This is a genomic window from Bradyrhizobium cajani (assembly GCF_009759665.1).
In the GTDB taxonomy this organism is placed as follows: Bacteria; Pseudomonadota; Alphaproteobacteria; order Rhizobiales; family Xanthobacteraceae; genus Bradyrhizobium; species Bradyrhizobium cajani.
This window is the reverse complement of the sequence record NZ_WQNE01000009.1, coordinates 168,879-210,470: the sequence shown is the minus strand read 5'-3', so window position 1 is coordinate 210,470 and position 41,592 is coordinate 168,879. Positions and strand designations below refer to the sequence as shown.

Sequence of the window (41,592 nt, the reverse complement as noted above, 5' to 3'; positions counted from 1 at the left end):
GTTGTGTACGCTTCGCAGCCGCCGTTGCCGACGGCCACGCAACACTCACTACCGGGCGCTCGCTACCGCTTACCCGGACCGGACTTCCACCGGTTGGACCACGCCAGCTTGCCTGGCGCACAAGCAATCCAGGGTCCTTCCGCAGAGACAGTCTGGATTGCTTCGCGGAGCCTGTCATCGGGCCGCGCTTCGCGCGGACCCGGTGGCTCGCAATGACGGAAAGCACTCAATGCCCCCGCGCCGGCGCGCTGAGGTCGATCGGACGCAGCACGGCCGCCGTGGGGATCATCAGCACGGCGATGATGGCGAGCGTCCAGAACACGTCGATGTAGGCGAGGAAATCAACCTGCTGCTGCAAGGTTCTGCCGACCCAGGCGACCGCCTGCGAGGCCGCATCGCTTGCATTCGAGCCCTGCGCCTGAAAGTAGCGCGTCATCGCGTCGATGGTCTGCTGGTAGCCGAGATCGGATGGCGCGGCGTGCTCGATCAGGCGGTTCTGGTGGAATTGCTGGCGCTGCGCCAGAATGGTTTGCGCCAGCGCGACGCCCATGGAGCCGCCGATGTTGCGGGCAACGTTGATCAGCGCGGAAGCCTGATTGGTCTTGTCCGGCGGAATGCCGTCATAGGAGGCGGTCGTCACCGGCAGGAACAGGAACGGAAGCCCGAGCGCGAGGAAGATGCGCGACAGCGCCGCGTAGCCGTAGGTGATGTCGCCGGTCAGCCCGGTGAGATGCCACATCGAGAAAGCGACGATGGCGGCACCGCACATGATGAGGTATTTCGGCTGCACGATGCTGACGAGGCGGCCGACCACCGGCATCAGCACCAGCGTTGCGATGCCGCCGGGCGACAGTGCAAGGCCGGCCAGCATGGCGGTGTAGTTGAGTTCGGTCTGGAGCAATTGCGGCAGGAGCTGGGTGGTCGAGATCAGCACCGCGCCGGTGCCGAGCATGACCAGGAAGCAGGCGCCGAACTGACGCCGGCCAAGCAGGCGGATGTCGACGATGGGATCCTCGCGCGTCAGCTCCCACGGGATCAGCGCGAGCAGCGAGACGGCCGCAAGCACCGCGAACACAACGATCATGTTCGATCCGAACCAGTCGTTGCGCTGGCCCTCATCGAGCACGAATTCGAGCGAGCCGAGGCCGATCGCAACGAGCGCGAAGCCGACATAATCGACGCGCAGCCCCCTGCTCAGCAGTTTTTCCCTCTCCTCCTCCGCCCCTGACGGTTCCTTCACCAGCGTGCCGACCAGGAACAGCGAGAGCAATCCCATCGGGACATTGATCAGGAATACCCAGTGCCAGCTGTAGGTGTCGGTGATCCAGCCGCCGAGCGTCGGGCCGATGACCGGGGCGACCACAACCGCGACGCCGTAGATGGCGAAGGCTTGCCCGCGCTTGTGTGGCGGAAAGGAGTCGGCAAGGATCGCCTGCTCGCTCGTCGCCATGCCGCCGCCGCCGAGGCCCTGCAGGATGCGGAACAGAACCAGCGACTGCAAATTCCAGGCGAAGCCGCACAGAAGCGAGGCGACCGAGAAGATCGCAACACACATCATGTAGAAGCGCTTGCGGCCGATCACGGTCGACAGCCAGCCCGAGATCGAGAGCACGATCGCGTTGGCGACGAGATAGCTGGTGATGACGTAGGTGCTCTCGTCGATGCCGACCGCGAGCCCGCCCGCAATATGGCGCAATGCGACGTTGGCGATGGTGGTGTCGAGCACCTCCATGAAGGTCGCGATCGAGACCACGAAGGCGATCAGATAGGGATTGTGTCCGCCCGCCGCGGACCGTTCCGGCGACCAGCCACCTGCGGATGCGCCGCCTTGCGCAACGTCGGTCATCGCACCCTGGTCCAGGGCACGACCGACATGCCGGGACCGACCGGCAGATCGGCCGGCCAGTTGTCGACCACGATCTTCACCGGCACGCGCTGCACCACCTTGACGTAGTTGCCGGTGGCGTTCTCCGCCGGCAGCAGGCTGAAGGCAGTGCCCGAGCCGGGCTGCACGGAATCGACGTGGCCGGTGAGCTTGCGTCCCGGATAGGCGTCGATGCGGATCTCGACGGGCTGACCCGGCCGCATATCGTTGAGCTGGGTTTCCTTGTAGTTGGCGACGATCCAGACCTCGTCGGGCACGAACATCATCAGGCTCTGTCCTGCGGTGACGAAGGTGCCTTTGGCGCCCGAGAGCTTGACGACGCGGCCGGACTGCGCCGCAACGACGCTGGTGTATTGCAGATTGAGCTTCGCCTGCTCGAGTTGCGCCTGGGACTGCCCGAGCTGCGCCTTGGCGCCTTCGAGCTGCGCCTGGAGCGATTTGATGCCGAGTTGGGCCGCCGTGACTGCGGTCCTCGCGCGCTCCGTGTTGGCCTGCTGCGCCTGAAGATCGGACCGGGTCTGCTGCTGACGCTGCACGGTGCCGGCGCCCTTCTCAACCAGATCCTGTGCGCGCGCAGATTCTTCCTGCGAGAACTGGAGCTGGGCCTGCGCCTGCTCCAGCTGGGCCTGCGCCTGCTTGATCTGTTCCTCCTGCGAAACGATCTGCGCCTCGACATTGGCGATGTTGGCCTTGGAGACTTCAACTTGAGCCGCTGCCTGATCGACGGCGATGCGGTAATCGCGCGCGTCGATCCTGGCGAGGAGATCGCCGGCATTGACGTGCTGATTGTCCGTGATCGGGACATCGGTCACGTAGCCGCCGACCTTCGAGGCGACGGAAAAGCTGCGCGCGGCGACGAAGGCATCATCAGTGGCTTCGTAATGGCGAACCTCGAGCCAATAAAGCAGGCCGCCGACGAGTGCCGCGATCAGCGCGATGGCGCCGACGGTTGCGAGCAGCCAATGCTCGCGAAACCGGTCGCGCAGCGATGGCACCGGCTTGTCCGACTGATCCTTGACGTCGCGGGCCTGATCGGGATCGGTTCTTGGATTGGTTCTTGGAGCTTCGTTCGCCCTCTGCGGCTGCTCCGCCGACGGGCCACGCTCCCGGGTTTGAGCATCCACGGTGAACACCTTTCTCGGGTCTACCGGCAGCAAGCGGCTTGAGCCAGGCTCGCGCGCCCGGGAGCTAAACCGCAGCGCGAAAGCATGGTTCCGTCCCGCTGGAGCACCGCTGTCATTCGCGAATGCACCGCTCAAAGAAGAAGCGCGACGCTTCACGCAGCGCTTCTCGTCGGTCTCACGGGGACATGCGCACGTTCAGTGCGTCTTGGTCTCGTGCCATTTCTCGAGATCGGGCTTCACCTTGTTATCCGATCCCTGCTCCTTCTCCGGATTGCCCTTCCAGGGCTCATCCGTCTGCTTGTGCGTTCCCCAGTCGCTCTGCTGCCGGGGATCGTCGTTGGGCCGTTCCTTGCTCATCGCATCTTCCTCCAGCTACACGAAGGGAACGCCGTAATAGGCGTTGATGCCGCGCACCGCGGCGTCATCGGCCCAGTTCCACTCGGCCTTTCCGCCATATTTCGGTGCGCCTTCGAGATCCTTCGCGGTGATCGCGGTGACATAGCCGCCGAGTTCGGTGTCGTATTTCAGCGACTGCCAGGGCAACGGATAGTGATCATTGCCGAGGCCGAGAAACCCGCCGAAGCCGAGCACGGCGTAGGAGACCTTGCCGCTGATCTTGTCGATCATCACGCGCTCGATCGCACCGATCTTGTTGCGGTCGGCGCCGTAGACCGATGTTCCCTCGACCTTGTCGCTGCCGATCAGCCGGCCCATCTCGCTTCGGTCCAGTTCGCCTTGATTCAACATCGCAATTCTCCACTCAGCCAGTTCGTGGATTCAACCGCGACAGGTGAGCGATCGTTCCGGCGCGTGTTCCGCACCAGCCAAGGAACATCGCCGGAAACGAGAGGTTCTGAAGCTGACGAGGCAACGATTGGGCTCGAATCGATCCTGCCCGGAAGGAATGAGGTGAACCATGAGCGATTTCCGCGATATCCAGCATGGCGTCAACGACCCCGTCGACGGCGTCGACGTGAAGTGGCACTTCAACGACAACCGGACGCCGCATGAGCGGGCGCAGCGTCATGCCGACGTCCGGGCCGATGCCACGGCCACGCCGGCCGAGCCGTTCCTGCCTGAGCGGCTTCGACGCAAGCCGACCGATCCAATCAATCCGCGCACGGGGCGCCGTCCCACGGACTAGTCGTTAGGAACCCCGGCACTTGCGCTGTGTTGATCGGCGCAACGTGGCGCGGCAAGTGGCCGCGCGATCCATTGGAGGGACCGGACCCATGAAACGAACCATCGTCGCCATTGCCTGCGTGCTGCTCGCAGGCCCCGCGCTGGCGCAATCGCTGGGCGAGAAGACCGGCGTCAATTCGGCGCTCGGCGTCGCGCCAACGACGGCCGACTTCGTCAAGGAGGTCGCGATCAGCGACATGTTCGAGATCGAATCGAGCAAGCTCGCCGAGCAGAAGGGAAATGCGCAGGAGAAATCCTTCGCCCAGCAGATGGTGACCGATCACACCAAGACCAGCAGCGAGCTCAAGGGGCTGGTCGGCAACGGCAAGGTCCAGGCGACGCTACCGACGGCGCTCGACAGCTCGCACCAGAGCAAGCTCGACAAGCTCAAGAGTGCGAACGGCAAGGACTTCAGCTCGGACTACAACTCGTACCAGGTCAGCGCCCATGAGGACGCCGTATCCCTGTTCGAGCGTTACGCCAAGGGCGGCGACAATTCCGAGCTGAAGAACTGGGCCGGCAAGACGCTGCCCGCGCTCAAGCACCATCTCGCCATGGCCAAGGAACTCGGCAAGGCGCCGAGCGTCGGACAGTCCAAGTAAGAGGCTGAGGAGATATGTCCATGGCCGAGCAAGAACTGATCAACCCGGTCAGCCGCTATCCGAAACCGCCGTTCAAGAAGCAGTCGCAGCCCTGGCCGGGCCTCGCCGGCAAGATGGAGCCGCGACCGGACCATGGCGAGACCAGCTACAAAGGCTCCGGCCGGCTTGCCGGCCGCAAGGCACTGATCACCGGCGGCGATTCCGGCATGGGCCGCGCCGCCGCGATCGCCTATGCGCGCGAAGGCGCTGACGTCGCCATCAACTATCTGCCCGCGGAAGAGCCGGATGCGCAGGAGGTGATCGCCCTGATCAGGAAGGAAGGCCGCACCGGACTTGCGATCCCCGGCGACCTCAACGACGAAGCGTTCTGCAAACAGCTGGTCGCGCAGGCCGTACAAGGCCTCGGCGGCCTCGACATCATCGTCAACAACGCGGCCAGGCAGCAGACGCGCGCCTCCATCCTCGACGTCTCGTCGGAGGATTTCGACGCGACCATGAAGACGAACGTCTACGCCCCCTTCTGGATCATCAAGGCGGCGCTGCCGCATCTCAAGCCTGGCTCCTGCATCATCGGCACGGCCTCCGAGCAGGCCTACGATCCCTCGCCGGATCTCTATGATTATGCGCAGACCAAGGCGGCGACGATGAACTATGTGAAGTCGCTGGCGAAGCAGCTCGCCTCCAAGGGCATCCGCGTCAATGGCGTCGCGCCCGGGCCGATCTGGACACCGCTCCAGGTCTCCGGCGGCGCCACGATGGAGAAGCTGGAAAAGTTCGGCGGCATGACGCCGCTCGGCCGTCCCGGACAGCCAGCCGAACTCGCTTCGATCTATGTGCAGCTTGCTGCGGCCGATGCCAGCTATGCGACCGGACAGGTGTACGGCTCCGCGGGCGGATCGGGACAACCGTAAACGCGGGCGCGCCGGGAGGTCGCGAGCTGCACCTGCGACTTGGAACCTTTGCTGTCACGCAAGCTTAGCAAGATCGTCACAGAAGATGCTTCGCCGACGGACAGATGGCGTTAGTAACAGTCAAACCGACCCGTATCGATACGGCGATCGCCAACGAGATCGCAAACCATACCAACGCGGGGCTCGAGCGCGCTGCCCAGACACTGACCTGGGGTGCCGACGAGCATGTGCTGCTAGCGTTGGCCGCGACAGGATGGCTCTACATCCAGCTGCGGCAACCCCGGCGAGGTCCCATTGCAAATCACCTGCTGGCGGTCACTCTGGCAACTGCCGTGCTGCCGCATGTCCTCAAATCCGTGTTCGATCAGACAAGGCCCGACCGGCTGACGGTGCGCGGCCATCAGCGCGGTGTGCCGTATTCGGGACGATCGCACGATGCGTTTCCGTCCGGCCACGCCGTGCACATGGGCGCGCTCGCTTCCGCCGCAGGCCTGCTGCCGCCCGCCCGGCGCCGGCTGGCGCGCGCCATCGCCGTGGCGCTGTCGTTGACACGCGTAGCGCTGCTCGCGCACTGGGCCAGCGACGTGGTGGCAGGCTTCACGCTCGGCGTCGTCATCGAGAGGCTGCTCAGACCGTTCACACTCGAACGGTTGCGGCGGCAGCGACCTCCGGTCTCGGGGGGACGGCCATGACGGAACATCTGCTCCGCTTCGTCGCCGGCGGCCTGATCGTTTCCGCGTTCGCAATTATCGGCGACATGCTCCGGCCCAAGAGCTTTGCGGGCCTGCTCGGCGCGGCCCCGTCGGTCGCGCTGGCGACGCTCGGCATCGCCGTCGTCCAGCACGGCCCGCACTATGTTGCGGCCGAAAGCTGGACGATGATCTATGGTGCCATCGCGCTCGCCTGCTACAGCCTCGCCGTCTGCCACCTCCTGATGCGATTTCGTCTCGCGGCGCTGCCGGCCACCATCCTCGCATTTGCCGTTTGGCTCGTGGTCGCCTTCGGCCTGCTTGCCGGTTTCGGAGGCGCCGCCTGATGCTGGTCAAGCTGTCCTCATCCGCACTGAAGCAGACGCATTGGTACGAATTCGCGGTCCGCTTCGTGCTGGGCGGTGTCGCGACGGTGTCGGCCGGACTCATCGGCAGCCATTTTGGCGTCGTGATCGGCGGGCTCTTTCTCGCGCTTCCGGCCGTCTTCTGTGCCAGTGCGACGCTGATCGAAAGCCATGAACGTCGCGCCAAGGAGAAGGCCGGGCTGAGCGGACGGCGCCGCGGGCAGAAGGCGGCGGCGCTCGACGCCGCGGGTGCAGCCCTCGGAAGCATCGGCCTTGCGGCGTTCGCCGTCGCCTTCCACGTCACCGTCGCGGCAAGTGTCGCGGCCGCTTTCATCGCCGCCTTGACGGTCTGGGCCATCGTTTCCGTGTCCGCCTGGTGGCTCAGGCGCAAGCTTCGCTTCGTCTCCCGCAGACCACATCGATCAGATTATTCGCCGCCGGCAAAGGGACACGGCCTCCCCTCGTGAGCCATCAGTCTGCTTTTGCGCGCGTCGAAGGCGGCAACTTCGGCGGTTGAAGGCCCGGGCTGTTGGCCCAACGCTCTACCTGCTCAATGACCTTCTGGTGGCTCGGGCGTACCGGTTTCAGTACCTCGGTCTCTTCGGCAAGCTTGCGGGGCAAGCGGACTTCGTCCGTCATGACATTTCTCCCATTGCCCAAGAACGCGCCTCCTTCAACCTCGTTGCAACGATCTAACCTATTGATATCACTTTATTTTACTACTCACTTTGGGTCTTTGACGCATTCCGTGGAACCGTTGCCAAGTTGGATTGTTGAGTAAGATACTCAAACGGCTCATTTGGCGTGGTTTTTGCGATGAATGATCTGCGCGCCGAGCGGCTTCAGGTGATGCTCTCGCCGGAGGAACTGGCCGCTCTCGACGATTTCCGGTTCAAGCATCGGATGCCGACGCGGGCCGCTGCCGTCCGCGAGTTGCTCAAGCTCGGTCTCACCGCGGCGGCGGTTGACGCGGGCGCCGGCGTCAAGTCGAGCGATTATGGCCTGTTCGGCCGCGGACCGGAGGGGCACGCGCCCACCAACGGCGACCGCGACGCCGAGGGTTGACCGGTCTTGAGAGATGCTCACAAGCAAACGACCCCGGCACGGTGGGTGCCGGGGTCGTCCTTGGAGATTGCTTCCGGCGCACCGGGGGCATGACATCCGGAAGCAACCCGTCGACTCCTCGCGCGCCGAATCGTTCCTTGTGAAACTAGTCGGTTGCGTCGCCTGAATCGTCCGGCATCGCGCCGGATCCAGGTGTCTTTGCGTTGTCATTCAGCTTGGGATCGCGCGTCGCCTCACGCGAGGGCGAGCCCTTGCGATTTGCTTGCGGATCCGTCTTGTGGACGGCCTGCGCTCGCCGCTTGTCGCCGGGCTGCTCCTCCGCCCGCTTGTCCTTGACAATGCCGTGGTCGGAATGGGCCATGATGTGGTCTCGCCTCTCCTGATCTATCGAAGCGCTTACGCACTGCCGCGTCGAATGTTCCGGGCGAGAGGTGCCTCGACGCTAACTATGCGCCGCATGTGTCGCGGCCGACGCATTCTCCAGGTGCACCTGCCGCACCGTCGTCACCGTCGCGAACGCGACCGAGACGCCAAAGGCGAGAATGAGTGAGAGAAGAGCCAGACGTGGAGCCATCGCAAACCTCCTTCCGGAATCGAAAAACCAACGCGATCGACTGTTCCTGATCATCCCGGATTGGTCGCTTGCGTTCCGTGCGCGGTCTCACACGCCGATTCACGAAAGGGAGAGTGTCTAAGCGCCCTGCTTTTGGGGGATGCGGACCGTCACGGGCGGGATTTCGCCATCCAACCAGTCCTGCTCGATCGCCAATGCCGTCCAGGCGTCCGCCATCCGCGAATAGCGGTTATAGGCGGGCTTCCCTTCCGCACGCTCAGCGAGTTGCAGGCAGTTCTCGGCATTGTCCCTGAAAAGGTCAGACTGTTTCATGGACAACACGTGGGCACGGAACCTCGGCGACGCAACCGCCCCTTACAAGATCGTAACCTCTTGCGGAACTTTGCACGCCACCGGTTATTGGATGTCCATGCGAATTCTCGTCGCGCTCATCCTGGCGTTCGTCAGCACGGCAGCACCCGCCGACAGCACCGGCGAGCGAACGCGCGGCGATCGCACGCCGACGGCAACCGACGTCATCGGCGGCCTCTACGCGTTCAGCCGATTCCAGCAGGGCCTTCTGGAAAGCTCCGACCTGAAGGGCAACGCAGAGGTCAAGAATCTTGCCGCCTTGCGCGCCGAAGAAGCGGCCAAGCGGGACAAGGCGCTGAAGCAGATTCAAGAGGCGATCGGCGCCGAGCCGCGGGCCGGCAAGACGACCCCCGCCAGCGCCAGCCTCGTCGAGCCCGAAACGTCGGACGGACCCACTTACGTCAGAAGCTTCTATGCCGCGCAGATTCCGGAGTATGATTCCACGATCGATCTGCTCGAACGCTATCTGCGGGCGCCCGATAATGCCGCACTTGCAGCGTTCGCGCGCAACCAGCTCCCGATGCTGCGCTCGCAGGTCAAGGACGCCGAGCGCACCATGGCGGACAAATAGCAGCCCTACTTGTCATTCGGATGATGTTGCTGGCTCTCCGGCCGCACGGTGCGGTCGCTCTCCGGCATCTTGTCCCGGGGCCACGTCGCCATCCTTGCCGCCCGAAGTCGAGGTGCCGCTGCCGCTCCGGTTAGACCGGGCCGCCGCACCCGGGGTGGCGCCAAGGCCGGAACTTTGCTCTGGACCGCGTGGAACCAATACTATCGATTAAGGTTGCTTTGATCGGGCTGAGAAAAGCAGGTTCCAAGTCCTGGGACCGCAACCTTGGCGCTTGATTTCGAAATTGGCTGACGCTCTAGTTTGACAAATCGCGTCACGTCATGGATTCGGCCGACGCCTGCGGGGGAATCAGTATGAGCGACCTCGATCCCGGAACTGCATCACGCTCCGGTCGTCGCGTCCCAAAGCCAAAAACCAACGGTATGTCGGAGCCGGATTCCAGAGCGGAATTGCTGCTCGCCTTGCAGGCGATGCGCAGCGGCGACTTCTCCGTGCGGATGAGCGGCGACTATCTCGGCATCGACGGCAAGATCGCCGACACTTTTAATGAAATCATCGCGGCCAACCAGCGCATGGCGCAGCAGCTCGAGCTGGTCGGCCAGGTGGTGGGGCGCGAGGGCAAGACCCGCCAGCGGGTGAAATTCGGCCTCGCCTCGGGCTCCTGGGCCGACATGGAGGGCTCCGTCAACACGCTGATCGACGACCTGTTGTGGCCGACCCGCGAGGTGACGCGGGCGGTCGCGGCGGTGGCGCAAGGCGACCTGCTCCAGACCGTCAAGCTCGACGTCGACGGCCGGCCGCTGCGGGGCGAATTCCTGCAATCGGCCAACATCGTCAACACCATGATCAAGCAGCTCGGCGTCTTCACCTCCGAGGTGACGCGCGTCGCGCGCGAAGTCGGCACCGAAGGCAAGCTCGGCGGCCAGGCCCAGGTGCCGGAAGTGACCGGCGTCTGGAAGGACCTGACCGAGAGCGTCAACTCGATGGCGAACAACCTGACCAACCAGGTTCGCAACATCGCCGAGGTGACGATCGCGGTCGCCAACGGCGACTTGTCGAAGAAGATCACCGTCGACGTCCGCGGCGAGATCCTTCAGCTCAAGGAAGCCATCAACACGATGGTGGACCAGCTCCGCTCCTTCGCCTCGGAAGTGACGCGCGTGGCGCGCGAGGTCGGCACCGACGGCAAATTGGGCGGCCAGGCCATCGTGCCCGGCGTCGCCGGCACCTGGAAGGACCTCACCGACTCCGTCAACGCGATGTGCGGCAACCTCACCGCGCAGGTGCGCAACATCGCCAACGTGACGACCGCCGTGGCGCGCGGCGATCTGTCACGCAAGATCACCGTGGACGTGCGCGGCGAGATCCTGGAGCTGAAGGACACCATCAATACCATGGTGGACCAGCTCAACTCTTTCGCCTCGGAAGTGACGCGCGTGGCGCGCGAGGTCGGCACCGAAGGCAAGCTCGGCGGCCAGGCCCAGGTGCCCGGCGTGGCCGGCACCTGGAAGGACCTCACCGACAACGTCAACTTCATGGCCTCGAACCTGACCGCGCAGGTCCGCAACATCGCCGACGTTGCCACCGCGATCGCCAGCGGCGACCTGTCGAAGAAGATCACCGTCAACGTCTCGGGCGAGATCCTTCAGCTGAAGGAAACGCTCAACACCATGGTGGACCAGCTCAACGCGTTCGCCGGCGAAGTGACGCGCGTGGCGCGCGAGGTCGGCACCGAAGGGAGGCTCGGCGGTCAGGCCAACGTGCTCGGCGTCGCCGGCACCTGGAAGGATCTGACCGAAAGCGTCAACTCGATGGCGTCGAACCTGACCGCACAGGTCCGCAACATCGCCGAAGTGACGACGGCCGTCGCCGGCGGCGACCTGTCGAAGAAGATCACGGTGGACGTGCGCGGCGAAATCCTGGAGCTGAAGGACACCATCAACACCATGGTGGACCAGCTCAACGCCTTCGCCGGCGAAGTGACGCGCGTCGCGCGCGAGGTGGGCACCGAAGGCAAGCTCGGCGGCCAGGCCGTGGTGCGCGGCGTCGGCGGCACCTGGAAGGACTTGACGGACAGCGTCAACTCGATGGCGTCGAACCTGACCGGCCAGGTCCGTAACATCGCCGAAGTCGCGACCGCGGTCGCCAAGGGCGACCTGTCCAAGAAGATCACCGTGAACGTGTCGGGCGAAATCCTTCAGCTGAAGGAAACGCTCAACACCATGGTCGACCAGCTCAACGCGTTCGCCGGCGAAGTCACGCGGGTGGCGCGCGAGGTCGGCACCGAGGGCAAGCTCGGCGGCCAGGCCGAGGTGCCCGGCGTCGCCGGCACCTGGAAGGACCTCACCGACAGCGTCAACTCCATGGCGGGCAATCTCACCGCCCAGGTCCGCAACATCGCCGAGGTCGCAACCGCGATCGCCGGTGGCGACCTGTCGCGCAAGATCACGGTGGACGTGCGCGGCGAGATCCTTCAGCTCAAGGACACGCTGAACACGATGGTCGACCAGCTCAACCGCTTCGCGGGCGAGGTGACGCGCGTGGCGCGCGAGGTCGGCACCGAAGGCCGCCTCGGCGGCCAGGCCAACGTGCCCGGCGTCGCCGGCACCTGGAAGGATTTGACCGACTCCGTGAACTCGATGGCGGGCAACCTCACCGCCCAGGTCCGCAACATCGCCGAAGTGACCACCGCCGTGGCGCGCGGCGACCTGTCGCGCAAGATCACCGTCGACGTGAAGGGCGAAATCCTCGAGCTGAAGAACACCATCAACACGATGGTGGACCAGCTCAACGGTTTTGCCGGCGAAGTCACGCGCGTGGCGCGCGAGGTCGGCACCGAGGGCAAGCTCGGCGGCCAGGCCGAGGTGCCCGGCGTTGCCGGCACCTGGAAGGACCTCACCGACAACGTCAACTTCATGGCCTCGAACCTGACGGCCCAGGTCCGCAACATCGCCGAGGTCGCGACCGCGATCGCCGGCGGCGACCTGTCGAAGAAGATCACGGTGGACGTGCGCGGCGAAATCCTGCTGCTCAAGGACACCCTGAACACCATGGTGGAGCAGCTCCGCTCCTTCGCCGGCGAAGTGACGCGCGTGGCGCGCGAGGTCGGCACCGAGGGCCGGCTCGGCGGTCAGGCCGTCGTGCCCGGCGTCGGTGGCACCTGGAAGGATCTCACCGACAACGTCAACCTGCTCGCTGCGAATCTCACCACGCAGGTCCGCAACATCGCCGAAGTCACCACCGCCGTGGCGCGCGGCGACCTGTCGCGCAAGATCACGGTCGACGTGAAGGGCGAAATCCTCGAGCTGAAGAACACCATCAACACCATGGTGGACCAGCTCAACGCCTTCGCCGGCGAAGTGACGCGCGTCGCGCGCGAAGTCGGCACCGAGGGCGAGCTCGGCGGTCAGGCCACCGTGCCCGGCGTTGCCGGCACCTGGAAGGATCTCACCGACACCGTCAACTTCATGGCGGCGAACCTGACCGAGCAGGTCCGCGGCATCGTCAAGGTCGTGACCGCCGTCGCGAACGGTGACCTCAAGCAAAACCTGACCGTGAAATCGAAGGGCGAGGTCGCGGCGCTCGCCGACACCATCAACAACATGACCGAAACGCTCGCGACCTTCGCCGACCAGGTCTCCTCGGTGGCGCGCGAGGTCGGCGTCGAAGGACGATTGGGTGGTCAGGCCGACGTGCCCGGCGCGGCCGGCACGTGGAAGGACCTCACGGGTAACGTGAACCTGCTGGCGGCAAACCTCACCTCGCAGGTGCGCGCGATCGCCGAAGTGGCGACCGCAGTGACCAAGGGCGATTTGACGCCGTCGATCCAGGTTGACGCCCGCGGCGAACTCGCCGAGCTGAAAGACAACATCAACACGATGATCACGAATCTCCGTCTCACGACGGACGTGAACACCGAGCAGGACTGGCTGAAGACCAACCTCGCCAAATTCACCAACATGCTCCAGGGCCAGCGCGATCTCACCACCGTCGGACGGTTGCTGCTGACCGAGCTGTCGCCGCTGGTGAATGCGCATACCGGCGTGATCTACCAGGTCGAGAACGAGGACAATCCGCAGCTCCTGCTGCTCGCCTCCTATGCCGGCGACGGCGTCTATCCCTATCAGCGCGTGCTGCAGTTCGGCGACGGCCTGATCGGCCAGTGCGCGCTTGACCGGCGCCCGCGCGTGGTTGCCGACATTCCCGCCGACGTCGTGCCGATCAACTCGGCGCTGCTTCGCGTCGCACCGAAGAATCTCGTGGTGCTGCCGGTGCTGTTCGAGGGCCAGGTCAAGGCGGTGATCGAGCTCGCCTCGCTCGCCTCCTTCACGACCTCGCAGATGACCTTCCTCGAGCAGCTCACCGACTCCATCGGCATCGTGCTCAATTCGATCGAAGCGACGATGCAGACCGAAGGCCTGCTCAAGCAGTCGCAGCAGCTCGCCGGCGAGCTCCAGACCCAGCAGCGCGAGTTGCAGCAGACCAACGACCAGCTCGAGCAGAAGGCGCAGCAGCTCGCCGAACGCAACGTCGAAGTCGAGCGCAAGAACCAGGAAATCGAGCAGGCCCGCCGTGCGCTGGAGGAAAAGGCGACCGAGCTCGCGCTCACCTCGAAGTACAAGTCCGAATTCCTCGCCAATATGAGCCACGAGCTGCGCACGCCCCTGAACTCGATCCTGATCCTCGGACAACAGCTCACGGACAATCCGGACGGCAACCTCTCGGCCAAGCAGGTCGAATTCGCCCGCACCATCCACGGCGCCGGCACCGACCTCCTGAACCTCATCAGCGACATTCTCGATCTCTCCAAGATCGAGTCCGGCACGGTGACGGTCGACGCCGAGGAAATCCTGACCGCGAACCTGCTCGAGACGGTCGGCCGTCCGTTCCGGCACGAGGCGGAAAACCGCAATCTATCGTTCAAGATCGACGTCGATCCGAACCTTGCGCGCAGCATCGTCACCGACTCCAAGCGGCTGCAGCAGGTGCTGAAGAACCTGCTCTCCAACGCCTTCAAGTTCACCGCCGAGGGCGAGGTGCGCCTCAAGGTCGCCGCCGCAGTCGGCGGCTGGGGCACGGATCACCCGGTGCTGAACTCCGCACCGGCCGTGATCGCGTTCGAAGTGTCCGACACCGGTATCGGCATTCCCCTGGAGAAGCAGAAGCTGATCTTCGAGGCGTTCCAGCAGGCCGATGCCGGCACCAGCCGCAAATATGGCGGCACCGGCCTTGGCCTTGCGATCAGCCGCGAGCTCGCAAGCCTGCTCGGCGGCGAGATCCATCTGCGCAGTGCGCCCGGCAAGGGCTCGTCCTTCACGCTCTACCTGCCGCTCAAATACTCCGGCCCGACACTTGCACCCCGGGCGGCACCCGCGCCACAGCAATACAGCCAGCCGCCGGCGCTACAGTCGGCCACGACCGCGCCCGAGCAGCAGCGCGTCGTCGAGCAGCTGCCCGACGACCGGCTCAACCTCGAGCCCGGCGACACCATCCTCCTGATCGTCGAGGATGACCCGCATTATGCGCGCGTGCTGGTCGATCTCGCCCGCGACAAGGGCTTCAAGGTCCTGGTCGCCGCGCGCGGCGCGGAGGCGCTCGAGCTTGCCAAGCAATATCAGCCTCGGGCCGTCTCGCTCGACGTATTCCTGCCGGACATGCTGGGCTGGACGGTGTTGAGCCAGCTCAAGCACAATCCGCTCACCCGCCACATTCCGGTGCAGATCATCACGCTCGACGAGGACCGCCAGCACGCGCTGGCGCGTGGTGCCTTCTCCTTCGTCAACAAGCCGACGACGACGGAAGGTGTCTCGGCGGCGCTGACGCAGATCAAGGAATATGCGCGGCCGCGGCGCAAGCGTCTCCTCATCGTCGAGGACAACGAGGCCGAGCAGCTCTCGATCCGCGAGCTCCTGCACCACGACGACATCGAGATCGTGGCGACCGCCACCGGCGCCGGCGCGCTGTCGACGCTGCGTGAATCACCGTGCGATTGCGTGGTGCTCGACCTGCGGCTGCCCGACATGAGCGGCTTCGAGGTGCTCGACCAGATCCGCAACGACGAGGCGCTGTCGAACATTCCGGTCGTGGTCTTCACCGGCCGCGAGCTTTCGGCGGAGGAGGATGCGGAACTCCACACCATGGCGCGCAGCATCGTGGTCAAGGGCGTGGAGTCGCCGGAGCGCCTGCTCGACGAGACCGCACTGTTCCTGCATCGCGTGATCACGGAACTGCCGATCGAGAAGCAGCGCATGCTGGAGAAGCTGAACAGTTCCGACGAGGACCTGATCGGCAAGACCGCCCTGCTCGTCGATGACGACGCACGCAACATCTTCGCGCTGTCGAGCGTGCTGGAACGACGCGGCATGAAGGTGCTGACGGCGACCACCGGCAGCGAGGCGGTGACGCTGGTCGAATCCAATCCGGAAATCGCCATCGTGCTGATGGACATCATGATGCCGCAGATGGATGGCTATCAGACCATCGGCGTGATCCGCGAGAACCCGGCCTTCGCGCGGCTGCCCATCATTGCGCTCACCGCCAAGGCGATGAAGGGCGACCGCGAGAAATGCCTGGAGGCCGGCGCGTCCGACTACCTCGCCAAACCCGTCAACACCGACCAATTGCTGCTTGCGATCCGCATGTGGCTGCACCGCTGAGTGGGATCCGCGAATGGACCACGAAAAGGTCAACATCCTCCTCGTCGACGACCAGCCTGCCAAGCTGCTCGCCTATGAGGTGATCCTGAAGGATCTCGGCGAGAACCTCGTCATCGCCTCGTCGGGCCGCGAGGCGCTGGAGGTGCTGCTCAAGACCGAGATCGCGGTGATCCTGGTCGACGTCTGCATGCCCGAGCTCGACGGCTTCGAGCTCGCCGCGATGATCCGCGAGCATCCGCGCTTCCAGAAGACCGCGATGATCTTCATCTCGGCCATTCAGGTGAGCGACATCGACCGGTTGCGCGGCTACGAGATGGGCGCGGTCGACTATGTGCCGGTGCCGGTCGTGCCGGAGGTGCTGCGCGCCAAGATCAAGGTGTTCTGCGAGCTCTACCGCAAGACCCGCGAGCTGGAGCGGCTGAACCAGGAGCTCGAGGACCGCGTGCGCGCGCGCACGGCAGAACTGGAAAACTCCACTGCAAAGCTGCGCGAGAGCGAGCAGCGGCGCAGCATGGCGATTGCCGCCGGCAAGATGGGCTCCTGGGACTGGGACTGGGTCAACGGCGACTGGATGTGGGACGAAGGCCAATACCGCATCTTCGGCGTGACGCCCGAGACCTTCAATGTCACCTCCGCGAACATCCAGGCGCTGCTGCATCCGGATGACGTCGGCCGGTTCGGTGAGGCCGTCGCCGCATTCAATACCGGCGCGCGCGCCTATGAGGGGGAATTTCGCGTCAGCCGGCCCGATGGCGAGGTGCGCTGGTGCGTCGGCACGGCGGCCGCGACGGTGGACCTGGCCGGTCGCGTCGTGCGCGTGAGCGGTGTCACCGTGGACATCACCGAACGCAAGCGTGCCGAGGAGCGGCAGAATCTGCTGGCGCGGGAGGTCGATCATCGCGCCAAGAATGCGCTGGCACTGGCACAATCGATCGTGCGCCTCACCCGTGCCGACGAGGTCAAGGCCTATGTCAACGCCGTCGAGGGGCGGATCAACGCGCTGGCGCGGGTGCACACCATCCTGTCGCTGTCGAGCTGGCAGGGCGCGGAGCTCTCGAAGCTGATCGACGAGGAGCTTGCGCCCTATTCGCTCGGCGGCCAGATCAGGCTGGCGGGTCCCGAGGTTCAGCTGGTGCCGGCCACGGCCCAGACGCTGGCGCTGGCCCTGCACGAGCTCTTCACCAACTCGGCAAAGTATGGAGCGCTGTCGACGCGATCGGGACGGCTCATGATCGGCTGGCGGGTCGAGGACGACCTGCTCACGCTGACCTGGGAGGAATCCGGCGGTCCGCTGGTCAGGACGCCGAAATCGCGCGGCTTCGGCACGCGAAGCCTGCTTGCGAGCGTCGAGTCCCAGCTCGGCGGACAGGCGCAATTCGACTGGCGGGCCGAGGGCCTGCTGTGCCGCCTGGAGGTGCCGTTGACGCGCAAGACCGCAGCGACGACCGCACCCGCAAAATTCGAAGCCGCCACCCCCGCGGAGTTGCAGCGCGCATCCGGCTAGCCGGACGCCGCGGTCGTCAGGTGCTGCGCCGATCGCGGTTCGTGCGCGACGCGCCCCTCCAGCCAGGCTTCCGTTCGGGCGAGATCGCGCAGCGCCTTCGCATAGCGGCGAGCCGCACTGCGCTCCGCGCCGCGCGGCAGCTTGCGCGCCTTGCGCAGCATGTCCGCGGCGGCGTTGCGATAGGCCAGCGAGCGGTAAAGAAAGACTACCTTGCCCATATCAATATTCCCGTGTTGATGGCGTTCATCCTCGCAGGCCCGGCATGAACCTCGGATGAAGCGGACAATGACAATTCCTTCATTCAGGATGGAACCCGCGAGCGTCGCGCGCGTTTGCATGCCAGATCGGGATGCAGTTCCATGCGCGCGAAAAAATCGTCGAGCCTGATCTCTCCCGCCGGCATCATCAAGCTGATGACGCATGCGATGATGGGCGCAGCTCTCGGCCTCGCATTCGGTCTTGCGCTCATCATGTCCAATCCGGCGGTCGCAAACCTGCTGAACAACGGCGGAAGTCAGACCGTTCTCGTCTTTGCCCTCACACTGGTGACGACGTTCACGATCGGCGCGACGCTCACGGGCGTCGTGTTCATCATCGTGGAGGACAAGGAATCTTGAAGCGTGCGTGATGCACGGGACCGGCTTTTGTTGGGAACTCCTGCAGCGAACAGCGGTTGGCTGCCTGCGTCAATTTAACTCAGGGAGTTCCCGCGCATGAAGACGACCAAGCTCGCTCTCGCCGTAATGTTGGCAACCGGCCTCGCCGCCGCTCCGTTTGCCGCGCAGGCCAAGTCCAGCAAGGCCAAGCATGGATCCTCGATGTCATCGTCGCAGACAACCGGCGCCAGCACCAAGGCCTCCAAGGGCGCAGATCCGTCCGGCCAGGGTGGTTCTGCCGGCTCCGACCAAAGCGGCACGATGACCAAGGGCATGAGCAACACCAAGTGAGCTCTGGCCGGTAGGCAATCCGAAGAGCCCCGCATCGACGCGGGGCTCTTCGACGATCTGTGGCGTGCAGGCGCCCTCCCCTAAAGCGCGATGAGATCGTCATCGCGCTTTAGGTTATTGCTTGCGCATGATCTCCGCGCAAACGCGTTCCGGGTTTGTCGCGAGGGAAAACCGCATCACACTTTTCCGGGTCATGCTCTAGCGCCACATGGTCGGCGCGCTGATCAGCGCATCGCGGCCGGCCTGCTTCAAATCCTCCAGCGAGCAACGATCGCCGCGCAACGTTTCGCGCAGCTTCGCGGCAACGCGCTGGCGCGTCGCTGCATCGGATAACGGGACGTTGGCGCAGACCTCGTCGAGCACCGCCCGCAGCAGGGCGGCCAGTTCGGCCTTCGACGACATCGACAATCTCCAGCATGTCGCGTGCGTGCACGCCTTAGCTGCGTCGGATGTCAGTGATGTTAAGGCGCCTTGATGTTAAGGCGCCTTGCCGCGGAATTCGATTTCACGAGATGCTCGAGCTGCGCGCGCTTGCGCGCGATCAGGAGCTGGGCCGCAGCATCGTCGAGACCCTCCCGCTGCAATTGCCGGATCGCGGAGCCCAGTTCGAGGATCTCGGCGCGCAGCCTCAAGATCCGGTACGTGTCCGGGTCTTCCTCCACGGCGCGCTCCCAAAGGTCTCAGCGGCGCGCGACCGCGCGCACAAGATTGCCGGCTTTCGTCACTGAGCGAAGACTCACGCGATCGCGGACATCCGGCAGGACATCGCCGCCGCCGGCTGCCTTCCATTCGGCGATCAGCAAGTTGATTTTCCGCCGCAAGCCCATCTGCGAAAGCGCCTGTTCGGTGCAATCGCGATCGCGATCGACGAGGTCACGCACGGACGCCTCGACATCGGCCATTTCGAGCCTCAAGGCACTGATTTTGCGTCTGATTTCATTAATCCTGTTGTCCATGGCTTGTTAGAACAAAATAAGAACATATAGTCAAGTCACGATTTCAGGACGGAGGAGCGACATGCAGGTGCAGGGTAGATACGACGCCAGGATTTTCCTTAACGAGCAGATGACCCGGGCGCAGGGACTGAGGCTGAAGCGGCTCAGCGAAGAGGCGTATCAGCCGGCACAATATGCGCGGGATCTGTCCTTCACCGAGGCTGCGCGGCGCATCCAGGTGCTGGAGGCGGAGATCGAGTTGGCGAACTCCTTTTAGGCTTTGCCTCGCTCATCCGGAACGTGCTGCCGGCGTGCTTGCGGAACCATGCCGGCATCGAACGGTTCTTCCCCGGCCAAGGGAGAATATGCATGGCACGCAAGGCAAAGAAGCGCCGCTACTCGCGCAGCTCCGGCAGCGATGTCGAAAGCGAGATGCGACGCTACAAGAAAGGTACCGCCAAAAGCGGACGTGGCGGTCGCGGCGGAGGCGTGAAGAGCCGCAAGCAGGCGATCGCGATCGGACTGTCGAAGGCACGCAAGAAGGGCAAGAAGGTCCCGAAGAAGGCTTCGAAGCGGAAGGCTTCCAAGAAGACGTCAAAGACGAAGACGTCAAAGAAATCGTCGAAGCGCAAATCCACCAAGCGGTCGCGCTGACCTGCGGCGTCAGATCATGCTGCCCGGCATGAAGCAGCGGATCGAAATCCCGAATGCGGTCTTCACCGGCCAGACCATGGTGCGGCCGGCCCGGTTCGGCTCGGTGATGACGGCTTCATCCGGCACCTCGACCCACTGCCCGTCCAGTCGCACGCGGTAGTGCCCGTTGTGCGACTCCCAGTCGGGATCGGCGACGGCGAAGCCATCCGCATCCGAGCAGCACGGACCGAGGTGACTGCGCAAGCTGTCGAACCAGGGTTTCAGGGGTGAGTCGGCGTAGCGGCCATCATCGCGCCCCAGCGCGCTTCCGGCCGACAACACCAATGGCACCGCGAGCAGCGCACTCCACAGCGAGAGCTTCAATCGATCCATGTCGGCACCGATCAATGTGAACGACCGCAGTTCCACAAAGCAGCGGCAAGTTCGAAGTTCCACGCCTGCAACCTGCCTCGGCAGCATCGTTGCCGCAGAGCAGATGCGCGGCCAGAAAGTGTGATGGCCGAACACGGCTTTTTCGGACGAACCGCGTCACCCTCTCTGCCGTTAACGAGAATGTTATCGCAGGCCTGTGGGAATCCTGAGCGCGAATACGAAAGGCGGCCCGAGGGCCGCCTTTCTGGATTTGTACCGATCGAGGTTCGCCTTATGCGAGCGGCACCGCAACGAACCGGGTCGCATCCGCGGTCTTGACCTGCAACAGCACGCTGCGCTTGCCGGACGATTTGGCCTGCGCCAGCTCCGAGCGGACATCGGCGACATTGGCGACGGCCTTGCCGCCGACATTGAGGATGACGTCGCCGGTCTGGATGCCGCGCTGCGCGGCCGGCCCTTGCGGATCGACCTCGGTGACGACGACGCCCTTCTGGCCGGCGCCCTGGACCTCAGCCGCCGGAGCCAGACCGAGCCCGAGACGCGGCGTGCCGGTGCCCGGCTGCACCTTGTTGTCGGAGTCCTTGCCCTTGGCCTGCCGCTCGTTCGGCAATTCGCCGAGCGTGAGCGTCATTGTCTTGCTCTCGCCCTTGTGGAAGACGTCGAGCTTCACCGAGCTGCCGGGCGCCAGGGTGGCGATGGTGCGGGCGAGATCGCGGGAATCCTTGACCGCCGTGCCGTTGACCGCGGTGATGACGTCGCCCGCCTCGATGCCGGCCTTCGCCGCCGGACTATCGGCTTGCGGATTGTCGACGATCGCGCCGCGCGCCTCCTTCAGGCCGAGGCTGTCGGCGATGTCGGAGGTCACCGGCTGCACCTGCACGCCGAGCCAGCCGCGCGTGACGGCACCCTTGTCCTTGAGCTGCGCGATGACGAGCTTTGCAGTCGAGGCCGGAATGTCGAAGCCGATGCCGACCGAGCCGCCGGAGGGCGAGAAGATCGCGGTGTTCACGCCGATCACGTTGCCGTTCATGTCGAAAGCCGGACCGCCGGAATTGCCCTTGTTGATCGGCGCGTCGATTTGGATGAAGTCGTCATAGGGACCGTTGCCGATGTCGCGGCCGCTGGCCGAGACAATGCCGGCGGTGACGGTGCCGCCGAGCCCGAAGGGATTGCCGACAGCGACCACCCAGTCGCCGATCCGCGGCTTCTGGTCGGAGAATTTGACGAACGGAAAGTCCTTCTTGCCCTCGACCTTGATCAGCGCGAGATCGGTCTTCGGATCGGTGCCGACCACCTTCGCGGTGTAGACCGCGCCGTCGTCCGTCGTCACTTGCACGGACTCGGCATGGTCGACGACGTGGTTGTTGGTCACGGCATAGCCGTCGGCCGAAATGAAGAAGCCGGAGCCCTCACCGGTGATCATCTGGTGGCGCTGGCGCGGCATGCCGTTCATGCCACCCGGGGCGCGGAAGCCGAACTGCCGCGAGAACTGATCGAACGGCGAGTCCTCGTCCGAGTCCATCCGGTTCTGCTGCAGCATCGCGCTCTTGTCGTTGTCCCGGTCGATCTTGACCCGCACCGAGATGACGGCAGGTTTGACCCTGGCGACGAGATCGCCAAAGCCCTGCGGAGTCGCGCCCGTCTCTGCGGCGTGGGCCGGCGCAACGAACGAGGTCGCAAGCGGCGAGGAGCCGGGAGCACTCGCCAGCACGGCCACGCCAAGGGCGGCCACGGTGCCGAGCAGCGCCAGCCGGCGCGGCCTCAATATCTTGCGGGACGTGGTGGTGTCGGAATTGACGCGGTCGTTCATGTCGAAATGTCCATGTTGGGAAGGTGTCGCCTTGCCCGCAACATGGTGGCTTGCACCTTACGGCGTCCCGTCCATGCGATTAAATCTTGGCAAAGAATGTCCCGCCACACCCCGGCAAAGTTTCTGCAGCGCATTTGATGCAGCTCAACGCGGGTCTCAAGCGCAATGGAAGATTGGAGGGACCAGAGGACATCCATCGGAGGGACGCCATGATCAAAGACATTCTCGTCCATATCCCGACCGAGCGGCCGATGCGGTCCGCAATCGACGGCGCGATCTCGCTGGCTGCAGGCCTCAACGCCCGGCTGGACGCGGTCGCTGTCGGTTACGTCACGACCAGCACGGCCTATGTACTGGACGGCGGCGCCGCAGTTGCCTCCGTGTTCGAGATGGAGCGCGAGCGCGCGGAGGAACGAGCCGAGACGGCGCTGGCGGTCTTCGAGACCGAAGCGAAGAACGCCGGCATCGCCTACGCCTGCCATCCCCTGGCAGCGATCCCCGCGGATGCGGAGGCCTCGGTCGGCGCAATGGCGCGGCTCTATGACCTCAGCGTCGTGCTCCAGCCGGATCCCGAGCGCGGCTCGTTCGACAACGACCTGCCGCGCGAGGTCTTGTTCCAGGCCGGCGGCCCCGTGCTGTTTCTGCCGTACACGTTCAACGGCGCGTTCAAGGCGAACCGGATCGGCATCTGCTGGGACGGCAGCCGCGTCGCCGCCCGCGCCGTGCATGACGCAACGTCGTTCCTGTTGAGAGCGGAAGAGATCGTGATCCTCACCATCAACGAGGCGGATGCCGTTCCCGGCGAAGCCTCGGCGGATCAGCTCGCAAGGCATTTGGCGCGGAAGGGCTTGTCGGCCCGGATCGTCAGCCTGTCAGCCGCCCGCTCCGACATTCAGCCGACCATCCTGTCGCTGGCCGCCGATGAGAACCTCGATCTCCTGGTGATGGGCGGCTATGGCCATTCGCGCTTGCAGGAGCGTTTTCTCGGCGGTGTCACCCGCGCCATGCTGCAAGCCATGACGGTGCCGACGCTGATGTCGCACTAGCGAGTTGGTACAGGAGTGCCGTCACGCCGCGGCAGGGGTCTCCCATTCCGTGGCCACGACGTCCTCGTCGCGTTGCGCATTGCACGCGTCGAAATGCGCCTTCAGCGCAATTTCGGCAAGATATTCGAAATGTTCGGCTTGGCCGAGGAGTTCCCAGTTCTGGAGCGGCCGATAGGCCGCCTGCTGACGACAGAGGGACGCCAGCGCCCGGTAGCGACGTACGTTCTCCATGAGACCCTCCCTCGCATTCGCAGAGCTTATTGCCCAGATTTGCGTCAGGCCGATGGCGGTTATGCAAAACATTTGCTGCCCGCACAACTGGTCATATCCGGATTAATTTTCGAGAAACGGCTGCAATAAATTTCGTTCCAAATGTCGACATGGAACTCCGGCCGGCACACTAGGCATAGAAACGGCGCTCCACATTCATACCGACCAGGTCGAGATAGTGCTCGATCAGGTCGGGCCGGCCGACCAGATAGCCTTGCATCTCCTCGCAGGCCTCGCGTGTCAGGAAGTCACGCTGCGCTCCCGTCTCCACGCCTTCGGCGACGACGAGTGGGACAACCAGCAACCCGACGGCGCGCCGTATGTCCTATCCGTAGTCTACCGGACGAGTGCGCCCTCCCCCGCCCGCATCGGCCGCGCGGACACATCTTGCAGCTTCGGATGCCGGCCAGCCTCCGCAGCGATGCGAATGGCCGCGATGTTGCCGGCATAGTCCGCGCTGCTCTTGCCGCGGAACACCGCCGAACCCGCCACGAGCGTATCGGCGCCCGCGGCAGCCACAGCCGCTGCATTGTCGCGCGTGATACCGCCGTCGACCTCGATCCGGATCGGCCGGTCGCCGATCATGGTTCGAATTCGTCGGATCTTCTCGAGCTGGGATTCGAGGAACGACTGGCCGCCGAAGCCGGGATTGACCGTCATCACCAGCACGAGATCGATACGATCGAGCACATATTCGATCGCGGTTTCCGGCGTCGCCGGGCACAGGCTGACACCGGCCTTCTTGCCGAGCGCGCGGATCGCCTGGAGCGAGCGGTCGAGATGCGGACCGGCTTCGGCGTGCACGGTGATGATGTCGGCTCCGGCCTTCGCGAACGCTTCGAGATAGGGATCGACGGGTGCGATCATGAGATGCACGTCGAAGATCTTCGCCGTCAGCGGCCGGATTGCCTTGATGACATCGGCGCCGAAGCTGATGTTGGGGACGAAATGCCCGTCCATGACATCGCAATGGACCCAGTCGGCGCCGGCGGCGTCGATCGCGGCGATCTCCTCGCCGAGGCGCGCGAAGTTTGCGGCCAGGATCGAGGGCGCAATAAGAATCTCTCTGCTCATGGCTTTGCACTCCGCACATCGGCTCCGCCGCTGAAGACCCGGCTCGCCAGGACGTCCGCCGGATCGATGGTTTCGAGATCGGCAACGTCGAGCATCCGGTCGAGATCGGACACCAGGCGATCGGCCTGCCGCAGGCGGATGCGATCGACCGCGTTGCGGATCGAGCGCGCATTGGAGAAGAACGGCTGGGTCCGGCGCAACGCGATGTATTTCTCGAACGCCTCGCGTGCCGCCGCCGAGAAGCGATAGCCGCGCTCCCTGAGCATCAGATCGGCGATGACGAGCAGCTCTGCTTCCGCATAGTCCGGAAATTCGATGTGGTGGGCGATGCGGGAGCGGAAGCCGGGATTGGAGGCGAAGAAGCTCGTCATCCGCTCGCCATAGCCGGCGAGGATCACGACGAGGTCCTCGCGCTGGTTCTCCATCACCTGAAGCAGGATCTCGATCGCCTCCTGACCGTAGTCGCGCTCATTGTCGGGGCGATGCAGATAATAGGCCTCATCGATGAATAGCACCCCGCCCATCGCCTTCTTCAATATCTCCTTGGTCTTCGGCGCGGTGTGGCCGATATACTGGCCGACGAGATCGTCGCGCGTCACCGAGATCACCTGACCGCGCCGCACGAAGCCGAGGCCGTGCAGGATCTTGGCCATGCGCAGCGCAACGGTCGTCTTGCCGGTGCCGGGATTGCCGGTGAACGACATGTGCAGCGTCGGCGGCGCGGAGGCCAGTCCGGCCCGCTGACGGATGCGCTCGACCAGCAGCAGCGACGCGATCTGACGCACCCGGTTCTTGACCGGCCGCAGGCCGATCAGCTCCTGCTCGAGCTGTTGCAGCGTCTCGGTGATCCCGGCCGCTTCGGCTTCGCGGCGAAGATCGAATGTGGTCTCGTTCGTCTCAGTGGTCGCGGCATGGGGGACATCGAGCATCGGCACCTCGAAGAAAAGGGCTTCGCCGCGGGGGAGCGGCGAAGCAGTGGTCCGCCAAGGAAGCGGAGCAGGGAGCGCTCCGCGCGGAACCGAAGAATCACGTTGCTGCGTGCTGCGCGGCCTTGCGCACGGTCGTGTAACGGATCGCGCGGCCGGCCACTTCCTGCCGCACCAGTTCGAACTCCGCCTCCTGCGGCGGCCGGTTGACGAGGAAGGAGATCCGCACCGACTCCCAGCCGTGGCTGGAATCGAAGCCGCTGATGCGAATGTAGCGGTCGCCGTAGACCCTGCGGCACTCGGCAAGCTCCATCATCACGCCGGCGGCGTCCTGGAGATCGAACATCGGCAGGCCCCACATCTCCCAATAGGTGTTGCGGGGGTGCGGATCGTCGGTGAACTCGATGTTCACCGCCCAGCCATTGGCGAGGCAATACTGCACCTGGCTGTAGATCTGGTCGTCGGTCAGATCGGGCAGGTAAGAGAAGCAGCCCTGGGTCAGTTTCATGTCTATTCTCCTCAAACGGTTTCCAGCGCCGTCGGCACGAAGTCCGGCGTGTCGGTGGATTGATAGTTGAAGGTGACGTCCTTCCAGACCTCGAGCGCGGCCTTCAGCGGCGTGCAGGTCTCGGCCGCCCTGGCCAGGATCTCCGGACCTTCATGGACGTAGTCACGGCCTTCGTTGCGGGCAAGGATCATCGCTTCCAGTGCCACGCGGTTGGCGGTCGCGCCGGCCGCAATGCCCATGGGATGACCGATGGTTCCACCGCCGAATTGCAGCACGACATCCTCACCGAGCAGGTCGAGGAGCTGGTGCATCTGTCCGGCATGGATGCCACCCGAGGCCACCGGCATCATCTTGTTCAGACTCGCCCAGTGCTGGTCGAAGAACAGGCCGTGCTCGAGCTTGGTCGGATTGAAGTCCTCGCGGCAGACATCGTAGTAGCCGCGTGTGGTGTTCGGATCGCCTTCGAGCTTGCCGACCACCGTGCCGGCATGGATGTGGTCGACGCCGGCCAGTCGCATCCATTTGGCAATGACGCGGAACGACACGCCGTGGCTCTTCTGCCGCGTATAGGTCGAGTGGCCGGCGCGGTGCAGATGCAGGATCATGTCGTTGCGCCGCGCCCATTTCGCCATGGACTGGATCGCGGTGTAGCCGATCACGAGGTCGATCATGACGATGCACGAGCCGAGCTCTTTGGCGAACTCAGCGCGCTCGTACATGTCCTCCATCGTGCCCGCGGTGATGTTGAGGTACGTGCCCTTCACCTCGCCGGAGGCGGCCTGCGCGCGGTTCACCGCCTCCATGCAGTAGAGGAAGCGGTCGCGCCAGTGCATGAACGGCTGCGAGTTGATGTTCTCGTCGTCCTTGGTGAAGTCGAGCCCGCCCTTCAGCGCCTCGTAGACCACGCGGCCGTAGTTGCGGCCGGAGAGGCCAAGCTTGGGCTTCACGGTGGCGCCGAGCAGCGGCCGGCCGAACTTGTCGAGCCGCTCACGCTCGACCACGATGCCCGTCGCCGGCCCCTGGAACGTCTTCACGTAGGCGACTGGGAAGCGCATGTCTTCCAGGCGCAGCGCCTTCAGCGGCTTGAAGCCAAACACGTTGCCGATGATCGAGGCCGAGAGGTTGGCGATCGAGCCCGGCTCGAACAGGTCGAGATCGTAGGCGATGTAGGCGAAATACGAGCCCGGCGTGCCCGGGACCGGATCGACGCGGTAGCATTTGGCGCGATATTTCTCTGCCGCGGTCAGGCGGTCGGTCCACACCACCGTCCAGGTTGCAGTCGAGGATTCACCGGCGACCGCCGCCGAGGCCTCGATCGGGTCGACGCCCTCCTGCGGAGTCACACGGAACAGCGCGATCACGTCGGTGTCCTTCGGCGTGTAGTCGGGCTCCCAATAGCCCATGCGCTTGTATTCCATGACGCCTGAACGATAGCGCTCTTTGCCGCGAACCGTGCCTGCATGTGCGTTCATGTTTCTCTCCTGCTCTTCTCTCTGCTCTTTCTGATTGACTAGGCCGCAACGGGCTCGCGGGCATCGATGCGCGGATCCAATTCGCCGGCGCGGTACCGCCGCGCCATCTCGCTCATCGGAATCACCTTGATCCTGCTCGCATGTCCTGCGGTGCCGAACTGCTCGAACCGCTCACGACAGAGCTCGCGCATCGCATCCATCGCGGGCTTGAGGAACTTTCGCGGATCGAACTCGGAACGCGTTTGCGCTGCGACCTTTCGGAACACCGCCGTCATCGCAAGGCGGCAGTCGGTGTCGATGTTGACCTTGCGCACGCCGCTTCGGATGCCGCGCACGATCTCCTCCACCGGCACGCCCCAGGTCTGCGGCATCTCGCCGCCAAACTGGTTGAACATGTCCTGGAGCGGCTGCGGCACCGACGAGGAGCCGTGCATGACCAGATGCGTGTTCGGCAGCCGGCGGTGAATTTCCTCCACCACCCGCATCGCCAGGATGTCACCATCCGGCTTCCGGCTGAACTTGTAGGCGCCGTGCGAGGTGCCCATCGCGATCGCAAGCGCATCGACCTTGGTGGCGCGGACGAACTCGACGGCCTGATCCGGATCGGTCAGCAACTGGTCGTGGCTGATCGTACCCTCGACGCCGTGGCCGTCCTCCTGCTCGCCGCCGCCATGTTCGAGCGAGCCGAGCACTCCGAGCTCGCCTTCGACGGAGGCGCCGACCCAGTGCGCGAGATCGACGACGCGGCGGGTGATCGCGACATTGTAGTCGTAGTCGGCCGCGGTCTTGGCATCGGCTTTCAGTGAGCCGTCCATCATCACCGAGGTGAAGCCGTGCGCAATGGCGGAGGCGCAGGTCGCCTCGTCATTGCCGTGGTCCTGGTGCATGCACAGCGGAATGTCCGGATAGGTGCGCTCGAGCGCGTCGATCATGTGCGAGAGCATGAGATCCCCGGCGTAGCTGCGCGCGCCGCGCGAGGCCTGGATGATGACGGGCGCGTCGACTTCGGCCGCCGCCTGCATGATCGCGATGCCCTGCTCCATGTTGTTGATGTTGAACGCCGGCACCGCGTAGCCGTGATTGGCGGCGTGATCGAGCAATTGGCGAAGGGTGATACGGGCCACGGGAAGTCCTCCTTACTGTCTCTTGCGGGCGATCGCGCGCCGGGCAGCTTCTGTGATGCTTTGCGGTGTGATGCCGAATTCGCGGTAGAGCACGGGTGCCGGCGCCGAGGCGCCGAAGCCGCGCATGCCGACGAACTCGCCGTCGGCACCGATCCAGCGCGCCCAGTCGCCCGCTACGGCCGCCTCGATCCCGACGCGCGGCGCAGTGCCGAGCACGGTTGCGCGATAATCGTCCGCCTGTTCCTCGAACAGCGCGAAGCAGGGCGCGGACACCACGGCCGCGCGGATGTGCTCGGTCGCGAGCAGGCGGGCAGCTTCCAGCGCAATCGACACTTCCGAGCCGGTTGCGATCAACGTCACGTCGCGGCCGCCGTCCGGGGAGACGACGAGATAGGCGCCACGTGCGACGCGGTTTCTGCCGCGGGCATCGCTGCGGAAGGTCGGCAGGGCCTGACGCGACAGGCACAGCACGGACGGACGGTCCTCGGAATCGAGGGCGCAGTCCCAGGCCTCCAGCGTCTCCACCGCGTCGGCGGGGCGGAACACCAGGAGGTTCGGAATGACGCGCAGCGCCGCGAGGTGCTCGACCGGCTGGTGCGTCGGTCCGTCCTCGCCGAGCCCGATGGAGTCGTGGGTCATCACATGGATGACACGCAGCCGCATCAGGGCCGCAAGACGGATCGCCGGCCGGCTGTAGTCGGAGAATGCCAGGAAGGTGCCGCCATAGGGAATGAAGCCGCCATGCAGCGCAAGGCCGTTCATCGCAGCCGCCATGCCGTGCTCGCGAATGCCGTAGTGGATGTAGTCGCCGGCGAACGCTCCGCTCTTGACCGGGCTCTGCGCCTTGGCATGCGTCAGGTTCGAATGTGTCAGGTCCGCAGAGCCGCCGACCAGGCCGGGAATCGTCCCCGCGATGCCGTCGAGCACCTGTTGCGAGGCCTGCCGCGTCGCGAGCTTTGGACGCTCGGTCGCAAAGCGCTCGCGCAATTTCGCCGTCGCCTGGGCATAGGCATCCGGCAGGGCAACGGCCTTGCCCTCGACAAACAATTCGCGCTGCGCGGGCGTCGCGCATTCATAGCGGTCGAGCCAGGCGAGGCGTGCGACCTGGCCGCGCTGCCCGATCATCCGCCACGCCTTCAGGACCGGGAGCGGCACCACGAAAGGCTGATAGTCCCAGCCAAGCGTCCGCCGCGCCGCTGCGGTCTGCTCGGCGCCGAGCGGTGCGCCATGCGCCTTCTCGGTGCCCTGGCGGTCCGGCGCGCCATAGCCGATGATGGTACGGCAGGCGATCAGCGACGGCTTTGCGCTCTCGCGCTCTTCCGCGATTGCCTGCGCGATGGCCTCGGGATCGTGCCCGTCGACGCGGCGGACCGACCAGCCCGACGCCGCAAAGCGCGCGAGCTGGTCGTCGGAGGTCGCGAGCGACGTCGGCCCGTCGATCGAGATGCCGTTGTCGTCGAACAGGACGATCAGGCGCGAGAGCTTGAGATGCCCCGCAAGCGAGATCGCCTCCTGGCTGATGCCTTCCATCAGGCAGCCATCGCCGGCGATCGCATAGGTGAAGTGGTCGACCAGCCCGTCGCCATGCCGCGCATTGGCCATGCGTTCGGCGAGCGCCATGCCGACGGCGGTGGCGATGCCCTGCCCCAGCGGCCCCGTCGTGGTCTCGACGCCCGGCGTGTGTCCATATTCCGGATGACCCGGCGTCTTCGAGCCCCACTGCCGGAACGCCTTGATGTCGTCGACGCTGATATCACCGCCGGTGAGATGCAGCAGCGCATAGAGCAGCATCGAACCATGGCCCGCCGACAGCACGAAGCGGTCGCGGTCCGGCCAGTTCGGGTGCGCGGGGTCGAATTTGAGGAAGCGCGAGAACAGCACGGTCGCGACGTCGGCCATGCCCATGGGCAGGCCCGGATGTCCGGACTGCGAGGTCTCGATGGCGTCGACCGCGAGGAAACGGACGGCGTTGGCGAGATCGTTGTGCGTCACCGATGCGAGGTCGGCTTCGGCGTGGACGGAGATGTTCATCGGAGTCTCTCCTTGTTCACTTCAGGCTGCGCTTGCGCTCGATCAGCTGCATGATCAGCGGCGTCAGGATGAGCTGCATCGCGAGATCGAGCTTGGCGCCGGGGCACACGATCGAATTCGCCCGCGACATCCAGCTGTGAGGCAGCATCGACAGCAGATATGGGAAGTCGATGCCGCGCGGGTTCTTGAAGCGGATCACGACCATCGATTCGTCGGGCGTCGGGATCCAGCGCGCGATGAAGGGATTGGAGGTGTCCACCGTCGGCACGCGCTGGAAGTTGATGTCGGTCTCGGTGAACTGTGGGCAGATGTAGTGAATGTAATCGGGCATCCGCCGCAGAATGGTGTCGGTAACGGCCTCGGTCGAATAGCCGCGCGCACTGCGGTCGCGATGCAGCTTCTGGATCCATTCGAGATTGATGACGGGCACGACGCCGATCTTGAGGTCGGCATAGCGCGCGACATTCACCTTGTCCGTAACCACGGCGCCATGCAGGCCTTCGTAGAACAACAAGTCCGAATTCTCCGGCAGCCGCTCCCATTCGGTGAAGGTGCCGGGAGGCGCGCCGTGCAACGCGGACTCTTCTGCATCGTGCACGTAGTGCCGCGTCGTCGCGGTGCCGGTCTCGCCATAGTCGCGGAAGGCGCGCTCCAGCTCCTCGAACAGATTGGTCTCGGGGCTGAAATGGCTGAAATGCCTGTTGCCGCGTTCGGCCTCCTTCGCCATCTGCGCGCGCATCTCGGCGCGGTCGTAGCGATGGAACGCATCGCCCTCGATGTAGACGGCATTGACCTTCTCGCGGAAGAATATCTGCTCAAAGGTCTTCTTGACCGATGTGGTGCCGGCGCCGGAGGAGCCGGTGATGGAGATGATCGGATGCTTCCTGGACATGGCCGTCCCTCTCAGAGCCGGAAGAAACCGCGGCGCGCGAACAGCGGTGCGGCGACGCTGGCGACCAGCAGCGGATCGCAGTGTAGTTCCTCGACGCGCCGCACCTCGTTGCTCGAACCCATGATCAGCGGCACGCGCTGGTGCAGGCTTTGCGCCGACAGGTCGAGGATGCGCTCGCGTCCGGTCGTGGCGGAGCCGCCGGCCTGCTCGATGATGTAAGCCATCGGATGCGCTTCGTAGGTCAGGCGCAGACGGCCGTCGCCATAGCCGGGCCGCGCGTCCGAGGGATAGAGGAACACGCCGCCGCGGGTGAGGATGCGATAGGCCTCCGCGACCAGCGAGCCGATCCAGCGCATATTGAAATCGTGATTGGCGGGGCCTTCGACACCGGCGAGGCATTCGTCGATGAAGGCGCGCACCGGCGAATCCCAATGCCGCCGATTGGAGGCATTGATCGCGAACTCCTCGCAGGCCTCGGAGATCTGCACGCCGCTGCGCGCGAGGCGGAAGCAGCCAGCCTTCCGGTCAAGCGTGAAGATGTCGACGCCATCGCCGAGCGTCAGCACCAGCGAAGTCTGCGGGCCATAAGTGATGAAGCCGGCCGCGAGTTGCGCCGAGCCGCGCTGATGGAAGGCGAGCGCGAGGTCGTCAGGCGCGGGCAGGATCGAGAAGATCGTGCCGACCGTCATGTTGATGTCGATGTTGGAGGAGCCGTCGAGCGGGTCGATCGCGACGCAGATCCTGGCCGCACGGTCGACGATCTGGGCCTCGCGCATCTCCTCCGACGCCAGTGCCGCGATCGGCAGCCGGCCGAGGCAGCGGCGCAGGATCGCATCCGCCTGGACGTCGAGATCGCGCTGGACGTCGCCGTCGCTGTTGCGGCCGGTGGTCAGGCCCGACGCGTCGGCGAGATCGCCGGTGGCGATGAGGTCGGCGATCTCGATCGCGGCCGCTGCGATCGCATCGACTGCGGCCGCCACGGCCAGCGCATGCGGCGCGGTCTCGGAGTACCGTTGAAGGTGGTCTTCCAGCCTGAGTTGCCCGGTCATCGCGTCCATCCCCTTGCTGGCGCCGCATCCGGTTCCCTCCCCAGTGGAGGTCCGGTGCGGTCGGTCCCAGCACGATGAGATTGACAGGGCTGGCTTAATAAGGAAAATTTCTATTCATAATGACGGCTAAAGAATTTTCTTATAATGGCCCTAGCCACGCGGCAGCCCAGCTCCGGCATCTGACGATCCGGCAGCTTCGCTCGCTCGCGGCGCTTTCGGCCAAGGGCAGCGTGACGGCGGCATCCAGCCATCTCGGCCTGACCCAGCCGGCCGTGACCCAGCAGCTCCGGCAGCTTCAGGACCTTGCCGGCCTGCCGCTGGTGCAGCGGACCGGGGACGGCATGCTGCTGACGGAGGCAGGCAAGGAGGTGCTGGCGCTGGCCGAGCGCGTCGAGGCCGCGATCATGGATTGCCAGGGCGCGCTCGACCTGCTCGCAGGCCGGACCGGCGGCACGGTGCAACTGGGCGCGGTCTCGACCGCGAAATATTTCGTGCCGCACGCGATCGCGGCGTTCTCGAAGCGACATCCGAAGATCGAGATCAAGCTCACCATCGGCAATCGCGAGGAGATCCGCGAGGCCATGCACGGCTACGACCTCGATTTCGCGGTGATGGGTCGGCCACCGGCCGACGTCAGCGTCGACGTTCGCCAGCTCGGGCGCAATCCGCACATCATCGTCGCGCGCAAGGGGCATTGGCTGGAGAAGGATTCGGGCCTCAACCTCACCGACCTCGTGCACGAGACCTTCCTCACGCGCGAGCCCGGATCGGGCACGCGGACGCTGATGGAGGGCATGTTCCAGAAGTCCGATCTCGAGCCGATCATCGGCATGGAGATGAGCAGCAACGAGACCATCAAGCAGGCGGTGATCGCCGGGCTCGGCATCGCCTTCATCTCGGCCCACACCGTGGCGCACGAGCTTGCCGAGGGCCGGCTCGTTGTGCTCGACGTCGCAGGCCTGCCGATCGTCCGGCAGTGGTACGTGATCCGCCGCAGCGACAAGGTGCTGCTGCCGCCGGCTCAGGCGATGTTCGATTTTCTGGGGTCGGAGGGCTCGAACTATCTGCCTGACGTGCCCGAGTTCGGCGGACGATAGTCCGCTGGCTCTCAGCCCATCAGCTTCATGGCGATGGTCGCCGCCAGAATCACGATGATCTGGAGCAGACGCTCCGTCGTGAAGATGCGGTTGAAGGTGGTCATCGCTTGCCCCCGGGCCGAGGTGAAGGATCTCGATCGGGCGTTGCTAGCACATGCAGAGACCGAGATAACTCCGTAATTGCCCCGTGGTGTCCGTCCACAATCTGGCCGCTCTGATATGGCTACCGATCAAGCTGCGAGCGGCGCGGCGTAGTCCGCGCGCGCGGCGAAATAGGCTTCCAGCTCCGACAGCGCCCGCTCTTCCCAATCCTTCGCCTGCTCCAGCAGCGACCAGCTCTGGCCCGGGCGGAATGCAGCCGTCTGGCGATAGAGCGATGCGATGCCGCGATAGCGGCGCACGTTCTCCAAGATGGCGTGACCGTTCATGTGCGAAAACTCCCTCGTCATTCCCGGGGGAGAAATTGCGGCCAAACCTTTTTCGAAAAGTTAGCGGCGCGCACGAAGCTGGCGGATGGTTGCCGGACTGTTGCGTGCGCGCAACGCGCGCGGCCGCGCAATGCTGATTTATTGCGAATTCGTTGCCACGCTCTCGCCCGACGGCTTCAGCCCGCCGCGGCTGATGATAGCCATCGTCTCACGGCAGAGATCGGCGAGGCCGATCAGCAGAACGGCGAGCAGGCAGAACAGGTTGATGGAATCGGCATTGGCGCTGGTCAGGGAATTGAATTCGAAGAAGGGCGGCATGAACGCCCACCACACCAGCGGAATGGTGAGCAGCGCGGCGAACGCCGCCGCCGGTGCGCCCGCAACAAGTCCGAGCACGAAAAGGCCGGGCAGGAACGCCGCGAAATAGAATTTTGCGCCGAACGCGACGCAGATGCCTTGAAGCGCAGCCGATACTGCGACGACGACAAATCCCAGCAGAAACGCCTGCCACGACCATGGCCGTACCCGTGGTACGCCAATCAGTCCCGCCTGCCTCATGAAGCCTCCCCCTGCCGCCTGTTAACCAGGCCCGTTTGCGACCAAAGTACTACAACCGCTGGGAAACCGCGAGGCGGAAATGGCACCTGTCAGGGCCTGCTATCCACGGCTGGTAAACGGCCGCGGCGCGCAACCGACGCGCACCGACGGTCGCCTGCACCCGGCCCGGAGCCGGATGCATGATGTCGCTGCAAGCTCGCCGGGCCGGAGCCCGCACAGAACTCAGTACGCGCCGACCTTCCCGGCGCAAGCGGAGCCGTTGGGGCCATAGACGGAATCGTTCAGCAGCAGTGAGACCTCGTTCTGCCAGACGGGGGGCACTTCGGCGACATAATCGTCCAGACGCATGATCGGTATCGCGTCACTGCCGTAGAGGTAGTTCAGCCAGAACCTGAACCAGAGGAAGGCGTTATTCCCGTTCGAGTGGATCTGGTAGCACTGATACATTTCGACCCAACTAAATCCGGCGATCGGATAAGCACCCTGCGTGATCGGATTCGGAACGAGACCCTGGATGCTCCATTGCAGCGGATTGGCGCGCTCCGCCGCGCTGAAGTGCGGGATCGCCGTGGCCATCGTGACGTAACCGCCCTGGATGGTCGGAGGCTGGAATAGCCCGGTCGCCGCGGTGATGTCCCATTGCGACTGCAAGTTCGCCGTTCTGGGCCCGGTCAGGCCGATAGGCGCCAGGAACTCCAGATTGGCATAGCCGATCGCGCCATTGATGGAGTTCACCATGGCGGCGACGCCGCCATTGCCCGCTGCATTGGCGAAGCTGCTGCCGGCCGGTCCCACAAGGGCTTTGCCGCACTGATCGGTCGGAAATTGATCCGGCCAGTTCGACAGGCTGGCACCGGTCGGCAAGGGCAGGCTCGTGCACGCAGTCGAATGGTCGGTCCACGGATAGGCGTAGGACACGAGGGTCGGGTCGGCTTCGCTCGCGGGGCCGAACTCGTAGCGACATTGCTCCGTCATCGCGTTGGAGAACAGGAAGGAGGCCTGCGAGGCGTCGGAGCGATGGACGAAGGTGATTTGGCCGTTGCCGAGAACGGCACCGTTGGTCACAGTCAGCAGCGGATTATTCCACTTGGTGACATGTCCGGACACGATACCGCACAACGCCTTGCGCGAGAGATTGAGGCCGCTCGTCCCCTCCGACGGCACCGCGGGCAGGATGTTCAGAACAGCACCGGTACCATCCTTGCCGTTGAACCCGATCCCGACTGAACGAACCAGCGTCGGAATCTGGATGACGTTGCCGAAGCGGGCGGGATTGCCAGCCGCATTCCACGCCGCGATGTCGGCGGGCGTGAGCACGTCGTCGCTGAAGGCGAACTGGACGCCGTCGTAATCGGCGATGTTGTTCACACCAATGGTGGAATCGGCATAGGTGACCGCGCCCGAACCCGGCACGCCGATATCGGCGACACGGTTGGTGCGCAGAGCCAGCTTGCCGTTACCCGACCCCGTCGGTGCGAACAGCACCAGGCCGCCGTAACCGCTACTGTTGAATGCGGGACAATGCTCAGCTTTTGGCGTTTTGGGAGGCGTCCCGGGGCTGCCTTGCGCCTGATTGTACATGCAGTCCATCAAGTGGCGATACAAAAGCTGAGAGAGCGATGCGCCGGTGCCGAACGCGTAGGACTGCGCCTGCGCTGCGTTCGTAGTGAGGCCCGTGCAGATCAATGCCGCAGAGGCGCACAAGATCGATTTCCTCATCCCTGTTCTCCGTTGTCGTTGATTTCGCCTCCGGCATGAACGCTGGAGACACGCGCCATTCGGGCGCCGACAACAACCTAAGGATGCCGCGTGAAGGATATGATCCTATATCATAACACATATCATAACTAAGTTGTGAGCCTGCGTTCGCGCCGTAATTGGCGCGTGTTTTCCGAACGATCGGGATGCTGTGCCACTCTGCCGCAGCAAATCACGGCAACTACTCCGTGGCCGCATAGAGCAGGCCAACAACAGGCAGAGCGAGCCCGATCGCCGATGCCCGCGTCCAGCCGCCCTGTGCGAAGGCGAAGGCGCCGACCGCGGAGCCGGCAGCGCCGGCCGCGAAGAACGTCGCCATGTAGAGACCGTTGAGGCGACTGCGGTGCTCGTGCCCGAGCAGGAAGATGGCCCGGAAGCCCAGCACGACATTGCCCTGCACGCCGAAATCGAGCGCGATCGCGGCCACGACCAGGCAAGCGAGGTTGAGCACCGATCCGGGCGCGCCGACATGCGTGATCAGGAACGATGCGGCCGCAAGCAGCATTGCGACCAGGGTCGCGACACGGCTATGGCCACGATCGGCAAGCCGTCCCGCGATCGGGGCCGCGAACACGCCGGCGACGCCGGCGAGCGCGAACAGCGCGATGCCACGCTGGGTGAAGCCGAATTCGCTCGCGAGCAGCAGCGGCGTCACCGTCCAGAACAGGCTGAAGGCGCCGAACAGGCAGGCCTGGTAGAGCGCGCGGCGACGCAGCAGCGGCGTCGTGCGCACCAGATGCGGCATCGACAGCAGCAACGCGCCGTAATGCATGCGCGCGACCGGCTTGCGCTTCGGCAGCGTCATCCACAGCACGGCTGCGAGCAGGATCATCAGCGCGGCCGAGCAGAAGAACACCGCGTGCCACGACAGCGCCGCCGTGACGAAGCTCGACACCGGGCGCGCCAGCATGATGCCGAGCATCAATCCGGTCGAGACGTTGCCGACGACGCGGCCGCGAATGGCTTCCGGCGCCAGATGCGCCGCATAGGGAATGATGATCTGCACCGCGACCGAGCCGAGCCCGATGAACAGCGCGGCGATCAGGAACGGCAGCGCGTGCGTGGCGAAGGCGGCGGCGAGCAGCGCGGCGGCGCCGAGCATGATGACCGAGCAGATCAGCGTGCGGTTCTCGACGAGGTCGCCGAGCGGCACGATCAGCAGCAGCCCGGTGCCGTAGCCGATCTGCGTCATGGTGACGATCAGCCCCGCTGCGGCATGCGACAGCCCAAGCGCGGCGCTGATCGGGGCGATCAGCGGCTGGGCATAGTAGATGTTGGCGGCGACCATGCCACAGGCCGCGGCAAGCACGAAGGTCAGTCGCTGCGACACCGCATCCGGCCCGGGCGCGGCCTCGATCGTGGCATTCATCGTCATTCACGTGGACTCCAGATATAGGGAACGACTATTCCCTATTATGACAAAAAATTCAGGCGAGCAGTTTCATCGCGACGTCGACCAGGCGCTCGCCGTCGAGCGGCAGGCGCGCCTTGCCGACGACGCGCAGGCCCTGCGTGATGCAGATCATCAGCCGCGCGGTGTCTTCGACGTCGACATGGCGGGGGATCGAGCCGTCGGCCAGTCCCTCGCGAATGAGGCCGGCGATGAAATTTTCGTTAGTCTTGAGCTGCGCGTTGACGCGCGCGCCGACCACCGGGTCGACCGCGGAGAGCTCGACCGCGCTGCCGACCACGAGACAGCCGCGCCGCCCTTCGCTGCCCCGGGAGTGCTCGACATAGGACAGCAGCACGTTGCGCAGCCGCTCGCGCCCATTGGCGCCGCGCGCCGCGGCGTTGCTTGTCTGCTGCTGGCGCAGCGTGGTGTAGCGTTCGAAGGCGGCGAGGAACACCGCGTGCTTGTCGCGAAACGCCTTGTAGACGCTGCCGGTGGCCAGCCGCATCGCCGCGGTCAGGTCACCGATCGAGGTGGCATGATAGCCGCGCTCGCGAAACACCCGCACGGCCCGGTCGAGCGCGGTGTCCATGTCGAACTCCCGGGGACGGCCGGGGGGACGAGCGGTGGACCGGGGTCTGCGGGCAGCTTTTTGCATTGCGAGATAATAGGGAATGATTGTTCCCGAATAAAGACACGTGGTCGTGATTGGGTGGATGGAGGCGTCAATGAGTGCGCGGGGTGCGGTCCGCGCTCTCTCCAGCGTCATTGCGAGCCAACGGGTCCGCGCGGAGCGCGGCCCCGTTGGCTCGCAATGACGGAGGATGGGGCATCGGCTCGGTTCTCCAATCGAAAATGTCATTCCCCGCGAAGGCGGGAATCCAGTACGCCGCGGCCTCTCGATTCAATCACAACCGCCTCTGGATACTGGATCGCCCGGTCAAGCCGGGCGATGACAGCGAGTGGGCGGCTGCAGACACGCCTTCGCGTCCTCGCGGCGCGTTTCGCCCGAGCTTTGCTTCGTCGCTCCACCCTCTCAAAGCCGAGAGGGCGCAGGGAAGGCCGGGTGCCGGCTAGCACCCGCGGTCCGCTGCGCGAGATGTAGCGCAGAGAAACCGCACAGCAGCATACAGGTGAAGCCCAACACACGGCCTTCCCTGCGCGATGGTTGGACGGCTTATGCCATGCTCTCCCGGGAGCCGAGTTCCTTCTGGCCTCCCTCACCCCGGCGAAAGTCGCCGGCACCGCGCCGGTTGACGCGACTGCCGCATCCGCCAGGGCTTGACCGTAGCAACGACGGCCAGGACCACACGGTTTTGCCGTACGCACGGCGCGCTGTTCGCCGCAGTTTTCCCAGCCCTGTCGACAAAGCTGGAAACTTACAGGCGAGACGAACCTGACAGCGCCGTTCGTCCGCGCGCGGCCCCGGGCTCACGGAGAGCAATCCGCCCTGCCCTCGACCTCTCGCGCCCGACGCTGCCGCGTCCACCGCAAGCCCGGCCCTGCGACCATCACGACAAAGATCGCCCCTCAAGGGTGAGCCGGGATGGGCGACACATACGATATTTCCGAAATTCGGTAAAGCGGAATGTTTTTGCGTGCTGGGATTGACAGGGCGGCGACACAGGAGCCGGGTTCGAGAAGCCAACGGGACGATGCCCAAAACCGCCCAGCGAGCCCGGAAATATCGTTGCCGATCTGCAACGGTTCCCCACGATCAAACGCCCGACAAAAGAAACTCCCATTCCGGCCACGAACCGCTCTCACAAGGCCGTGAGACTATCAGGGGAACGACGATGCGTGCACAACGCGTTTGGAAAGTGAATGGGGGAGCCAGCATCGGGCAGCTCCAATCCCGACTGGACGATCTGAACAAGCGTCTCGGTCAACTCGAAAACCAGCATCCCGAGAGCTGGAAGCTTGAAGAACTGAAATCCAGCGCGCTCAGCCTGTCGCGCGAAATCGACGACATTCGCTGCGCCGAAGCGACGGCAGCGTTGAGCGAGCTGCTGCGGAAGTAGCCGGCGCCTGGCGATTCGGCATCACGCGAGGAACCAAGTTCCGCCGCCGCAATTTCCATGTGAGCGTGAAGCCAGATCATGACCAGGCTGCTCACCATCGCGGGCCACTTCACGCTGTGAGGGATTTTGCATGACATCCGATCCCGAGGAGTCGGTGAGGCTGCAAGGCTTTGGCGAGATGACGTTGCGCACGGCGGTTGCGACGCTGATGGCGCTGGCGCCGCGCGAGCGATCCGATGCCGCTATCTTCCGCATCCGCGACGGCTCGCGGCTTGCCACGAGCGAGATCACCGAGCTTGCCTCGGAGTGGGGCATGACGCCGATGGTCGACGTCAGGTCACCCAAACTCGTTCCGGACCCGCACTGGACGGACATCGTTCGCGGCATGGTGCGCGAAGCGCCGCTGCCGTCGCTGATGGTGGCGTTTCTGGTCGGCGTGCTGGTGGCGCGTCGGTAATCCGATCGCTGACCCGCGACGCAGGTCGTGGCTGCGAGCGACCTGGCGCCAGGCCGCCGAAACCGGCGGCCGGCACACAAACCGTAGGCCTCACATGCGGCCAGACGACCGATCTCAGGCGGCGGCGCGGACCGATTTCGCGCGCTCCTCGAGCGCATTGATCGTCGACACGAGATTGTCGCGCCGCGTGCGAAGGGTTGCCGCGAGCAAGGGATAGGACGGGTTGTGCACGTCAAACACCCCGGCCTTGGCCTCTTCCTCGAGGATATCGGAATTCATGAGCTGCACGCGCCACCACAGATCCGCAATCAGCGCGCTGAGCTTGAGCTCTCCATTGGAGCCGAAACGGGACACATCTTTCATTGTTTGCCTCAACCTGAAACAGTCCCTCCGCTAGGGGCTGTGTTTGGTCGTTACTCAGCAAACAGAGTGCCAAGGGGTGCGGGCCTGTCGGCTGCGCCAATCCGCACGAGCTCGCGGCCTGCACGGGATCGACCGCAATTCGGCGGAGTCGGGAAGATGCCTCGGTCGGCGTGAGCCATGCCACGCGCACAGGCGCCCCCGCTCCGGCCAAATCGGCCGTGGACCCGCCCCGAAAATCGTTGCAAAAAGGCGCTCCCGAGGCGCCGGCGGCCGGTCCGCCAAGCCTCTGGAAAACGTCGACTTTTGGAAGAATGGTCGGAGTGGCAGGATTCGAACCTGCGACCCCTGCGTCCCGAACGCAGTGCTCTACCGGGCTGAGCCACACTCCGACAAGAAGGCGGCTTATAGCGTCGGGTTTGGCGCACCGCAAGCGGCCGAGTTGAGGAATTTTATCCCTGTGAAAACGGGTCTTGAAACGCTGATCTTACCGGCCGGCGAGGCCGGCGCGGAAGCTGCCGCCCGGACCCTTGCGGCCGGCGGGCTGGTCGCGTTTCCGACCGAGACGGTCTACGGGCTCGGCGCGGATGCGGCCAATGCCACCGCGATCGCCCATCTCTATGCGGCCAAGGGGCGGCCGGCCTTCAATCCGCTGATCGCCCATGTCGCCGACCTCTCGGCCGCGCGGCGGATCGGCCGATTCGACGCACGCGCCTTGCAGCTCGCGGCGGCGTTCTGGCCGGGACCGCTGACGCTGGTGCTGCCGAAGACGGAGGACTGCCCGGTGGCGGATCTCGCCACCGCCGGCCTCGACACCGTCGCGATCCGCATCCCGGCCCATCCTGTGGCGCAGGCGATCCTGCGCGCCTTTGGCGGGGCCGTGGTGGCGCCGTCCGCGAATATCTCCGGCCATGTCTCGCCGACGCTGGCTGGC

At 64.9% G+C, this 41,592-nt stretch carries 49 protein-coding genes and 1 tRNA gene (1 of these 50 cut by a window edge); 19 read left to right on the top strand and 31 right to left on the bottom strand.

What is annotated here, in order from left to right; translation table 11 throughout:
- Positions 1–226: 226 nt before the first annotated feature.
- From GPL20_RS14290 to GPL20_RS14280, 4 genes are all read right to left on the bottom strand, one after another.
- On the bottom strand, positions 227–1,846 hold the full coding sequence (locus tag GPL20_RS14290; RefSeq protein WP_157330106.1) for a DHA2 family efflux MFS transporter permease subunit: 1,620 nt from the start codon (positions 1,844–1,846) through the stop codon (positions 227–229).
- Positions 1,843–3,009 (bottom strand): HlyD family secretion protein, encoded by a 1,167-nt coding sequence (locus GPL20_RS14285; RefSeq protein ID WP_254126372.1) that lies wholly within the window; start codon positions 3,007–3,009, stop codon positions 1,843–1,845. The genes GPL20_RS14290 and GPL20_RS14285 overlap by 4 nt, the downstream gene beginning before the upstream one ends.
- 195 nt (positions 3,010–3,204) lie before the next feature.
- Positions 3,205–3,366 carry a hypothetical protein gene (locus GPL20_RS38805; RefSeq protein WP_167533017.1) on the bottom strand — a complete coding sequence of 54 codons (162 nt, stop codon included), beginning with the start codon at positions 3,364–3,366 and terminating at the stop codon, positions 3,205–3,207.
- A 15-nt stretch (positions 3,367–3,381) separates the two neighbouring features.
- Positions 3,382–3,756, bottom strand: coding sequence for a PRC-barrel domain-containing protein (locus GPL20_RS14280; protein WP_157330105.1), 375 nt, complete (start codon positions 3,754–3,756; stop codon positions 3,382–3,384).
- 169 nt (positions 3,757–3,925) lie between these two features.
- Between GPL20_RS14280 and GPL20_RS14275 the strand changes: the two genes are divergently transcribed.
- From GPL20_RS14275 to GPL20_RS14250, 6 genes are all read left to right on the top strand, one after another.
- Positions 3,926–4,153 carry a hypothetical protein gene (locus tag GPL20_RS14275; protein ID WP_157330104.1) on the top strand — a complete coding sequence of 76 codons (228 nt, stop codon included), beginning with the start codon at positions 3,926–3,928 and terminating at the stop codon, positions 4,151–4,153.
- 88 nt (positions 4,154–4,241) lie between these two features.
- Positions 4,242–4,793, top strand: a complete 552-nt coding sequence (locus GPL20_RS14270; RefSeq protein ID WP_157330103.1) for a DUF4142 domain-containing protein — start codon at positions 4,242–4,244, stop codon at positions 4,791–4,793.
- A 14-nt stretch (positions 4,794–4,807) separates the two neighbouring features.
- The gene (locus GPL20_RS14265; protein ID WP_373568290.1) at positions 4,808–5,704 is read left to right on the top strand and encodes an SDR family oxidoreductase; all 897 of its coding nucleotides are present in this window, start codon (positions 4,808–4,810) and stop codon (positions 5,702–5,704) included.
- A gap of 104 nt (positions 5,705–5,808) precedes the next feature.
- On the top strand, positions 5,809–6,396 hold the full coding sequence (locus GPL20_RS14260; RefSeq protein WP_157330101.1) for a phosphatase PAP2 family protein: 588 nt from the start codon (positions 5,809–5,811) through the stop codon (positions 6,394–6,396).
- Positions 6,393–6,740: a DUF3147 family protein gene (locus tag GPL20_RS14255; RefSeq protein ID WP_157330100.1), complete on the top strand. Its 348-nt coding sequence runs from the start codon at positions 6,393–6,395 to the stop codon at positions 6,738–6,740. Before GPL20_RS14260 ends, GPL20_RS14255 begins: the two co-directional genes overlap by 4 nt.
- Positions 6,740–7,225: a DUF3147 family protein gene (locus tag GPL20_RS14250; RefSeq protein ID WP_157330099.1), complete on the top strand. Its 486-nt coding sequence runs from the start codon at positions 6,740–6,742 to the stop codon at positions 7,223–7,225. The genes GPL20_RS14255 and GPL20_RS14250 overlap by 1 nt, the downstream gene beginning before the upstream one ends.
- Before the next feature lie 4 nt (positions 7,226–7,229).
- Here GPL20_RS14250 and GPL20_RS38800 read toward each other — a convergent pair whose 3' ends face one another.
- Positions 7,230–7,397, bottom strand: coding sequence for a hypothetical protein (locus GPL20_RS38800; RefSeq protein WP_167533016.1), 168 nt, complete (start codon positions 7,395–7,397; stop codon positions 7,230–7,232).
- Positions 7,398–7,574: 177 nt separating this feature from the next.
- On the opposite strand from GPL20_RS38800, the gene GPL20_RS14245 reads away from it, so the two are divergent.
- The gene (locus tag GPL20_RS14245) at positions 7,575–7,823 is read left to right on the top strand and encodes a hypothetical protein (protein WP_157330098.1); all 249 of its coding nucleotides are present in this window, start codon (positions 7,575–7,577) and stop codon (positions 7,821–7,823) included.
- Between the two features lie 145 nt (positions 7,824–7,968).
- On the opposite strand, the gene GPL20_RS14240 is transcribed toward GPL20_RS14245, so the two are convergent.
- The 3 genes from GPL20_RS14240 to GPL20_RS14235 form a co-directional block, all read right to left on the bottom strand.
- Positions 7,969–8,184, bottom strand: coding sequence for a hypothetical protein (locus GPL20_RS14240; RefSeq protein WP_157330097.1), 216 nt, complete (start codon positions 8,182–8,184; stop codon positions 7,969–7,971).
- A gap of 81 nt (positions 8,185–8,265) precedes the next feature.
- A complete protein-coding gene (locus tag GPL20_RS39945; RefSeq protein WP_256557488.1) occupies positions 8,266–8,397 on the bottom strand; it encodes a hypothetical protein in 132 nt (43 codons plus the stop codon).
- Positions 8,398–8,514: 117 nt separating this feature from the next.
- Positions 8,515–8,709, bottom strand: coding sequence for a hypothetical protein (locus GPL20_RS14235; protein ID WP_157330096.1), 195 nt, complete (start codon positions 8,707–8,709; stop codon positions 8,515–8,517).
- Positions 8,710–8,806: 97 nt separating this feature from the next.
- On the opposite strand from GPL20_RS14235, the gene GPL20_RS14230 reads away from it, so the two are divergent.
- The 3 genes from GPL20_RS14230 to GPL20_RS14220 all read left to right on the top strand — a co-directional run bounded on the left by GPL20_RS14230 (position 8,807) and on the right by GPL20_RS14220 (position 17,479).
- Positions 8,807–9,319, top strand: a complete 513-nt coding sequence (locus GPL20_RS14230; RefSeq protein WP_157330095.1) for a DUF4142 domain-containing protein — start codon at positions 8,807–8,809, stop codon at positions 9,317–9,319.
- A gap of 353 nt (positions 9,320–9,672) precedes the next feature.
- Complete coding sequence (locus GPL20_RS14225) at positions 9,673–15,975, top strand: HAMP domain-containing protein (RefSeq protein ID WP_157330094.1); 6,303 nt, start codon at positions 9,673–9,675, stop codon at positions 15,973–15,975.
- A gap of 13 nt (positions 15,976–15,988) precedes the next feature.
- Positions 15,989–17,479 carry an HWE histidine kinase domain-containing protein gene (locus tag GPL20_RS14220; protein ID WP_157330093.1) on the top strand — a complete coding sequence of 497 codons (1,491 nt, stop codon included), beginning with the start codon at positions 15,989–15,991 and terminating at the stop codon, positions 17,477–17,479.
- Here the strand turns inward: GPL20_RS14220 and GPL20_RS39540 are convergent.
- A complete protein-coding gene (locus tag GPL20_RS39540; RefSeq protein ID WP_246250470.1) occupies positions 17,476–17,817 on the bottom strand; it encodes a hypothetical protein in 342 nt (113 codons plus the stop codon). The two genes, GPL20_RS14220 and GPL20_RS39540, sit on opposite strands and share 4 nt — an antisense overlap.
- Positions 17,818–17,838: 21 nt before the next feature.
- On the opposite strand from GPL20_RS39540, the gene GPL20_RS14210 reads away from it, so the two are divergent.
- Both GPL20_RS14210 and GPL20_RS14205 read left to right on the top strand, forming a co-directional pair.
- Positions 17,839–18,096 carry a hypothetical protein gene (locus GPL20_RS14210; RefSeq protein WP_157330092.1) on the top strand — a complete coding sequence of 86 codons (258 nt, stop codon included), beginning with the start codon at positions 17,839–17,841 and terminating at the stop codon, positions 18,094–18,096.
- A 96-nt stretch (positions 18,097–18,192) separates the two neighbouring features.
- The gene (locus GPL20_RS14205; protein ID WP_157330091.1) at positions 18,193–18,426 is read left to right on the top strand and encodes a hypothetical protein; all 234 of its coding nucleotides are present in this window, start codon (positions 18,193–18,195) and stop codon (positions 18,424–18,426) included.
- A 198-nt stretch (positions 18,427–18,624) separates the two neighbouring features.
- Here the strand turns inward: GPL20_RS14205 and GPL20_RS14200 are convergent, their stop codons facing one another.
- From GPL20_RS14200 to GPL20_RS14190, 3 genes are read right to left on the bottom strand one after another with little or no spacing between them, the layout of a single operon-like run.
- The gene (locus GPL20_RS14200) at positions 18,625–18,828 is read right to left on the bottom strand and encodes a hypothetical protein (protein WP_157330090.1); all 204 of its coding nucleotides are present in this window, start codon (positions 18,826–18,828) and stop codon (positions 18,625–18,627) included.
- Positions 18,829–18,887: 59 nt separating this feature from the next.
- On the bottom strand, positions 18,888–19,088 hold the full coding sequence (locus GPL20_RS14195; RefSeq protein ID WP_157330089.1) for a hypothetical protein: 201 nt from the start codon (positions 19,086–19,088) through the stop codon (positions 18,888–18,890).
- Positions 19,089–19,106: 18 nt separating this feature from the next.
- The gene (locus tag GPL20_RS14190; RefSeq protein WP_157330088.1) at positions 19,107–19,328 is read right to left on the bottom strand and encodes a hypothetical protein; all 222 of its coding nucleotides are present in this window, start codon (positions 19,326–19,328) and stop codon (positions 19,107–19,109) included.
- Positions 19,329–19,443: 115 nt separating this feature from the next.
- Between GPL20_RS14190 and GPL20_RS14185 the strand changes: the two genes are divergently transcribed.
- Together GPL20_RS14185 and GPL20_RS14180 are read left to right on the top strand one after the other, a co-directional pair.
- A complete protein-coding gene (locus GPL20_RS14185; RefSeq protein WP_157330087.1) occupies positions 19,444–19,638 on the top strand; it encodes a DUF3072 domain-containing protein in 195 nt (64 codons plus the stop codon).
- A 92-nt stretch (positions 19,639–19,730) separates the two neighbouring features.
- A complete protein-coding gene (locus GPL20_RS14180) occupies positions 19,731–20,015 on the top strand; it encodes a DUF6496 domain-containing protein (protein WP_157330086.1) in 285 nt (94 codons plus the stop codon).
- A 9-nt stretch (positions 20,016–20,024) separates the two neighbouring features.
- Here GPL20_RS14180 and GPL20_RS14175 read toward each other — a convergent pair whose 3' ends face one another.
- Both GPL20_RS14175 and GPL20_RS14170 read right to left on the bottom strand, forming a co-directional pair.
- Entirely contained in the window at positions 20,025–20,387 is a 363-nt protein-coding gene (locus GPL20_RS14175) for a hypothetical protein (protein WP_157330085.1), read from the bottom strand.
- 271 nt (positions 20,388–20,658) lie between these two features.
- A complete protein-coding gene (locus GPL20_RS14170) occupies positions 20,659–22,197 on the bottom strand; it encodes a Do family serine endopeptidase (protein WP_157330084.1) in 1,539 nt (512 codons plus the stop codon).
- A 209-nt stretch (positions 22,198–22,406) separates the two neighbouring features.
- On the opposite strand from GPL20_RS14170, the gene GPL20_RS14165 reads away from it, so the two are divergent.
- On the top strand, positions 22,407–23,243 hold the full coding sequence (locus GPL20_RS14165) for a universal stress protein (RefSeq protein WP_167533015.1): 837 nt from the start codon (positions 22,407–22,409) through the stop codon (positions 23,241–23,243).
- Between the two features lie 21 nt (positions 23,244–23,264).
- Here the strand turns inward: GPL20_RS14165 and GPL20_RS14160 are convergent, their stop codons facing one another.
- The 10 genes from GPL20_RS14160 to GPL20_RS14115 form a co-directional block, all read right to left on the bottom strand.
- A complete protein-coding gene (locus GPL20_RS14160; RefSeq protein WP_157330082.1) occupies positions 23,265–23,474 on the bottom strand; it encodes a hypothetical protein in 210 nt (69 codons plus the stop codon).
- A 169-nt stretch (positions 23,475–23,643) separates the two neighbouring features.
- The gene (locus tag GPL20_RS14155) at positions 23,644–23,817 is read right to left on the bottom strand and encodes a hypothetical protein (RefSeq protein ID WP_167533007.1); all 174 of its coding nucleotides are present in this window, start codon (positions 23,815–23,817) and stop codon (positions 23,644–23,646) included.
- 32 nt (positions 23,818–23,849) lie between these two features.
- A complete protein-coding gene (gene rpe / locus GPL20_RS14150) occupies positions 23,850–24,587 on the bottom strand; it encodes a ribulose-phosphate 3-epimerase (protein ID WP_157330081.1) in 738 nt (245 codons plus the stop codon).
- Positions 24,584–25,516, bottom strand: a complete 933-nt coding sequence (cbbX, locus tag GPL20_RS14145) for a CbbX protein (RefSeq protein ID WP_157330080.1) — start codon at positions 25,514–25,516, stop codon at positions 24,584–24,586. The genes rpe and cbbX overlap by 4 nt, the downstream gene beginning before the upstream one ends.
- A 97-nt stretch (positions 25,517–25,613) precedes the next feature.
- Complete coding sequence (locus GPL20_RS14140) at positions 25,614–26,021, bottom strand: ribulose bisphosphate carboxylase small subunit (protein WP_157330079.1); 408 nt, start codon at positions 26,019–26,021, stop codon at positions 25,614–25,616.
- 11 nt (positions 26,022–26,032) lie between these two features.
- A complete protein-coding gene (locus tag GPL20_RS14135) occupies positions 26,033–27,493 on the bottom strand; it encodes a form I ribulose bisphosphate carboxylase large subunit (protein ID WP_157330078.1) in 1,461 nt (486 codons plus the stop codon).
- Positions 27,494–27,531: 38 nt separating this feature from the next.
- The gene (gene fba / locus GPL20_RS14130; protein ID WP_254126368.1) at positions 27,532–28,617 is read right to left on the bottom strand and encodes a class II fructose-bisphosphate aldolase; all 1,086 of its coding nucleotides are present in this window, start codon (positions 28,615–28,617) and stop codon (positions 27,532–27,534) included.
- Positions 28,618–28,629: 12 nt separating this feature from the next.
- On the bottom strand, positions 28,630–30,648 hold the full coding sequence (gene tkt / locus GPL20_RS14125; RefSeq protein WP_157330077.1) for a transketolase: 2,019 nt from the start codon (positions 30,646–30,648) through the stop codon (positions 28,630–28,632).
- A gap of 16 nt (positions 30,649–30,664) precedes the next feature.
- On the bottom strand, positions 30,665–31,540 hold the full coding sequence (locus GPL20_RS14120; RefSeq protein WP_157330076.1) for a phosphoribulokinase: 876 nt from the start codon (positions 31,538–31,540) through the stop codon (positions 30,665–30,667).
- Between the two features lie 11 nt (positions 31,541–31,551).
- Positions 31,552–32,589: a class 1 fructose-bisphosphatase gene (locus tag GPL20_RS14115; protein ID WP_157330075.1), complete on the bottom strand. Its 1,038-nt coding sequence runs from the start codon at positions 32,587–32,589 to the stop codon at positions 31,552–31,554.
- Between the two features lie 119 nt (positions 32,590–32,708).
- On the opposite strand from GPL20_RS14115, the gene GPL20_RS14110 reads away from it, so the two are divergent.
- Complete coding sequence (locus tag GPL20_RS14110) at positions 32,709–33,686, top strand: LysR family transcriptional regulator (protein WP_157330074.1); 978 nt, start codon at positions 32,709–32,711, stop codon at positions 33,684–33,686.
- Positions 33,687–33,916: 230 nt separating this feature from the next.
- On the opposite strand, the gene GPL20_RS14105 is transcribed toward GPL20_RS14110, so the two are convergent.
- The 5 genes from GPL20_RS14105 to GPL20_RS14085 all read right to left on the bottom strand — a co-directional run bounded on the left by GPL20_RS14105 (position 33,917) and on the right by GPL20_RS14085 (position 38,478).
- Positions 33,917–34,114, bottom strand: coding sequence for a hypothetical protein (locus GPL20_RS14105; RefSeq protein ID WP_157330073.1), 198 nt, complete (start codon positions 34,112–34,114; stop codon positions 33,917–33,919).
- 138 nt (positions 34,115–34,252) lie between these two features.
- Positions 34,253–34,672, bottom strand: coding sequence for a DUF4118 domain-containing protein (locus GPL20_RS14100; protein ID WP_157330072.1), 420 nt, complete (start codon positions 34,670–34,672; stop codon positions 34,253–34,255).
- 222 nt (positions 34,673–34,894) lie between these two features.
- Positions 34,895–36,391: a substrate-binding domain-containing protein gene (locus GPL20_RS14095; protein ID WP_157330071.1), complete on the bottom strand. Its 1,497-nt coding sequence runs from the start codon at positions 36,389–36,391 to the stop codon at positions 34,895–34,897.
- 220 nt (positions 36,392–36,611) lie between these two features.
- Positions 36,612–37,805, bottom strand: coding sequence for an MFS transporter (locus GPL20_RS14090; protein WP_157330070.1), 1,194 nt, complete (start codon positions 37,803–37,805; stop codon positions 36,612–36,614).
- A 52-nt stretch (positions 37,806–37,857) separates the two neighbouring features.
- Positions 37,858–38,478: a TetR/AcrR family transcriptional regulator gene (locus tag GPL20_RS14085; RefSeq protein WP_157330069.1), complete on the bottom strand. Its 621-nt coding sequence runs from the start codon at positions 38,476–38,478 to the stop codon at positions 37,858–37,860.
- 1,138 nt (positions 38,479–39,616) lie between these two features.
- Between GPL20_RS14085 and GPL20_RS14075 the strand changes: the two genes are divergently transcribed.
- Positions 39,617–39,841, top strand: coding sequence for a hypothetical protein (locus GPL20_RS14075; RefSeq protein ID WP_157330068.1), 225 nt, complete (start codon positions 39,617–39,619; stop codon positions 39,839–39,841).
- Positions 39,842–39,971: 130 nt separating this feature from the next.
- Positions 39,972–40,298: a hypothetical protein gene (locus GPL20_RS14070; protein ID WP_157330067.1), complete on the top strand. Its 327-nt coding sequence runs from the start codon at positions 39,972–39,974 to the stop codon at positions 40,296–40,298.
- A 114-nt stretch (positions 40,299–40,412) separates the two neighbouring features.
- Here the strand turns inward: GPL20_RS14070 and GPL20_RS14065 are convergent, their stop codons facing one another.
- A complete protein-coding gene (locus GPL20_RS14065; protein WP_157330066.1) occupies positions 40,413–40,661 on the bottom strand; it encodes a hypothetical protein in 249 nt (82 codons plus the stop codon).
- Between the two features lie 312 nt (positions 40,662–40,973).
- Positions 40,974–41,050: transfer RNA gene (locus GPL20_RS14060), tRNA-Pro, on the bottom strand.
- 68 nt (positions 41,051–41,118) lie between these two features.
- Between GPL20_RS14060 and GPL20_RS14055 the strand changes: the two genes are divergently transcribed.
- A protein-coding gene (locus tag GPL20_RS14055; protein ID WP_157330065.1) for an L-threonylcarbamoyladenylate synthase crosses the window boundary here: on the top strand, positions 41,119–41,592 show its 5' end (the start). Its footprint extends 516 nt past the window's final position; 474 of the gene's 990 nt are visible here — the first part of the coding sequence; its start codon is at positions 41,119–41,121; its stop codon lies off the right edge, out of view.

Coding starts and splice junctions, on each gene's coding strand:
- GPL20_RS14170 (WP_157330084.1), bottom strand. CDS start 22,197: ATGAACGACCGCGTCAATTCCGACACCACCACGTCCCGCAAGATATTG.
- GPL20_RS39945 (WP_256557488.1), bottom strand. CDS start 8,397: ATGGCTCCACGTCTGGCTCTTCTCTCACTCATTCTCGCCTTTGGCGTC.
- GPL20_RS39540 (WP_246250470.1), bottom strand. CDS start 17,817: ATGCAAACGCGCGCGACGCTCGCGGGTTCCATCCTGAATGAAGGAATT.
- cbbX (WP_157330080.1), bottom strand. CDS start 25,516: ATGCTCGATGTCCCCCATGCCGCGACCACTGAGACGAACGAGACCACA.
- tkt (WP_157330077.1), bottom strand. CDS start 30,648: ATGAACATCTCCGTCCACGCCGAAGCCGACCTCGCATCGGTGACGCAC.
- GPL20_RS14160 (WP_157330082.1), bottom strand. CDS start 23,474: ATGGAGAACGTACGTCGCTACCGGGCGCTGGCGTCCCTCTGTCGTCAG.
- GPL20_RS14085 (WP_157330069.1), bottom strand. CDS start 38,478: ATGCAAAAAGCTGCCCGCAGACCCCGGTCCACCGCTCGTCCCCCCGGC.
- GPL20_RS14240 (WP_157330097.1), bottom strand. CDS start 8,184: ATGGCCCATTCCGACCACGGCATTGTCAAGGACAAGCGGGCGGAGGAG.
- GPL20_RS14120 (WP_157330076.1), bottom strand. CDS start 31,540: ATGTCCAGGAAGCATCCGATCATCTCCATCACCGGCTCCTCCGGCGCC.
- GPL20_RS14250 (WP_157330099.1), top strand. CDS start 6,740: ATGCTGGTCAAGCTGTCCTCATCCGCACTGAAGCAGACGCATTGGTAC.
- GPL20_RS14210 (WP_157330092.1), top strand. CDS start 17,839: ATGCGCGCGAAAAAATCGTCGAGCCTGATCTCTCCCGCCGGCATCATC.
- GPL20_RS14140 (WP_157330079.1), bottom strand. CDS start 26,021: ATGAAACTGACCCAGGGCTGCTTCTCTTACCTGCCCGATCTGACCGAC.
- GPL20_RS14070 (WP_157330067.1), top strand. CDS start 39,972: ATGACATCCGATCCCGAGGAGTCGGTGAGGCTGCAAGGCTTTGGCGAG.
- GPL20_RS14135 (WP_157330078.1), bottom strand. CDS start 27,493: ATGAACGCACATGCAGGCACGGTTCGCGGCAAAGAGCGCTATCGTTCA.
- GPL20_RS38805 (WP_167533017.1), bottom strand. CDS start 3,366: ATGAGCAAGGAACGGCCCAACGACGATCCCCGGCAGCAGAGCGACTGG.
- GPL20_RS14175 (WP_157330085.1), bottom strand. CDS start 20,387: ATGGATCGATTGAAGCTCTCGCTGTGGAGTGCGCTGCTCGCGGTGCCA.
- GPL20_RS14095 (WP_157330071.1), bottom strand. CDS start 36,391: ATGAGGAAATCGATCTTGTGCGCCTCTGCGGCATTGATCTGCACGGGC.
- GPL20_RS14180 (WP_157330086.1), top strand. CDS start 19,731: ATGGCACGCAAGGCAAAGAAGCGCCGCTACTCGCGCAGCTCCGGCAGC.
- GPL20_RS14225 (WP_157330094.1), top strand. CDS start 9,673: ATGAGCGACCTCGATCCCGGAACTGCATCACGCTCCGGTCGTCGCGTC.
- GPL20_RS14290 (WP_157330106.1), bottom strand. CDS start 1,846: ATGACCGACGTTGCGCAAGGCGGCGCATCCGCAGGTGGCTGGTCGCCG.
- GPL20_RS14205 (WP_157330091.1), top strand. CDS start 18,193: ATGAAGACGACCAAGCTCGCTCTCGCCGTAATGTTGGCAACCGGCCTC.
- GPL20_RS14090 (WP_157330070.1), bottom strand. CDS start 37,805: ATGACGATGAATGCCACGATCGAGGCCGCGCCCGGGCCGGATGCGGTG.
- GPL20_RS14185 (WP_157330087.1), top strand. CDS start 19,444: ATGCAGGTGCAGGGTAGATACGACGCCAGGATTTTCCTTAACGAGCAG.
- GPL20_RS38800 (WP_167533016.1), bottom strand. CDS start 7,397: ATGACGGACGAAGTCCGCTTGCCCCGCAAGCTTGCCGAAGAGACCGAG.
- GPL20_RS14235 (WP_157330096.1), bottom strand. CDS start 8,709: ATGAAACAGTCTGACCTTTTCAGGGACAATGCCGAGAACTGCCTGCAA.
- GPL20_RS14230 (WP_157330095.1), top strand. CDS start 8,807: ATGCGAATTCTCGTCGCGCTCATCCTGGCGTTCGTCAGCACGGCAGCA.
- GPL20_RS14190 (WP_157330088.1), bottom strand. CDS start 19,328: ATGGCCGATGTCGAGGCGTCCGTGCGTGACCTCGTCGATCGCGATCGC.
- GPL20_RS14100 (WP_157330072.1), bottom strand. CDS start 34,672: ATGAGGCAGGCGGGACTGATTGGCGTACCACGGGTACGGCCATGGTCG.
- GPL20_RS14280 (WP_157330105.1), bottom strand. CDS start 3,756: ATGTTGAATCAAGGCGAACTGGACCGAAGCGAGATGGGCCGGCTGATC.
- GPL20_RS14255 (WP_157330100.1), top strand. CDS start 6,393: ATGACGGAACATCTGCTCCGCTTCGTCGCCGGCGGCCTGATCGTTTCC.
- GPL20_RS14270 (WP_157330103.1), top strand. CDS start 4,242: ATGAAACGAACCATCGTCGCCATTGCCTGCGTGCTGCTCGCAGGCCCC.
- rpe (WP_157330081.1), bottom strand. CDS start 24,587: ATGAGCAGAGAGATTCTTATTGCGCCCTCGATCCTGGCCGCAAACTTC.
- GPL20_RS14105 (WP_157330073.1), bottom strand. CDS start 34,114: ATGAACGGTCACGCCATCTTGGAGAACGTGCGCCGCTATCGCGGCATC.
- GPL20_RS14065 (WP_157330066.1), bottom strand. CDS start 40,661: ATGAAAGATGTGTCCCGTTTCGGCTCCAATGGAGAGCTCAAGCTCAGC.
- GPL20_RS14115 (WP_157330075.1), bottom strand. CDS start 32,589: ATGACCGGGCAACTCAGGCTGGAAGACCACCTTCAACGGTACTCCGAG.
- GPL20_RS14110 (WP_157330074.1), top strand. CDS start 32,709: ATGACGGCTAAAGAATTTTCTTATAATGGCCCTAGCCACGCGGCAGCC.
- GPL20_RS14220 (WP_157330093.1), top strand. CDS start 15,989: ATGGACCACGAAAAGGTCAACATCCTCCTCGTCGACGACCAGCCTGCC.
- GPL20_RS14165 (WP_167533015.1), top strand. CDS start 22,407: ATGATCAAAGACATTCTCGTCCATATCCCGACCGAGCGGCCGATGCGG.
- GPL20_RS14200 (WP_157330090.1), bottom strand. CDS start 18,828: ATGTCGTCGAAGGCCGAACTGGCCGCCCTGCTGCGGGCGGTGCTCGAC.
- GPL20_RS14260 (WP_157330101.1), top strand. CDS start 5,809: ATGGCGTTAGTAACAGTCAAACCGACCCGTATCGATACGGCGATCGCC.
- GPL20_RS14265 (WP_373568290.1), top strand. CDS start 4,808: ATGTCCATGGCCGAGCAAGAACTGATCAACCCGGTCAGCCGCTATCCG.
- GPL20_RS14275 (WP_157330104.1), top strand. CDS start 3,926: ATGAGCGATTTCCGCGATATCCAGCATGGCGTCAACGACCCCGTCGAC.
- GPL20_RS14075 (WP_157330068.1), top strand. CDS start 39,617: ATGCGTGCACAACGCGTTTGGAAAGTGAATGGGGGAGCCAGCATCGGG.
- GPL20_RS14245 (WP_157330098.1), top strand. CDS start 7,575: ATGAATGATCTGCGCGCCGAGCGGCTTCAGGTGATGCTCTCGCCGGAG.